Annotated in this window: 48 protein-coding genes and 10 pseudogenes; 31 read left to right on the top strand and 27 right to left on the bottom strand. The window is 60.3% G+C overall.

Going from position 1 to position 57671, the window contains the following annotated elements; all coding sequences use genetic code 11:
* Positions 1-286 precede the first annotated feature (286 nt).
* Positions 287-751 (bottom strand): DUF305 domain-containing protein, encoded by a 465-nt coding sequence (locus F758_RS45005; RefSeq protein ID WP_084305793.1) that lies wholly within the window; start codon positions 749-751, stop codon positions 287-289.
* Between the two features lie 298 nt (positions 752-1049).
* Here F758_RS45005 and F758_RS0132035 point away from each other — a divergent pair, with 298 nt between their 5' ends.
* Positions 1050-1919, top strand: coding sequence for an RNA polymerase factor sigma-32 (locus F758_RS0132035; RefSeq protein WP_035723808.1), 870 nt, complete (start codon positions 1050-1052; stop codon positions 1917-1919).
* Positions 1920-1980: 61 nt separating this feature from the next.
* Here the strand turns inward: F758_RS0132035 and F758_RS0132030 are convergent, their stop codons facing one another.
* Both F758_RS0132030 and F758_RS0132025 read right to left on the bottom strand, forming a co-directional pair.
* Positions 1981-2277: a hypothetical protein gene (locus F758_RS0132030; RefSeq protein WP_024511717.1), complete on the bottom strand. Its 297-nt coding sequence runs from the start codon at positions 2275-2277 to the stop codon at positions 1981-1983.
* Between the two features lie 19 nt (positions 2278-2296).
* The gene (locus F758_RS0132025) at positions 2297-2545 is read right to left on the bottom strand and encodes a hypothetical protein (RefSeq protein WP_024511716.1); all 249 of its coding nucleotides are present in this window, start codon (positions 2543-2545) and stop codon (positions 2297-2299) included.
* Positions 2546-3004: 459 nt separating this feature from the next.
* Between F758_RS0132025 and F758_RS49995 the strand changes: the two are divergent.
* The 5 genes and pseudogenes from F758_RS49995 to F758_RS0132000 all read left to right on the top strand — a co-directional run.
* A pseudogene (locus F758_RS49995) lies at positions 3005-3343 on the top strand (hypothetical protein); the annotation flags it as partial.
* Complete coding sequence (locus tag F758_RS45000) at positions 3292-3921, top strand: glutathione S-transferase family protein (RefSeq protein WP_198026613.1); 630 nt, start codon at positions 3292-3294, stop codon at positions 3919-3921. The pseudogene F758_RS49995 and the gene F758_RS45000, both read left to right, overlap by 52 nt.
* Positions 3922-3941: 20 nt before the next feature.
* Positions 3942-4889 (top strand): agmatinase, encoded by a 948-nt coding sequence (locus tag F758_RS0132010; RefSeq protein WP_198026612.1) that lies wholly within the window; start codon positions 3942-3944, stop codon positions 4887-4889.
* A gap of 91 nt (positions 4890-4980) precedes the next feature.
* Positions 4981-6363 carry a catalase gene (locus F758_RS0132005; protein ID WP_024511713.1) on the top strand — a complete coding sequence of 461 codons (1383 nt, stop codon included), beginning with the start codon at positions 4981-4983 and terminating at the stop codon, positions 6361-6363.
* Positions 6364-6434: 71 nt separating this feature from the next.
* On the top strand, positions 6435-7397 hold the full coding sequence (locus F758_RS0132000; RefSeq protein WP_035723803.1) for a GlxA family transcriptional regulator: 963 nt from the start codon (positions 6435-6437) through the stop codon (positions 7395-7397).
* Between the two features lie 105 nt (positions 7398-7502).
* Here F758_RS0132000 and F758_RS44995 read toward each other — a convergent pair whose 3' ends face one another.
* The 7 genes and pseudogenes from F758_RS44995 to F758_RS52850 form a co-directional block, all read right to left on the bottom strand.
* On the bottom strand, positions 7503-8450 hold the full coding sequence (locus F758_RS44995; RefSeq protein ID WP_035723801.1) for a bile acid:sodium symporter family protein: 948 nt from the start codon (positions 8448-8450) through the stop codon (positions 7503-7505).
* Between the two features lie 41 nt (positions 8451-8491).
* A complete protein-coding gene (locus F758_RS49990; RefSeq protein WP_157450239.1) occupies positions 8492-8716 on the bottom strand; it encodes a hypothetical protein in 225 nt (74 codons plus the stop codon).
* A 641-nt stretch (positions 8717-9357) separates the two neighbouring features.
* Positions 9358-10426 (bottom strand): annotated as a pseudogene (locus tag F758_RS44990) (IS5 family transposase).
* Complete coding sequence (locus F758_RS53465; protein WP_024511711.1) at positions 10344-10964, bottom strand: MFS transporter; 621 nt, start codon at positions 10962-10964, stop codon at positions 10344-10346. The pseudogene F758_RS44990 and the gene F758_RS53465 overlap by 83 nt, the downstream one beginning before the upstream one ends.
* A gap of 65 nt (positions 10965-11029) precedes the next feature.
* Complete coding sequence (locus tag F758_RS0131980) at positions 11030-11839, bottom strand: alpha/beta fold hydrolase (RefSeq protein WP_024511710.1); 810 nt, start codon at positions 11837-11839, stop codon at positions 11030-11032.
* 229 nt (positions 11840-12068) lie between these two features.
* The gene (locus F758_RS44985; RefSeq protein WP_283805885.1) at positions 12069-12929 is read right to left on the bottom strand and encodes a malonyl-CoA decarboxylase domain-containing protein; all 861 of its coding nucleotides are present in this window, start codon (positions 12927-12929) and stop codon (positions 12069-12071) included.
* A gap of 30 nt (positions 12930-12959) precedes the next feature.
* Positions 12960-13136 (bottom strand): annotated as a pseudogene (locus F758_RS52850) (malonyl-CoA decarboxylase N-terminal domain-containing protein); the annotation flags it as partial.
* A 356-nt stretch (positions 13137-13492) separates the two neighbouring features.
* Between F758_RS52850 and F758_RS44980 the strand changes: the two are divergent.
* Positions 13493-13954 carry a GNAT family N-acetyltransferase gene (locus F758_RS44980; protein WP_283805884.1) on the top strand — a complete coding sequence of 154 codons (462 nt, stop codon included), beginning with the start codon at positions 13493-13495 and terminating at the stop codon, positions 13952-13954.
* Positions 13955-14567: 613 nt separating this feature from the next.
* Here F758_RS44980 and F758_RS0131965 read toward each other — a convergent pair.
* From F758_RS0131965 to F758_RS49985, 3 genes are all read right to left on the bottom strand, one after another.
* Entirely contained in the window at positions 14568-15284 is a 717-nt protein-coding gene (locus F758_RS0131965; RefSeq protein WP_024511709.1) for a response regulator, read from the bottom strand.
* Positions 15277-16779 (bottom strand): DUF4118 domain-containing protein, encoded by a 1503-nt coding sequence (locus tag F758_RS0131960; RefSeq protein WP_198026611.1) that lies wholly within the window; start codon positions 16777-16779, stop codon positions 15277-15279. Before F758_RS0131960 ends, F758_RS0131965 begins: the two co-directional genes overlap by 8 nt.
* A gap of 550 nt (positions 16780-17329) precedes the next feature.
* Entirely contained in the window at positions 17330-17551 is a 222-nt protein-coding gene (locus tag F758_RS49985) for a hypothetical protein (protein ID WP_157450238.1), read from the bottom strand.
* Positions 17552-18214: 663 nt separating this feature from the next.
* On the opposite strand from F758_RS49985, the gene F758_RS44970 reads away from it, so the two are divergent.
* The 7 genes and pseudogenes from F758_RS44970 (at position 18215) to F758_RS44950 (ending at position 27329) form a co-directional block, all read left to right on the top strand.
* Positions 18215-19840, top strand: a complete 1626-nt coding sequence (locus F758_RS44970; protein ID WP_024511706.1) for an outer membrane beta-barrel protein — start codon at positions 18215-18217, stop codon at positions 19838-19840.
* 60 nt (positions 19841-19900) lie between these two features.
* Positions 19901-20620 (top strand): outer membrane beta-barrel protein, encoded by a 720-nt coding sequence (locus F758_RS44965; protein ID WP_024511705.1) that lies wholly within the window; start codon positions 19901-19903, stop codon positions 20618-20620.
* Between the two features lie 234 nt (positions 20621-20854).
* Positions 20855-21106 (top strand): hypothetical protein, encoded by a 252-nt coding sequence (locus tag F758_RS0131940; RefSeq protein ID WP_024511704.1) that lies wholly within the window; start codon positions 20855-20857, stop codon positions 21104-21106.
* Positions 21107-21178: 72 nt separating this feature from the next.
* Positions 21179-22410: pseudogene (locus F758_RS44960) on the top strand (efflux RND transporter periplasmic adaptor subunit).
* 33 nt (positions 22411-22443) lie between these two features.
* Positions 22444-25600 (top strand): annotated as a pseudogene (locus F758_RS44955) (efflux RND transporter permease subunit).
* Positions 25601-25664: 64 nt separating this feature from the next.
* Positions 25665-27050, top strand: coding sequence for a TolC family outer membrane protein (locus tag F758_RS0131925; RefSeq protein ID WP_024511703.1), 1386 nt, complete (start codon positions 25665-25667; stop codon positions 27048-27050).
* 72 nt (positions 27051-27122) lie between these two features.
* Positions 27123-27329: a hypothetical protein gene (locus F758_RS44950; protein WP_024511702.1), complete on the top strand. Its 207-nt coding sequence runs from the start codon at positions 27123-27125 to the stop codon at positions 27327-27329.
* 614 nt (positions 27330-27943) lie between these two features.
* Here F758_RS44950 and F758_RS49980 read toward each other — a convergent pair.
* Genes F758_RS49980 through F758_RS0131895 form a run of 4 tightly spaced genes read right to left on the bottom strand, consistent with a single transcriptional unit; the run spans position 27944 to position 32248 of the window.
* On the bottom strand, positions 27944-28099 hold the full coding sequence (locus F758_RS49980) for a hypothetical protein (RefSeq protein ID WP_157450237.1): 156 nt from the start codon (positions 28097-28099) through the stop codon (positions 27944-27946).
* Between the two features lie 18 nt (positions 28100-28117).
* On the bottom strand, positions 28118-29470 hold the full coding sequence (locus F758_RS0131905) for an MFS transporter (protein ID WP_198026610.1): 1353 nt from the start codon (positions 29468-29470) through the stop codon (positions 28118-28120).
* On the bottom strand, positions 29467-31158 hold the full coding sequence (locus F758_RS46725; protein WP_024511700.1) for an FAD-binding oxidoreductase: 1692 nt from the start codon (positions 31156-31158) through the stop codon (positions 29467-29469). The genes F758_RS0131905 and F758_RS46725 overlap by 4 nt, the downstream gene beginning before the upstream one ends.
* Before the next feature lie 10 nt (positions 31159-31168).
* Entirely contained in the window at positions 31169-32248 is a 1080-nt protein-coding gene (locus F758_RS0131895) for a pyridoxamine 5'-phosphate oxidase family protein (RefSeq protein ID WP_084305787.1), read from the bottom strand.
* 792 nt (positions 32249-33040) lie between these two features.
* On the opposite strand from F758_RS0131895, the pseudogene F758_RS53460 reads away from it, so the two are divergent.
* The 3 genes and pseudogenes from F758_RS53460 to F758_RS0131880 form a co-directional block, all read left to right on the top strand.
* A pseudogene (locus F758_RS53460) lies at positions 33041-33178 on the top strand (NAD(P)/FAD-dependent oxidoreductase); the annotation flags it as partial.
* 271 nt (positions 33179-33449) lie between these two features.
* The gene (locus F758_RS0131885) at positions 33450-34709 is read left to right on the top strand and encodes an NAD(P)/FAD-dependent oxidoreductase (protein WP_024511698.1); all 1260 of its coding nucleotides are present in this window, start codon (positions 33450-33452) and stop codon (positions 34707-34709) included.
* 19 nt (positions 34710-34728) lie between these two features.
* On the top strand, positions 34729-37440 hold the full coding sequence (locus tag F758_RS0131880) for a nitrate reductase (protein WP_024511697.1): 2712 nt from the start codon (positions 34729-34731) through the stop codon (positions 37438-37440).
* A gap of 156 nt (positions 37441-37596) precedes the next feature.
* Here the strand turns inward: F758_RS0131880 and F758_RS0131875 are convergent, their stop codons facing one another.
* The 4 genes and pseudogenes from F758_RS0131875 to F758_RS52165 all read right to left on the bottom strand — a co-directional run.
* Positions 37597-38193, bottom strand: a complete 597-nt coding sequence (locus F758_RS0131875) for a TetR/AcrR family transcriptional regulator (protein ID WP_024511696.1) — start codon at positions 38191-38193, stop codon at positions 37597-37599.
* Positions 38194-38611: 418 nt separating this feature from the next.
* Positions 38612-39166: a glutathione S-transferase N-terminal domain-containing protein gene (locus F758_RS0131870; protein ID WP_349543620.1), complete on the bottom strand. Its 555-nt coding sequence runs from the start codon at positions 39164-39166 to the stop codon at positions 38612-38614.
* A gap of 522 nt (positions 39167-39688) precedes the next feature.
* A pseudogene (locus F758_RS53455) lies at positions 39689-40119 on the bottom strand (energy-coupling factor ABC transporter permease).
* A 50-nt stretch (positions 40120-40169) separates the two neighbouring features.
* Positions 40170-40403 (bottom strand): annotated as a pseudogene (locus F758_RS52165) (hypothetical protein); the annotation flags it as partial.
* 227 nt (positions 40404-40630) lie between these two features.
* Here F758_RS52165 and fdhA point away from each other — a divergent pair.
* From fdhA to F758_RS52160, 7 genes and pseudogenes are all read left to right on the top strand, one after another.
* Complete coding sequence (fdhA, locus tag F758_RS0131845) at positions 40631-41833, top strand: formaldehyde dehydrogenase, glutathione-independent (RefSeq protein WP_024511692.1); 1203 nt, start codon at positions 40631-40633, stop codon at positions 41831-41833.
* 17 nt (positions 41834-41850) lie between these two features.
* Positions 41851-42252 (top strand): GlcG/HbpS family heme-binding protein, encoded by a 402-nt coding sequence (locus tag F758_RS0131840; protein WP_024511691.1) that lies wholly within the window; start codon positions 41851-41853, stop codon positions 42250-42252.
* Positions 42253-42343: 91 nt separating this feature from the next.
* Complete coding sequence (locus F758_RS0131835; protein WP_024511690.1) at positions 42344-44323, top strand: PQQ-dependent dehydrogenase, methanol/ethanol family; 1980 nt, start codon at positions 42344-42346, stop codon at positions 44321-44323.
* A complete protein-coding gene (locus F758_RS0131830; RefSeq protein ID WP_024511689.1) occupies positions 44307-45188 on the top strand; it encodes a substrate-binding domain-containing protein in 882 nt (293 codons plus the stop codon). Before F758_RS0131835 ends, F758_RS0131830 begins: the two co-directional genes overlap by 17 nt.
* Before the next feature lie 8 nt (positions 45189-45196).
* Positions 45197-45790, top strand: coding sequence for a c-type cytochrome (locus F758_RS44920; RefSeq protein WP_024511688.1), 594 nt, complete (start codon positions 45197-45199; stop codon positions 45788-45790).
* A 29-nt stretch (positions 45791-45819) separates the two neighbouring features.
* Positions 45820-46224 carry a c-type cytochrome gene (locus F758_RS0131820; RefSeq protein ID WP_198026608.1) on the top strand — a complete coding sequence of 135 codons (405 nt, stop codon included), beginning with the start codon at positions 45820-45822 and terminating at the stop codon, positions 46222-46224.
* Positions 46225-46870: 646 nt separating this feature from the next.
* Positions 46871-46987 (top strand): annotated as a pseudogene (locus tag F758_RS52160) (methylmalonate-semialdehyde dehydrogenase (CoA acylating)); the annotation flags it as partial.
* 38 nt (positions 46988-47025) lie between these two features.
* On the opposite strand, the gene F758_RS44915 reads toward F758_RS52160, so the two are convergent.
* Complete coding sequence (locus F758_RS44915) at positions 47026-47346, bottom strand: MarR family winged helix-turn-helix transcriptional regulator (RefSeq protein ID WP_502689195.1); 321 nt, start codon at positions 47344-47346, stop codon at positions 47026-47028.
* A 550-nt stretch (positions 47347-47896) separates the two neighbouring features.
* Here F758_RS44915 and F758_RS44910 point away from each other — a divergent pair.
* The 4 genes from F758_RS44910 to F758_RS52155 all read left to right on the top strand — a co-directional run bounded on the left by F758_RS44910 (position 47897) and on the right by F758_RS52155 (position 49778).
* A complete protein-coding gene (locus F758_RS44910) occupies positions 47897-48403 on the top strand; it encodes a hypothetical protein (RefSeq protein ID WP_157450234.1) in 507 nt (168 codons plus the stop codon).
* A 49-nt stretch (positions 48404-48452) separates the two neighbouring features.
* On the top strand, positions 48453-48911 hold the full coding sequence (locus F758_RS0131800) for a tautomerase family protein (RefSeq protein WP_024511684.1): 459 nt from the start codon (positions 48453-48455) through the stop codon (positions 48909-48911).
* A 130-nt stretch (positions 48912-49041) separates the two neighbouring features.
* A complete protein-coding gene (locus tag F758_RS0131795) occupies positions 49042-49386 on the top strand; it encodes a tautomerase family protein (RefSeq protein WP_245286641.1) in 345 nt (114 codons plus the stop codon).
* A gap of 251 nt (positions 49387-49637) precedes the next feature.
* Positions 49638-49778, top strand: coding sequence for a hypothetical protein (locus tag F758_RS52155; protein ID WP_245286640.1), 141 nt, complete (start codon positions 49638-49640; stop codon positions 49776-49778).
* A 243-nt stretch (positions 49779-50021) separates the two neighbouring features.
* Here the strand turns inward: F758_RS52155 and F758_RS0131785 are convergent, their stop codons facing one another.
* Both F758_RS0131785 and budA read right to left on the bottom strand, forming a co-directional pair.
* Positions 50022-50720, bottom strand: coding sequence for a hypothetical protein (locus tag F758_RS0131785; RefSeq protein ID WP_035723755.1), 699 nt, complete (start codon positions 50718-50720; stop codon positions 50022-50024).
* A 139-nt stretch (positions 50721-50859) separates the two neighbouring features.
* A complete protein-coding gene (gene budA, locus F758_RS44900; RefSeq protein ID WP_024511681.1) occupies positions 50860-51654 on the bottom strand; it encodes an acetolactate decarboxylase in 795 nt (264 codons plus the stop codon).
* 505 nt (positions 51655-52159) lie between these two features.
* Between budA and F758_RS0131775 the strand changes: the two genes are divergently transcribed.
* Positions 52160-53197: a helix-turn-helix domain-containing protein gene (locus F758_RS0131775; protein ID WP_198026606.1), complete on the top strand. Its 1038-nt coding sequence runs from the start codon at positions 52160-52162 to the stop codon at positions 53195-53197.
* A gap of 484 nt (positions 53198-53681) precedes the next feature.
* Entirely contained in the window at positions 53682-54287 is a 606-nt protein-coding gene (locus F758_RS48315; protein ID WP_210200101.1) for a hypothetical protein, read from the top strand.
* A gap of 156 nt (positions 54288-54443) precedes the next feature.
* Here F758_RS48315 and F758_RS48310 read toward each other — a convergent pair.
* A pseudogene (locus F758_RS48310) lies at positions 54444-54769 on the bottom strand (DUF2130 domain-containing protein); the annotation flags it as partial.
* A 728-nt stretch (positions 54770-55497) separates the two neighbouring features.
* Here F758_RS48310 and F758_RS49965 point away from each other — a divergent pair.
* A complete protein-coding gene (locus F758_RS49965; RefSeq protein ID WP_024511677.1) occupies positions 55498-55680 on the top strand; it encodes a hypothetical protein in 183 nt (60 codons plus the stop codon).
* Positions 55681-56624: 944 nt separating this feature from the next.
* On the opposite strand, the gene F758_RS0131745 is transcribed toward F758_RS49965, so the two are convergent.
* Together F758_RS0131745 and F758_RS44895 are read right to left on the bottom strand one after the other, a co-directional pair.
* The gene (locus F758_RS0131745; protein ID WP_157450232.1) at positions 56625-56837 is read right to left on the bottom strand and encodes a hypothetical protein; all 213 of its coding nucleotides are present in this window, start codon (positions 56835-56837) and stop codon (positions 56625-56627) included.
* An 81-nt stretch (positions 56838-56918) separates the two neighbouring features.
* Positions 56919-57230: a hypothetical protein gene (locus F758_RS44895; RefSeq protein WP_024511674.1), complete on the bottom strand. Its 312-nt coding sequence runs from the start codon at positions 57228-57230 to the stop codon at positions 56919-56921.
* Positions 57231-57671: the final 441 nt, after the last annotated feature.

Here is a 57671-nt window from a genome sequence, read left to right as displayed (position 1 = left end):
GGCGGTCGAAGTCATCTCCGTTCTCCATCTGTCGCGCGCAAGGCCATTGGTGCCGATGCGCAAGCGCGAGCCTTTAGTTTCCGAAACGTCCCTGCCTTCGGAGGTGTCAGTTCAGATGTAGAGCGGGCTCCGGCGCGGCCCCATTAAATTGCGCTTCACAAACCTCACCTCGTCTTGAAGACGGCGCCCGCGTCGTGACGGAAAAATCCGCCACGCGGAGTGAGGCTCACTTGTCGGGATGAAGGGCCTCGTGCGGCGAGGAGGCTGTTCGAGGCAAGGTCCGGTGTTATCGACCGGCGCCGGGCGGCCCCGGGACATTCGAGGCCGCGGTCCGGCCCGCATTGTTTGATTGAGCGACCGATGCATTTCCGACCGCCTGCTTCATCGCCGATATATCGTGCTGTTGTTGAGCGACAATATCCCGGGCCAAGCGGCGGATTTCATCATTGTGCCCGTACATAAGCGCGGCGCGAGCAAGCTCCATGGTCGCCTGGTCCCGAGCAGCGATCATCGCGACGAAGTCACGATCGACGTCGCCGGAGGGTGGCGTCAGCGAAGCCTGGGCCATTTCACTGACGGCGGCATCCTTGGCGAACAGGAATTGTCGCTCGCCCGGGTCATTGATGGCGCTGCGGAGATGGTGTGTTTTTCCCGGATCCTGAGCCAACTCAAACGTAGTCGCGGAAACGGAGAGGCTTGCCGCCAGCGAAATGATCCGCCTGCGAATAAAGGCTCGCGAGAATACCGCCATGCTGAGCTCCGGACACCAGGTCGGTCGGGGCGGCCTCGATGCCGCGGTAGCCCTCCAACATCTCAAGATCGTGACTTGGCGCGAAGCTCTCAATTAAAAACGAGTTTAGACATAGGCCGGCTGCGAGACAGGCACCGTTGCCGCTTGAAAGCCGAGCATTGCGACGGGGGGCCAGCTTAAAATCGAATTTAGTTTCGTGAAGGCCAATTTAATGGCCGGCGGGCGGCCCATGGCTCACTGTCATCGTGCCGGGGGTCAGATATCGGAGCCGCAGATGCGGAATCACGGAGCGAATGTCATGCCCAACGGTTTGGAGACCGCCCTCAGCGCCGGAAACCGGGGCTATTTTGGCGGATATACAACGGCAATCAATCGATACAAGATGCTTGAACGCGGCCAGGAGCAGCAGCTGGCGCGGCGTTGGCAGGAGCGGCGGGATCGTCGCGCCACCGACGTGCTGGTCACGAGCCATCTGCGGCTCGCCGCGAAAGTCGCGCGCGGCTACCGGGGATACGGACTGCCGCTTGCTGATATCGTCGCGGAAGCCAATCTCGGTCTTGTGATCGCCGCGTCGCGCTTCGAGCCCGACCACGGTTCGCGGTTCTCGACCTATGCCCTGTGGTGGATCAAGGCCACCATTCATGATTACATCCTGCGCTCATGGTCACTTGTCAAGATCGGGACGACGGCGGCACAGCGGAAGCTGTTTTTCAGGCTCCGGCGGGAGATGCAGAAGTTGACCGGCGAGGCGAACAGGATTTCGCCGGAAGCAGCCGAGGCGATCGCTCAGAAGCTGGAGGTCACCTCGCACGATGTGATCGAGATGGATGGCCGGCTCGGCGGTGACTTGTCCCTCAATACGCCCGTCAACAGCGATGCCGGCACGATGGAATGGGAAGACACGCTGCTCGATTCGGCGCCCGACGCCGAAACGATCGTTGCGGAGTATGACGAGACCACGCGGCAACAAAGCGCACTTCGCGCGGCGTTGGCGGCGCTGACGGAGCGGGAGAAGCGGGTGTTCGTGGCGCGTCGTTTCACTGAAGATACGCCGACCCTCGAGGAGCTCGGACGTGCGATGGGTGTCTCGAGCGAGCGCGTCCGTCAGCTCGAGACCCGCGCCTTTGCCAAGGTAAAGCGTGCGGCCTGGCAGCATTTTAAGGGATAGCGCGATACCCGCGACGACGATTAGCTTGCCGGCGAGCCCGGCAAGCTATCGTCCCGTCCCTTCAGCAGCTCCGGCAGATCGAATTGATCATCTTCTCGACTTGTGCGTCCTCGCGGTCGATGGCCGGATTGGTCCCAAGCAACGGTCCTTTCATAGGGCGGCCTGCGCCAGTCGACGAGAGCGCGGTACCCAGCGAATTGGTGCCGGGGCTCGCAGCACTTGTGCCGAACGCACCACCGGTCACCGACATGTGCGAGGCGCCCATGCTCACGCCGCCCATGCCGCCGCCGCGGGCAAACGCGGCGGTAGTGGCAAAGCCGAGGCCGATCGCGACGCATAGAATGCAAATGCTTTTCATGACATTACTCCTGTGAAGCTCAGCGAAATTGCGGGATTTGCGGGACGGCGATATGCGGCTGCGACAGTGGCGCCAACCTGGCGGCATTGCCAATTCCGCTTGGATCGACGTTGATATTGTTGGGGCCGCCTATGCTGGCAGGTCCCGGTGGGACGCTACTGATGGCGGCATTGCCTGCTCCGGCTCCTCCCGCCAGCTGCGCAAACGAGGCGGCGGGTGCGGCGAGGAGAACCAGCGCAAGAGCTATTTTCTTCGATTTACTCGACATGCCGTTACTCCAGGCATGCAAGTGATGGAATGAAGCTGCGGTGCAGCGATGCCGCAGATCACGAGCCGATTGCGGCTTGTAATCTTCAGTGGGTGTCGGCGGCGGGTAGTCCGACGAAAAGTTTGTTCAGGAAAGCTCTTCGAGCGGTGATCTTCACGAGCGATCACGGCAATGCAGAGTCGCCACCTGCATCAGTCCTTCCGGGGGAGTGGCGTGCGAACGCGCAATCGATCCTCCCAACCAGTACTAGATGAACAAGAAATCGATCCTCACGCCACGCACGAGGATCGCAACAGGAGAAATCATCAAGACCTTGTTCAAAGTACTTGCCACAGCAGTCATCTTGTCAGTGACAACGGGAGCGACGGCGTTTGCGAGGACACCATACGAGCACATTCGGCATGAGCAGATGGTGCCGAGACCCGATCTGACAGGAATGCCGGCGGCCCTGTCTGTCTTCATGACTACGCCGATGCCTACACTGACTGCTCCTATGCCAGCCGCAGCCAATGCGCCGCCACCGCTTCGGGCAGGCAGGCTCGGGGAATGTTCGATGAACTGATGGCGGCAATTTGGTCCGCGCTTTTGCCGCTGCGTCGATTACCTGCACCGAATCTGGTGTCGGGGCGTTCGCGAAATGCCGAAATCAAACGGCTTTCGCAGCGCCCCGAGGTGCGTCTGCTTCCAGGGTGCCGCTGCTCGAGGTCAAGCACAGGTTCTCGCAGCAGCGGCCTCGGTTGCGTAGGTTGGCCAGGATCGGCGGACCTTGGAATGCGCAGAAGTCGAAGGACTATCTGAAGATCAATCCGAATGGTCGCATTCCGACCCTGGTCGACGGTGATCTCGTGATGTTCGAGGCCGCCGCGATCGTTCTCCATCTGGTTGATCGGCATCCTGACGGAGGTCTCGCACCGAAGATCGGCACGCCCGAGCGCGCCAGGTTCTATCAGTGGATGGCGTTCCTCACGAACTCGCTGCAGGAAGAGCTGATGATCTGGCAATACCCGGATCGCCTGACCGGCGCTGATGCTGCCGCGACCAAGATTGTCAAGAACGGCGCCGAGAAACGCGCCGGCGCTTACCTCGACGTCATCGAGCAGCATCTCAAGGTCAACGGGCCGCTCTTTCTCGGCGAAACGCTGAGTGCCGCCGACTTCTATCTCATCATGCTTGCGCGATGGGCGCGGCCGATGACCAAGCCGCCCCGTTCACGACCGAACGTCGGAAGGCTGCTCGACATTGTCAGCGCGCTTCCGGCGGTTTCGCCGGGCTTACGAGCGCGAAGGCGTGACCGAAGAAATCTGCTGAACGCTCCAACCACGCGAACCCTGTTTCGCCGTTTCGAAAGGACCGCATCATGGATACGCAGAGTGTAAGCCGGAACATGGCAGAACGGATGGATCTGCCTTTTGTGGGCCTCGCCACATTCGCAGGGCAGCCCGCCTGCACCGACTGGGATCAGCTCGACGGCGCAGATGTCGCCGTCCTCGGCATCCCGATCGATACCGCATCGAGCTATCGCGTTGGAACGCGTTTCGGACCGCGCTCGATCCACGAAGTCTCTACGTTTCACGGCTTCGGCCCGGAAGGCGCTTTTGATTTCGAGGATGAGGTGACCTATCTCACCGCGGCGGAAGTCAAGATCGTCGACGCCGGCGACAGCGACGTCATCTACGCCGATACCAAGCGGAGTCTGGCCAATGCAGAGTTGGCGGTGCGGGCGCTGCTCGACGCCAAGGTGATGCCTTACATCCTGGGCGGTGATCATTCGATCACGATGGCGACGGTTGCGGCGTACTCGAACCAGAAGCCGATAGACATCGTGCATCTCGATGCGCATTTCGATTTCATTGATGGGCGCAGCGGCGTCACCTGGGGCCATGGCAGCCCGATGCGCCGCGCCTCGGAGATGACGCATGTCAAGGGCATCACGACACTCGGCCCCCGCAACATGGCTTCCGTCAGCAAGAAGGACTACAAGGCGGCGAAGGCCTATGGCACGCATGTGGTTCCCTTGCGCAAGTTCCGCGCTGTCGGCGCCAGGGCAGCGCTGGCCCACATTCCCGATGGCGAGCGGGTCTACGTCTCGATCGACATCGACAGTTTCGACCCGTCGATCGCGCCGGGCACGGCAACCATTAGCCATGGCGGCTTCACCTATTACGAAGCCAAGGACCTGTTGCGCGAGGTAGCGAAGCGCTTCGACGTGGTCGGGGTGGATTTCGTCGAGGTCTCGCCTCCCTACGATCCGTCCGGCATCACCTCGCTGCTCGCTGCAAGAGCCAGTCTCGATTTCATCGGGTCGATCTTCCACGAGCGCGCGCGGCGGCGCGACCGGTCCTAACCCAATCAGAAGCGCAACGGCGTTTCGACTGGCAGCTTCTCACGAAGCTGCCAGCGCAGTGAACAATTCACCCTTAAAACAGGAGTGTCCCATGAACGACGAGACCAAGCGACCCTATCTGACCCACGCCTCCGGCGCGCCCGTCACGGACAATGTGAACATCCAGACGGCGGGACCACGCGAGCCTGCATTGTTGCAGGACGCTTGGCTGATCGAGAAGCTCGCGCACTTCGCCCGCGAAGTCATCCCGGAGCGGCGCATGCATGCCAAGCGCTCGGGCGCGCACGGCGTTTTCACGGTCACCCATGACATCACACGATACACCAAGGCGAAGATCTTCTCGAAGGTCGGCAAGCAGACACCGATGTTTGCGCGCTTCTCGACGGTTGCCGGCGAGCGCGGCGCGGCCGACGCAGAGCGCGACATCCGCGGCTTCGCGCTGAAGTTCTATACGGATGAAGGCAACTGGGATGTTGTCGGCAACAACACGCCGGTGTTCTTCTTTCGCGATCCCTTGCGCTTTCCCGACCTGAACCACGCGATCAAGCGCGATCCCTATACCGGCATGCGCAGCGCCGACAACAACTGGGATTTCTGGACGCAGCTTCCCGAGGCGCTGCACCAGGTGACGATCGTCATGAGCGAGCGGGGCATCCCGAAGAGCTTCCGCCACATGCATGGCTTCGGTAGCCATGCCTATAGCTTCATCAACGCCAACAATGAGCGCATCTGGGTGAAGTTTCACTTCCGGACCCAGCAGGGTATCCAGAATCTGACCGACGCGGAGGCCGAGGCTCTGGTGGGCAAGGATCGTGAAAGCCACCAGCGTGATCTGTTCGGCAGCATCGAACGCGGCCAGTTTCCGCGCTGGACGCTCTACATCCAGGTGATGACGGAAGAGCAGGCGAAGAATTTCCCCTTTATTCCGTTCGATCTCACCAAGGTCTGGCCGAAGGCCGATTATCCGCTGATCGAAGTTGGTTATTTCGAGCTCAATCGAAAACCGGGCAATGTCTTCGCCGAGGTCGAGCAGGCGGCATTCTCGCCGGCCAACATTGTGCCGGGCATCGGCTATTCCCCGGACAAGATGCTGCAGGGACGCCTGTTCTCCTACGGCGACGCGCAGCGGTATCGCCTTGGCGTCAACCACCATCAGATTCCGGTCAATGCGCCGAAGTGCCCGTTCCACAGCTATCACCGGGACGGCGCGATGCGGACCGACGGCAATCTGGGCGGCACGCCGACCTATTGGCCGAACACCCGCGGCGAATGGCGAGACCAGCCTCAGTTGAACGAGCCGCCGCTGGAGATCACGGGTGCCGCCGCGCATTGGGACCACCGTGTGGACCACGACCATTGGCAACAGCCGGGCAACCTGTTCTGGAAGATGACCGCGGCACAGAAGCAGACGTTGTTCAGCAACACCGCCCGCCAGGTAGGCCAGGCCTCCAGGCAAATGGTCCGACCTTTGTGAACTGAGCGGCTGGTCTTGACCTACTCGCCGGAAGGGCGTCGTGTGAAGCGGTGCTGCCGAGGGAGAACGAAATGGATGGCAAGCCGATAGCCGTTGTCGTCCCGCAAAATGCTCAGTCGCTCGACATATCGGGTCCGCTGGACGCTTTCCTGGAGGCAAACCGGCAGGCACCCGGCATATGCAGTTACGACGTGCGATTGCTGTCAATCGGATCGGACCGCGCGGTGAAGGCGGGAGGCATGTCGCTCGTTGCTGATGGTTCTATCCTCGAGGATGATGGACCAATCGATACGCTGCTGGTTGCGGGGACGCCGGACTACGCTCAGGCCTATGGCGAATCCGCCCTGCCTGCCTGGCTGCAGCGGCGGACACGGCTCAGCCGTCGACACGGGTCGGTCTGCACCGGTGCTTTTTTTCTCGGTGTAGCCGGACTGCTCGACGGCCTGAACGTGACAACGCATTGGCAGCATGCCGCCGAGCTGGCGGAGAAGTTTCCGGCCGCCAAGGTTGTCTCCGATCAGATCTTTGTACAGGACGGCTCGTTATGGACCTCGGCAGGGGTCACGGCGGGAATTGACCCGGCGCTGAAGTTGATCGAGGACGATCACGGACGGGATGTGGCGCTCTCGGTGGCGCGGCGGCTGGTCGTCTTCCTCAAGCGGCCGGGAGGTCAGTCGCAATTCCGCGCGCACCTTGCCGCCCAGGTCGCGACAGAGGGACGGATACGGGCCGTCCAGCATTGGATCCTCGATCACTTGCCCCTGGACCTGACGGTGCAGACGCTCGCGTCCCGTGCCGCAATGAGTGTACGCAATTTCACGCGTCTGTTTCAGCAGGAAGCCGGAATGACGCCGGCTGACTTCGTCGAGATGGCGCGGATCGATTCGGCGCGACGTCTGCTCGAGGATACTGACAAGCCTTTGCAGCGGGTCGCCTCAAGTTGCGGCTTAGCCAATCCCGACACCATGCGCCGTGCCTTTCTGCGGCGGATCGGCACCGGCCCTGCCGAATATCGCGAACGTTTTCGCGGCTGAGGTTTTGCGTCGCATGAGCGGGTTTCCCGGGGAAAACCCCTCTCAGCGTGGGGAGAGGGATGCTGCGCGGCTTGAAGCCAGGTTCGGGCGCGACGTCGCGCGGCCTCACCGCTGGGCCAGCGCCGCGCACACCATCAGCTGGATCTGGTGGAAAAGCATGAGAGGAAGGATGACCGCGCCCACGGCATGCGAAGCGAAGATCACCTTCGCCACGGTGACACCCTGGCTGAGGCTCTTCTTCGAGCCGCAAAAGATGATGGTCACCTGATCGGCCTGCCCGAAGCCCAACCATTTGCTGACAAAAGAGGTGATCGTCAGCGCGGCAGCCAGAAGGATGCCGTCGGCAACGAGCACTGCAGCCAGTGCGGACGGAGGAACCTGATGCCACAGTCCCTCGGTGACGGCCTCACTGAAGGCCGAATAGACGATAAGAAGGATCGAGCCCTGGTCCACCGCGCTGACGATGCCGTCGTTCCGCTCGATCCAGCCTCCGATCAAGGGCTGCAGCAACTGTCCGCAGACAAAGGGTACGAACAGCTGGACCATGATCTCACCGACGGTGTGCCAGGCCGATGCCGATTTGACTTGGCTTGACAGCACGAGGCTCACCATCAGCGGCGTCATGAAGATCCCGATGATGCTCGAGGCCGAGGCACTGCAAATCGCTGCCGGCACGTTGCCCTTTGCAATGGACGTGAAGGCGATTGAGGATTGCACGGTGGACGGCAGGGTACACAGGAACAGGATGCCGGCGTAAAGCGCAGGCGTCACCAGGGGCAACAGCAGCGGTTTCAACGCCAGGCCCAACAGGGGAAACAGCACAAATGTCGTCAGCAGTACCAGGATGTGCAGCCGCCAGTGGCTCGCCGCAGCGACCACGGCTTGTCGCGACAGCTTTGCCCCATGCAGGAAAAACAGCAGTGCGATAGCGACGTTGGTCAGATAATCGACGATCATTGCGGCTTTGCCGCGACATGGCAGGACGCTCGCTACGACAAGCGTGCCAATCAGCGCCAGAGTGAAGTTGTCAGGCAAAAACCTTGGCCGGGACATACTGCTGACCTGCGGCTTTCCCTTCGAGGGTCAACGCTGGCTCATTTCCTCGCCACGCGCGTCTGTCGTCGCACCGGAAACATGCCCCAGTGAGAGCAACTGATCCATTCGGTCTGATTGACGGCGGATGCCGGTCCTGAGGCGATGACTGTCATGATTGTCTCCTTCGCGGTGCGAACATTCATCAGATAGGAGACGCGCAGTCTTTCACCATTAAAAATCACTTTAGGGAATGGCCGCTGAAGGCGCGCCTGTCGGGAGAACATGCATGAGTTCCGCTGATGTCGCTCCAAAGCGCAACTCGTCCGGGGTGATGCGTCGAACCCGCCTTCTCAATCCAACGTGATGCTCTCTCACTTCCAATTTAGCGGAGTCGGGTTGTGAGCTGCCTACGTGTTTGATCCAGCGACTTTGTCCTTTGTCAAACAAGCTATATAGCGTTCGGTCATCGCGGGCCGATCTTCGATCTTGCGAGCTCGTAGGCGAGTCCTTCGAGCACGAACCACTTTCGCCTGGAGGAGGCTGCGCCGGAAAGTGGGTCTTGCCGGGCCGTGGGGAAACCTCGGCTAGCCTAGACCCTATGTTCGCGCCCTGAGGTGACGGGCAGCCCGCTCCGCGGCAAGCTCCTGTCGAGAGATGAGCCGGTGCCGAGCCTCAAGCATGGGGAGCGGGCCTGATGAATGATAGCAGTTTCGTGGGACTGGATGTGCATAAGGCGACGATTTCGGTTGCGGTGGCTGAAGGGCTGCGCGGCGGCGAGGTTGGTAGCAGGCTGCGGAAAAATGGGTCTTGAGGGGCGATTTTCCTGATGTGCGGCGAGGATGAGCCAATCGATGGATCGTAAACGGCGCCGCACGCGCAGTTTTCGCTGCGGTTTTGTCTCTCATGTTTGACGCTCCAGGCAGACTCATCCCGTTGCTGCCAGCATCTTCGGGATACGAACGAGATTGTAGGCCGCGGCGGTGAGCACGAAGAACCACTCGACCAGGCCACGACCACGATGCCGGGTCTTGCGCAGACCGCCGACCATCTTGATCCACCCGAATGGTTCTTCGATCCGCTTGCGCTTGATCGTGCTGATGCGATAGCCGGGATGCCGGGTCGTGCGCGCGTCGATCGCCGAGCGGCGGTTAGCGTCGTTCTGCGAGACATGCGGGGTGCAGCCGCGCTCGCGGCAGCCGGCGACAAAGTCGGCAGTGTCATAGTTCTTGTCGGCGCCCACGGTGCTGCCCGGCTTGGCATTGTCCTCGATCACGTCGAGGGCGGTCGTTCGCTCCGCCGTACCGTTGGCCGCGGTGAGGCGCGCATCGACGATCAGCCCGTTGCGGTTCTCCATCATCAGATGCCCCATGTGGCAGAGCTTAGCCTCTTTGCCAGCGCCCTTGCGGAACAAGCGGGCGTCGGGGTCGGTCGTCGAGGAATGCGTGTCGTTCTTGCGCTTCTCGCCATGGAAGTCGCGCTCGGCATTGCGCCCCTGACCGCTGCCCGATCGCTTGCCAGATGGTGGATCATCGCTATCCTTCGGCACGAAGCCCTTCATGCTGGCCCAGGCCTCGATCAGCGTGCCATCGACCGAGAAGTGCTCGCTCGACAAGAGCCCACGCACCGGCGGCAGGTTGAGCACGGTGACAAAGAACTTGGCCGCGATGTCGCGGCCGATCCCGGTTCTTGCAGAACACGGTCGCATCCCACACCGGATCGTCCATCGACAGACCGACGAACCAGCGGAACAACAGATTGTAGTCGAGCTGCTCCATCAACTGCCGTTCCGAGCGCACCGTGTAGAACGCCTGCAGCAGCAGCGCCCGCAACAGCCGCTCCGGCGGAATCGACGGCCGGCCATGGCGGGCGTAAAGCCTGGCAAAGTCGCGCGACAGATCCTTCAGTGCCGCGTCAACCAAGTCGCGGATCGCACGCAGCGGATGATCCGGAACGCGCTGCTCCAACCGCACGTAACTGAATATGCATTCCGGGATTTCCTGCCAGCAAGGTCGTCGCGTAGGAAATCGCCAAGCCGGCCAGCGAAAAGGCCGCGAGGTGTCCGAGTTTCGGACCCATTGGGAAGATCGAGATGGCTGTCGTAAGTCGCTCGCGCGGAAATTTGTCCGCCAACAATGAGAGGGCCGAAGGCGACAGCGATGATTCGCCGATTCCTACAAAGATCCAGCCCAGCAATAGCGTCCAAAAAGAACTTGCGAAGGCGGATAGGGCCGTAGCAGCAGCGAACGTGAGCGCACCAAACAGGATCACCATGCGGCGCGAATAGTGATCCGCGACCCAACTCAGCGGGATTCCGAAGATGGCATAGGATACGCGTGCGATACGGCCTTCTTCAACTCCGAGATCTCGGACTCCAAGAAATTGTTGGTAACGATCAGCGCGCGAATAGCCGCGCGCATATCGCCGTCGCAAACGGCGATCGCCTGGCTTGAGGTCGAGCGGGCCGTCTTCGCTGCGGATTGAACCGTGACGGCCTCCGCTCGCCGTGACTTTTGTGGAATATAAACTGGCCATAGCAGATATGCCTTCGCTTGGATTCGCTAATTCGGGACCGGTCGTCTGGACTTCGCCACATCCCATCAGCGAACGGCCCGTGCATGAGGACGCACACCTACTAAGCGGGCGGGCTGCCCGGCGGCTTCCATGATCAACCGGGTGATCTCGTCGGGATGAGAGATCAACGACAGATGACTCGCCTTCACTTCGATGGTCTTGGCGTCCATGCGCTTGGCCATGAAGCGTTCGAGATCGGGATTGATCGTCCGGTCTTCCGTCGAAACGGCATAGAAACTCGGCTTCGATCGCCAGGCCGCATGCGTCGTCTTGCCCGCGAGCAGGGCCTTGTGGAACGGCTCCTGGATCGCATAGAGGACCTTCGCCTTCGCTTCCGGCAGGTCGCCCGCGAAATCGCGCAAGAACGCAGCCTCGCTGAGGCGCCCTTCGTCGCCGTCGAAGACAATCCCGGCAGACGCTGGTGGCGTCGGATATGTCTTGGCCAACGCCGTGTAGTCCTCGCCCGCGTCCGGCGCCCGCGCCGCCACATAGACAAGAGCCGACACGTTCGGATGCATGCCGGCCTCGGTCACGATCATTCCGGAGAAGGAATGCCCAACCAGGACCGTCGGACCATCCTGTCGCGCCAGCACGCGCTCGGCCGAGGCTACCGCTTCAGGCAGCGTTGTCAGCGGGTTTTGTACGGATGTGGCATTGAGTCCCGCTGCCTGCAATCGTGCGATCACCTCGGACCAGGATGACCCGTCGGCGAACAGCCCGTGCACAAGGACGACGTTGCGCGCCTTCGGCGCAGGCTGCGCAGCGGCGGCGGTGCCCTGGATAAGCGTGCTTGCCGCCCCCACAGCGACCAAGCCTACGAATGCGCGTCTATTCATTGGATACCTCGGCTCAAGATCGTCTTGGCTATTCATGGAAGTTTTCCTTTGCATAAAGTTGGAGTTGGCCACTGGGAGAGTTTGAATCGGCTACAAGGGAATTGCCGCAAGAATGCCGGCAACAATCGTGAGTGTTTGCAACGTCGTCATCGATCGCTCCGTGATAGCTTTTCGCCAGAGCCGTTCCTGCATCTATATTCTGAAGGAGAAGGCGCATTGTTACGTGGTGTCACGGTGTTGTGTTTTCAGCGAGCTCCGGGTTCGGCGCCGAGATATGCTCGGCGGCCAACAACGCATCGACTTCCGCGGAACGCATGACTGTTCCATCATTTACAAAAGCCTCGTGGTTGCTCTCGATCGTTTCGATGTCGTAGAGGTAGTTCACCATGAGGCCGAACGATTCCTGGATGCCGCGCGGCGCGGTGTTTCCGAGCCAGTTGATCCACTCCAGACACGCGCCGTTTCCCAAATGAAAGCGCGCGACAGGATCAGCCGGCTCCTGGGTCGAGGCGCGGCGCGTCAGATAGGCTGCACAAAAACGCATGATCAGCGGCTTCAAGGATTCATCGCTTTTGGCTGTATCGGGCCGCCCGGCCCCGGTCGCTATCCGGGCCAGCAGCGCGGCCTGGGGATCACCCGTTGAAGCAAGGCGCTTGGTCAGCCATCGCCGGAGTCCCGGCACGGACGACAACGTTGAGAAACGGGCCAGATGCTGCAGTTCGTTCTTCAATTCCTCAACCACTTGCTTGATCAGGAAATTGCCGAAAGGAATTCCGCGGAGGCCATCCTGACAGTTCGAGATCGAATAGAAGATTGCCGTGTCCGCGCGCGCGGCCCGGTTGCGAGCGGCATTGTCGTCACCGTCCTGAACCAGCAGCGGCTGAACGGCTCCGGCTAGTCCTTCAACGAGCGCCACTTCCACGAAGATCAGCGGATCGTCCGGCAGGGCCGGATGAAAAAATGCGAAGCAGCGCCGGTCCGGTGCCAGCCGACGCCTCAGATCGTCCCACCCGTGGATCTCATGCACAGCTTCATAAGCGATTAGTTTCTCGAGAACGGCAGCCGGAGACTGCCAGTCGATCCAGCGCAGTTCGAGAAAGCCCCGGTTGAACCACGACTTGAACAGGTGCTTGAGATCCCTGTCGAGCAGCCTCAGCGTCGGCTCGTCGCGCAAGCGTTCGGCAATCTCATTGCGCATGGCAACCAATGCGCTGGTGCCGCCTGGAGCCATGTTCATGCGTCGCAAGAGCTCCTGCCGGGGCGGATCGGTCGCTTGTGCAAGCGACGCGGCAGCTTTGGCCGAGGGATCGGATAGCCGCCGTTGCCTTGGACACGCGTTTCGACGACTTTGATCGCATGGCCCCGGGCACCGGAGGCGAAGCGGTTAGGGCGTGTACTCATAAACGGCCGGCCAGAGGTCCGCTTCGGGGCAAACCGGAAAGCATTTGCTCGCCTTGAGCCTTACCAAGGATTCGTACACTCAGAACTCTTGTGTCATCACCCCGTCTGTACTTGCTTGGGAGGTTAACATGACCGATATCGAGAAGCGCTTCCGCCCGGCACGCATCGATGAAGCAGACGTGCTGGCCGAGCTAGTGGACTACGCCGGCGAGGGCCTGCCAAGCTATCTATGGGGCAAGATGGCCGGGCCGGGTGAGACGGCGCAGGAGGTGGGGCGCAGGCGCGCCGCCCGAGACGGGGACCTTTTCATACCGCAGCGCCACGATGATCGAGTACGCCGGACGTGCGGCTGGCAGTCTCATCGGCTATGTCATTCCCGACGCTCCGGAGCCCGTTCCGTCCGACGTGCCGGCGATGCTCGTGCCGCTGCAGGAACTTGAGAACCGGGCGCCCGGCACCTGGAATGTGAACGTTCTTGGTGTGCTTCCACAATTCCGCAACCTCGGCCTCGGGACTGAGCTGCTTCGCATGGCGGATGAGAGCGCACGAAAGCTCGGAAAGCGTGGCATGAGCATCATTGTCTCCGATGCCAACATCGGCGCCCGCCGCCTCTACGAGCGGCCCGGGTACCGGGAGGTGGCGCGGCGCACGATGGTCAAGGAGCAGTGGGTCAGCGACGGCCACGAATGGGTCCTGCTGACTAAGCTATTTTGACTTCGTCATGTGTTTGCCGACTGACCTGCGCGGTCGTGATGTCCGTAGCTGGCCCATATCCGGAGCCAAGCTATGTTCGCATCATGAGGGCGATCGAGGGGCCGAACCAAACCTCAGGTGTTTGTCAAACCCCGGCGGGTGGTAGCGCGTCCCGTCGGGGCCACGATGGATACTGCCAGCCGTCGTCGACGAAAGCACTCGCCTTGGCGATCGCGGCCGCAACGCGCGAGCGCACGTCGATGTTTCATCCTCGCCTTTTAAAGCGTTGACAATGAAAGTTACGGCTGCATCTTTGGTCGCAGAAATACTGTAGTTAAATAATTGTTATTCCTTGGACCGCCGGGCGAGCGTCGCGATGCGTCGGTCCCGCGAAGCACGAAGTGGCGCGAGTCGGAGTTGAAGCCATGCAGAGGCCGTTGAGGAAATCGTCCAACGCGCTAGGGCCGGCGCGTTCGGCTTGCCGGTATGAGCGGAAGCCGCCCTCCCATAATTGCACGCGTAACGGTTTCCCGCTTGCGGCGGATCTCCCAGGGCCTGCAGTTCTGGCCTTTTTTCCGTTGCGGGAAACCGCGACGTAAAATGAATCTCGGCGGCGAGAAACAGAGCATGATGGCTAACCGTCGGTCGGCGTTGGTTCCAGGCGGCTCTGCAGCCGATAGCCGACGCCGGATTCGGTGGTCAGCAGCCGAGGGTGGTTGGGATCGGTCTCGATCTTCTGCCTCAGCTTGCGGACAAGGATACGAAGATATTGGATGTTATCGCGCTGATTGCCGGTCCAGATTTCCTTGAGCAACTTGTCGTGCGTAACGACGAGGCCGACATGCGTGGCCAGGACATGCAGCAGCCGATATTCCTTGCGTGTTAGCCTGACCGAATTCTGGTTCAGCGAGACCGTGCGGGTGGCGAGATCGACCGAAAGCGGGCCGGCGACGACAATGGGACTTTCGGTTGCGGTCTTGAAATAGCGCCGCAGCGCGGCTTCGCCGCGCGCGAGCAACTCGGCCATGCCGAACGGCTTGACGACGTAATCGTCGGCGCCCGCCTGTAGCAGACGGACCTTTTCATCTTGGTTGGCGACGACCGAAAGAACGATCACCGGAACATTCGACCAGGAGCGGATCCGTTCCAGGACCTCGATTCCGTGCAGGTCCGGTAAGTTCAAGTCGAGAATGATAATGTTGGGTGGGCTGAATGTCACCATCTTCAGCCCCTCGGCGGCATTCTCCGCCTCCAGCACCACGTATCCGTTCAGTTCGAATCCGGCGCGTAGAAAACGCCGTATTTTTGGTTCGTCGTCGATCAGCAGCACGACATTAGCGGGCTTACTCATTGTCTAGCGCAGTCAGCTTCGGAATGGTTGATTGGGATGCGGGCAGTGCAATGGAAACTGTTGTGCCCATGCCGTGCCCTCGGCTCGAAACTGTGATGGTGCCACCATTCGCCCTGACGAAGGTGGAGGCGATCCAAAAACCGAGGCCAGAGCCCGGCACGCTTGCCTGGTGACGCTTGCTGCGGAATGAGCGGTGGCCGAGCTCGTGCAGTTCATCCGGCGTGATACCGACGCCTTGGTCGGAAACTGTGAGTGTCACTCGCCCTCGGTTGGAATGTACTCCGACTTCAATCGTCGAACCCGAAGGAGAAAATTTCGCGGCATTCTGTAGAAGTTGTCCGCACGCCTCCTCAATGAGGGCGGAATCGACATTAACGAGCGGTAATTCCTCGTCAAAGGCCGAGGCAATTTTGTGGGCCTGAAGCCGGCGCGCGGTTCGCTTGATGGCCGCATTGATGATGTCGCGCGGGTCGGCCCACTCCAGCCGCGGCCTCAGGCCGCCGGCGGTGACGCGTGTCGCATGCAGCAGATTTTGGATATAGCCGTCGAGCTGCGTGATCTCCTCCGATATTGCGTCCACCAACGATCGCGCCTGCACGTCCCTTTGAACGATCGGGACCGATGCCAGAACGCTGGCCGAGCCCCGAATGGCTGCCAGAGGTGAGCACAATTCGTGTGACAGCGTACCATGGAATGCGTCACGCAAGAGCTCGGCCTGCAGATGCAACCGCGCGTCCTCCATGGCCTTGCCGATGTCAAGCCGCTGCAGCGTCAACGAGACCTCCTCGATGATCGCCTCGATGCCCTGCGTTTTCGCCTTGGTCGTTTCGCTCGACCCCGCGCCAATGTTGATGACGATCACGCCATGTACGGTGGTTCCTGAGGAGACCGTGCGCAAAAGCCAGACTTCCTGGGTGGCGGAGTCGACGATGGCGCGCCCGAACGCTCCAGCCGCCGCGGCCATCGATGCCACGCACTCCAGCACGGCCTTGGGTGCCGTCTCTGCTTCCGGCGCGTCGAAACGGCCGTCAGCCGTGGCGACGAAGAAGGCCGCGCGCGGTCCGAGATTACGCGAGAGATAAACTTGGATCGCTGCGAGCAGATCGCTGATAGTGAAGCAGGCCGCTAGGCGTCGCGAGAATTCATAAACCTTCTGAATCTCCGTTTCCCGTAGCCGCAACATGTCGGTCTCGCGCTTCAAGCGGGCGGCGAGATCGCTGCTGACCAGCGAGACGACGAGAAACAAGAGGAGATCGATGACATCCTGCGGGTCTTCAACTTGGAAACTGTAGATCGGTGGAAAGAAGAAGAAGTCTGCGGCCGCCATGCTCGCAGTTGACGCAACGATGGCAGGCCAGATTCCCCATTGGGTCGCCGCGGCAATGACAGGTATCAAATAGGTAATCGGGACCAGCGTGACCGCAGCCTTCCGGTCAAGAATCAGTAACGAGACTGTGACGAACGCAACCCCCATGATCGACATGAGGGAGGGCACGATCTGTGCGCGAACGGCTACTAGCAGCCCTGGCTTTTGATCCCGGGGCGGGGCGCGGTTCTCGCCTTCAATCGGCGTTGTCCGCTTCTTTGCGAATATTCCAACCAGAGACATATGATAATTCGAACCACCGGTTTCGCAGAAAACGGACCCGAACGGCGGTCTGCGCGGCCCACCAAAAGTGATCTCTGCAGGGCGGCGCCCCGAGATTCAACAATTTTCGGAAACCAGGCCCAACGGGCCGTCTCCGCCGCTTTTTATCGGCTTTGATGCGGTCCGAAAATATAAAAGTAATAGTCATTTGGCATTTCGATGTTGCCAAATAACGGGACTTCTACGGGGGATGCGAGCAATTCCGGAAAGGCTTCGCAGCACCGCTGGAGTGGACTTGCGAAAGATGACGGCTCGACATTTTCCGAGTCCGTACAGCCGCGGCCGTTGGCTTTGAAGACAAGTGGCGATCGCGCGTGTCACGAATCGCAATGACCACTTGAGTGCCTGCTTTTCTTCCAGAGAGCTCCGGCCTGGAGGCACGGTAAAGGTCCGCCTCTCAGGAGCGGCGATGTGCAGGCAGCGCAAGCGTCGCGACTGCGGCTGAGCTGATATATTTGGGCGGATAGAGATAAAACTCCATCAGCGGCATGTGCGAGCCACCGCTGTTGCGCTTGAGTATCTCGCGCGCAAACTCGGCCGCCTCGGGATAGATGGCGCCCCAGCCGGCAAAGCTTGAGGCCAAGATCTCGATCGACAGGATCGTCGTCGCGATTTGCACAAAACACTCGTGGGACGTTTTCGCGCTTCGCGTCGTCGACGCTTTTCTCAAACTTTGGCGAAGTTCGCTGTGGTGTTCGATGAGGGGCCCGAGCCGCGATTTCCAAAGGATATCGGGCAGGCACGCGAATCCGTGCACCTCATGATAGCTCTCGATCAGGCTTCGACATTGCCTCGTTAGATCCTTCGGCAAGAAATTGAGATCGAAGTTCTCGAGCCGATCGATCGTGGCCGATTCGAATGCAATCTCTTTCCTGACACTCATCGTCTCGCCTCTCAGGAGCGAACACGCTCCGATGTCGAAGCTTAACGGGTCCGGACATAGATCTTCGATCGACAATGAACGCGAATTCCATAGCAAATAAATAGCGAGCAGCGCGAAAACGTATGACCAAAAGGCCACACGACTCCGAAAACTATTGCGGCGCACCGCGAGTCATTACCGAAACGTCATCTCTTTTCGCCGGTGAACTAGGCAATTCGCAGCGCAATTGACGTTTGTCGAGGCAATCGGTGCGGAATACGTCGTTTAGACTACTTTATTTTAACTAAAGCGCGCGGGAAACTGTATCGATTTTTCCCAGGCACAAAACGAAAAGCACCCCAAGCTCGATCAGGGCGCGAAGCGTCAACGGGTGCTTTAACAACAGCTTGGGGCAATACGATGAAGAAAGTTTTGTTGGCGGGCGTATCGCTGGTCGCGATCAGCATGGTCGACGGCGCATACGCGGGGGACACGTTGCCGCCAATGGGGAAGAGCTATTGCGATCCCTACAAGAACTATTCCTGTCTCGACTCTTATTTGGGCGACGACTTCGTCAGCCGATTCATCAACTATTATCGGCTTGAATGGGGGCATGAGGCGGCGCCGTCGGATCCCAAAGCGCCGCCATCGCGCCGCGGCTACTGGCCGACGACGCCGGAGTCGGTACCGCCCATGCCATTCAGCGAATGGCCTTACGGGGGTACGACGAGCCTGGGCGTGACCAGGCCGAGCTCGGCCGACAGCCCATTGATGGTGGCGCTCGGCAACACCGCCGTTGGGCAGGCGCTCAACGACAATCACATCCAGATCTACGGCTGGATCAATGCCGGCGGCAATTTGAGCAACAACACGGTGCGCGGCGGCAACGCTCCAGCGGCCTACGACTACAACCCGAATACGGTGCAGCTCGATCAGACGGTGCTCTACATCGAGCGTCTGCCTGACACGGTGCAGAAAGATCACGTCGACTGGGGCTTCCGCATCGCGCCGATGTTTGGCGAGACCTATCGCTATACGACTGCTTTTGGCCTGTGGAGCAATCAGCTTCTCAAGCAGAACAAGAACTACGGCTATGACCTGCCGATGGCCTATGGCGAGGTGTTTATCCCGCAAGTGATGGAGGGCCTCATGATACGTTTCGGTCGCTATATCGCGATCCCAGACATCGAGGCTCAGCTGGCGCCAAACAACTATATGTATTCGCACTCGATGACGTATACGTTCGACTCCTTCACCAACACCGGCATTCTCACCTCGCTCGCGCTGAACAAGAACTGGATGGTGCAGGCTGGCTTCTCGGTCGGCACCGAAGCGATGCCTTGGCACGTGGGCGCCAAGATCGCAAATCCGTTTCCGAACCCTCTCTTCCCTGACAACACGATGCTGAAAGATCCCGGCGCGCAGCCGAGCGCAAGCGCCGCGGTTCGCTATACCACCGATAGCGGGAACGATAGCATCTACGTCATCGCAAACGGCATCAATAACGGAACATGGGGCTACAACAACCTGCAATGGTATGGGCTGACCTACTATCACAAGTTCAATGATCAGTGGCACATCTCGTTTGAGACGTACAACGAGCATCAAAGCAACGTATTGAATATCAACAATCCGGCAGCTCTCGCGGCGTACCAGGCGGGCGGCACGCCGTTCTCGCCGCAATACATGCCGTTCAACTCGCCATTCCTCGCGCAGTGCAGCAATCCAACAGAGTTCTCCTGCACAGCCGACGTGCAGACCTACCTGATGTATCTGAACTACAAGCCGACGCCGCTGGATAACATCAGTTATCGATTCGAATTTTTCGATGACAAGCAAGGACAGCGCACCGGTGTCAAGACGCGCTACGTCGAGACGGGTATCGGCTGGCAGCACTGGTTCTCGCCGCAAATCGAGATCCGTCCCGAGATCTCGTTCTATCGCTCGCTCGACGCGCCGGCATTCAACGGCAACTCGAACCTCGGCATCTTGCCGAACAAGAGTACCGCTCTGATCGGATCGGCCGATATCATCATTCACTTCTGAGCTGGCAACGCTCTCGGCGTCAGCCGTCGGAATACGAACAATTCAAATAGGGGCTAACAAATGAAACGCATCCCTCTCACCACCGTCGCGCTCGGTGCATTGGCTCTGGGGACGCCAGCGTTCGCGGCCGACCTTGCCGTAAAGGCGCCGTTGCGCGCGCCTCTTATTTACGACTGGAGCGGCTTCTACGTCGGCGGCTTCGGCGGCTATGGTTTCGGTAATCAAAATGTCAACAACGCGACCGGTCCCGCTGGCTTTGCCGACTTCACGGCGAACTTTGAGTCGCATGGGCCGTTCGGCGGCGGCGAAATCGGTTACAACTGGCAAAGCGGCAACCTCGTCTTCGGCGTCGAAGTTGACGGCGCAGGGACCAACATCCAGGGCAACGACAATTTCGCCTTGGGCTGGAACGACGCCAACAAGCTCAGTTGGGTCGCGAGCTTGCGCGCCCGCGGCGGCATCACCGTCGATCGGCTGCTGCTGTTCTTCACCGGTGGCTGGGCCACCGGTGATATCGAGCACACCAATACCAATCCGGGCGCGGGCGTAGATCAGTTCACTGCTCACCGCAGTGGCCTCGCCGCGGGCGGTGGCCTTGCTTACGCGATCAGGGACAACCTGATCGGCAAATTCGAGTATCGCTACTACGATCTCGGCACCTATCACCGCGACGCCCCGACTAACGGCGTGCTGCCGTACAACGTCGCCAACACGTATTCGACCGTACTGTTGGGCCTCGACTTCAAGTTCGGCGGCGGTCCAGCGTTCGCCAAATACTGACGGATGAAATGACTGCGTCTGATGGCTCAGGCGCAGTCGGCTCGAACGGGAGAACAATGACTAAGGCTGGCGTGAGACGAAAAATCGGGGTGATTGTCGCGGTTGCGGCGCTATGCGCGGCTGCTGCGGGCTGTGTCAGCGATTTGGGAGCGGAGACTGGGAGCCAACGGAGCGGCCATCTGCGCTACTACGGTGGTCCGAAATACCCGATGTGGCAGAGTTGAAAGGTGTGGCATGGGCAAGCTTCGGTACATTTCGAAAATGCATGCGCGTATAGGATACATCCTGTTCGGAGCGCTCGTCACTATCACCGGCACGCCGGGCGAAGCGGCGGCCAGGCATTTTAAGCATGTCGCCGACCATCGGGCGTGGAGCAGGCAGGCGCGCGCTGCACAGGCGTCGCTCGCAGGGACGCCCCATCTCGGCGCGATCCGTTATTACGGTGGGCCGAAGGCGCCGATGTGGCGTGCTCCGGTCGAAGAGTGAAGAGTAGAGGGCAGGGGGAGGCATGTCCTGGCAAAAGGAACGGGCGCGTGAACCAATGTGCATGTGTTCAATATGAACATTGTCAGGCCCTGGACGTGGCAGCGGTCGGCTATCGTGCTGGTGCTGGCCGTCGCGGTCGGGTTGGGCGCGGTCGTCGGAGGCAGGCTGTTGCAACCGCGCGACAGACTTACCGAGACATCAAGTCAAGCCAAAGCAAAGCTGCCTCGTTACATCGCGACCCCGATCGAATGGGCGAGCGTGACGGTGGAGCAAGCTTCCGAGCATGTGTTCCGTGCGGAGCACGTGGCCGAAGGCAAAATCGCGGTCGATGAGGATATCTCGACGCCCATCTTTTCGCCTTATGCGGGTCGCGTCGTAAAGCTTCTGGCGAAGCCAAGCGACATGGTCCAACGTGGTCAGGCGTTGTTCGTTGTCGAGGCGACCGATACCGTGCAGGCGCTGAACGACTTTGCTTCGGCGTTGAGCACGCTCAATACTGCCCGCTCCAAGCTCGATCTGGCGCGGATCGTCGAGAAGCGCCAGGACGACCTCTACGCCGGGAAAGCGGTGCCGCTGAAGGATTGGCAGCAGGCGCAGGCTGATTTGACTGCCGCGCAGGACGATATGCGTGCGGCGGAAACAGCGGTTGAAGCCACTCACAACCGCCTGAGAATTCTCGGTCGCTCGGAAGAGCAGATCAAGACCTTCCAGGACACGCGCCAGATCAGTGCGGAGACATCGATCTACTCGCCCATCGGGGGAACGGTCGTGCAGCGGAAGGTCGGACCAGGTCAGTTCATCAACAGTGGCGCTACCAATCCCGTTTATGTCATCGGAGATCTTTCCACCCTATGGCTGGTGGCTTTCGTCCGCGAGAGGGAAGCCGCGGATGTCGCGGTCGGTCAGCACATCGCCTTTTCTCTGCTCGCGCTACCGGGCCGCCAATTCGAGGCGCAGCTCGATTACGTGGCCGCAGCCATTGATCCGTCGACCCGCCGCCTATTGGTCCGCGCAACGATCGACAACAAGGATGGCGTTCTCAAACCGGAGATGTTTGCGAATGTGGCTATTATACCGGCGGCGATCATCCCTCGGTCGGTGTGCCGAAGCAGGCGCTCATCTATGAGGGCGAGCATGTCCGGCTTTGTGTCGCACATGACGACAACTCGATCGAGCTTCGCGAGGTCGAGACCGGCCTTACCAACGGCGATCTGGTGGAGGTTCGCAGCAATCTGAAGGCCGGAGAAAAAGTGGTGACCAGGGGAAGTCTGTTCATCGACCGCGCGGCCACTTTGGGCAGCTAGTCCGAGAACAAGTTTTTCCAAGGCGCGGATCGAATGTACCGTCTTGTCGCGTTTGCAGTCAGTCGCAGGTTCCTGATGGTGGGACTTTTTGCAGCCATCATCATCGGCGGGCTTGTCGCGTTTCAGCAGCTCAACATCGAGGCATATCCGGATCCGACGCCTCCGATGGTCGACATCGTCACACAAAGCCCGGGGCTGTCTGCCGAGGAGATCGAGCGCTACATCAACATTCCGCTGGAGACGCAGGTTGCCGGCATGAAGAATATGAGGACTATCCGGACCATCTCGCTTTACGGTCTGTCGGACGTCAAGCTGCAGTTTTCCTTCGACTACACCATGAGCAGGCGCAGCAAGAGGTGTTGAACCGCCTGTCGCAGCTGCCGTCGCTCCTCAACAACGCTCAGCCGCAGATATCTCCGGTTAGCCCGATCGGTGAGATATACCGATACAGCCTGGTCGGGCCGCCTAACTATTCGGTGCTCGATCTCAAGACCTTGCAAGATTGGGTCCTGCAACGCCGCTTCCGCACCGTGCCCGGCGTTATCGATGTGACGGGGTGGGGCGGCCGGACCAAGACCTATGAGTTGCAGGTCGACTTCAACAAGCTGGTCGCCAACAAACTGATCTTGCCGCAATTGCTGCAGGCGATCAGCAACTCGAACGTTAATGTCGGCGGCAACACCGTCGATATCGGGTCGCAGTCGGCCGTGGTCCGCGGCGTCGGCCTGATTCGCTCGATCGCGTCGCTTGCCAACACAATGGTTGCCTCGAACAATGGCACGGCCGTCTTGGTCAAGGACGTCGCTACGGTGACGGTCGGCGAGGAGCCGCGGCTTGGGATCGCCGGAGAGAACGACGATGACGACATTGTCCAGGGCATTGTGTTGATGCGCCGCGGCGAGCAGAGTTCGCCGACGATTGCGAGGGTTGAGCAACTCGTCGCGGCGATCAACAACTCCACGATCCTGCCGCCCGGCGTGCGCATAGAACGCATCTATGATCGCAAGGACCTGATCGAGACCACGACCAAGACCGTGATCGAGAACATGGTCGTCGGCATTGTCCTGATTGTGCTGCTACAATGGATCTTCTTGGGCGATCTGCGTAGCGCGTTCATTGTAGGAGCGACGATCCCGTTCGCGCTGTTTTTCGCAGTCGGTATACTCGTGCTGCGCGGCGAGTCGGCCAATCTACTTTCGGTCGGCGCAATCGATTTCGGCCTGATCGTCGATGCCACCGTCATCATGGTCGAGGCGATCTTCCGCCGCCTTGCGCACACCGAAGTGCTGTCCGAACGGGAACAGGCAGCGATCTCCGGCCACACCATCATTGGCATGAAGCACCATGCGATTCTGACTGCGGCGGCAGACGTCTCGCGGTCGATCTTCTTCGCGGCGGCCATCATCATTGCGGCGTTTCTGCCGTTGTTCACCTTAAGCGGCGCCGAAGGCAATATTTTCGGCCCTATGGCCCGGACTTATGCCTATGCCCTCGCCGGCGGCTTGTTGGCGACATTTACGGTCACACCGGCGCTGAGCGCGATCATTCTCCCCGTTCATGTCGAGGAAACCGAGACGTTCCTGATGCGCTGGTTGCATCGGCTCTATATGCCGGCGCTGGCGCGTTCGCTCGCTCACCGGCGCCTAGTGTTGGCGGGCGGCGCGGTTTTGATCGTGGCGACGGCGTTCGCCGTGCGTTTTCTGGGATTGGAATTCCTGCCGACGCTGGAAGAGGGAAATCTCTGGGTCAGGGCTACTCTTCCACCGACCATCTCGCTGCAGGAAGGCAACTCCTATGTGAACGAAATGCGCAAGCTGATCGCAAGCCGTCCGGAAGTGGGGACGGTTGTGTCGCAGCATGGCAGGCCCGACGATGGCACCGATGCAGCCGGCTTCTTCAACGCGGAATTTTTTGCACCGCTCAAGCCCGCGAAGGAGTGGCCGGATCACGAGGACAAGGACGAGTTGACCGCGAGCCTGCTTAAGCAGTTGCAGGACAAGTTTGCCGGCGTTGAATTCAATTTTTCGCAATACTTGCAGGACAACGTCTCGGAAGCAGTCTCCGGCGTGAAAGGCGAAAACTCCATCAAGCTTTACGGTAGTGATTTGCAAGCGCTGACTGATACGGCGAACAAGATCAAGGCCCAGCTTGCAACCGTTCAGGGAATCACCGATCTGGCCGTCTTCACCTCGCTTGGCCAGACGACGATCCAAATCGACGTCGATCGTGCGCGGGCCGCGCGCTACGGCCTGTCACCGGGCGACATCAACACGACGATACGTACTGCGATCGGCGGCGACAGCGCCGGCGACCTCTATGAATCGGGTAGCGATCGGCATTTCCCGATCATCGTCCGCCTCGCCCCTCAATATCACCGTAGCGCCGAGGCGATTCGGAATCTCAGAATAGGCACACAGGGGCCGAACGGCATTACGCAAGTGCCGCTCAGCGAGGTTGCCACAGTTAAGGTGGTTTCAGGGGCCGCCTACATCTATCGGGAACAGCAGGAGCGCTATCTGCCGATCAAATTCTCGGTGCGCGAGCGCGACCTCGGGAGCGCCATTCAGGAGGCCCAGGAGAAGGTCGCGGCCAATGTGCAGCTGCCGCCTGGATCGCATCTGGAATGGGTGGGCGAATTCGGCAATCTGCAGGACGCGATCAGGCGGCTCTCGATTGTCGTTCTGATCAGCCTTGCGCTGATCGCGCTGCTGATCTGACTCAACTTCGGTTCGGTGATCGACACCGTCCTCACCATGAGCGTGATCCCGATGGCGGTTCTCGGGGGGATCCTCGGATTGCTGGTGTTCGGGATCCCGTTCAGCGTTTCCGCGGCGATAGGCTTCATCGCGCTGTTTGGCATCTCTGTGATGGACGGGATCATCATCCTCTCACAGTACAATCAGCTCATCGACCAGGGGATGGATCGCGCCGCGGCCATCCTGCGCACCGGCGAACTGCAACTGCGCCCGTGGTGATGACCTGTGTCGTGGCTGGTATCGGCTTGCTGCCGGCAGCGCTCTCGACCGGAATCGGTTCGCAGGTTCAGAAGCCGCTCGCGATCGTGGTGGTGGCCGGAATGATGCTTGCCCCGATCGTGATCCTGATCACGTTGCCGGCTTTGATTTCAATGTTCTCGCGGCGGCGCCAGTCCGGCATTGCCGCGCAAGGACAATTTGCACCGGCGGAATGACGAGAGATGGCTAAGGTCGAGGTGAGCTGTGAGTGGGGTTAAACCTCTCCATCGATCGGACGAGATGGGCCGCCGGCTGGCGAGGTCGTCGCTTTGCCTTGCCGCGCTCATTGGCTTCGCGACAGTCGAAAGCGCCGTGGCCGAGACTCTGCCGGAAGCGCTGGTGCGAGCCTATCAGTCCAGTCCGCAGCTCAACGCCGATCGCGCGCGGCAGCGCGGCGCGGATGAAAACGTGCCGCAAGCGCTTTCCGGCTACCGGCCGCAAATCGTGGCGAGTTTGAGCGTGGGTCTCCAGGCCGTTCGCAACACCCTGCCGGACAACTCGATTGAAGGCACGACGCTCCGTCCGTGGACGATCGGGTTAACGGTGACGCAGGTGCTGTTCAACGGAAACAAGGCCACCAACAGCGTTCGCGTCGCGGAATTTCAGGTCCTGTCCGGACGCGAGGCCCTCCGCAATACCGGGCAGGGCGTACTGCTGGATGCGACTACGGCCTATATGAATGTGCTGGCCAATCAGGCGCTCGTCGAATCACAGCGAACCAACGTAAATGTGCTACGCGAGATCCAAGCTACCACCCAGCGGCGTTTGGCGGCGGGCGACGTCACGCCAACCGACACGGCCCAGGCGGAAGCGCGGCTGAGTCGCGGGCTCGCCGACCTCAACGCGGCCGAAGTTGCACTGGACATCAGCAAGGCACTCTACACGCAGGTGATCGGAGCTCCGCCGTCGCAACTGGCTGCAGCAGCGCCGGTTGATCGTCTATCGCCGATCACCATGAACGCGTCGATCGGCACCGCCTATCACGAACATCCAGCCGTGCTTGGCGCACGTTACGATGTCGATGTCGCCGAGACGATGATCAAGGTGGCGGAAGGCACTTTGCTGCCGACCGTAGCGGTGCAGGCGAGCGCCAGCCGGTCAAAGCAATCTGATACGACGCTTGGAACGTTTGGTACGGATCAAGCCTCGATCCTAGGGCAGATCAATCTGCCGATCTACGACGGCGGCATGGCTGCATCACAAACACGCCAGGCCAAGGAGCTGGCATCGCAGAGCCGCATGGTCCTCGAGCATGTGAGAGATCAAACGCGAGCAGCGGTCGTGGGTGCATGGGTTTCCAACGAAGGAACCAAGATAGCGCTCACTGCAGCCGAATCGGAGGTGCGTGCGGCCGATGTCGCCCTGCAGGGAGTGAGGCGCGAAGCTGCCGGCGGGCAGCGCACCACGATCGATGTGCTCAACGCCCAGCAGGACCTGACCAACGCGCGATCGCGCCTAATCCAGGCCCAGCGCGATCGGATCATTGCATCCTACACGCTGTTGAGCGCGGTCGGACGGCTCGACGTTCATACCCTCAATCTGGATACCCCGGATTATCTGCCGGAGGTCCACTATCATCAGGTGCGTGATGCCTGGCACGGCTTGCGTACCCCGTCGGGACAGTAAGGGCTTGGAAGGGAGACAAACATGATCCGTGAAAGGCTCGCCCTAGGGACTCTCGCCGTGGCGATGGCGTCTATGTCGCCGCTCACCTTGTCCACTCACGCTCAGGATTTTGGCGAGCAGAGCATCAAACAGTCCTTTCCGGTCGAGACACATCCGCGGGTGAGCGAAAAGGATTACAAGGCCGCGTTGGAGAAAATCCCGGCTCCCGCTGAAAAATGTGATCCCTGGGGCAATGCGCGCTCAGCCGAGCCGACAAAACCCGGCAAGAAATCGAACTAGTATAATAGGTCGTGAGGGCCTGCCGGCCACGCACGATCGAGCCGGACGGTGCGACCCGTATGCCATCCGCGGCGTACAGCGCGGCCATGCCGCCGGGATTCCTGGCGGCATTGGCGTCATATTGCCGCGCCAGCGTGGTCGCGGCCTGCATCAATTCCGCTTCCGTGACATCGGTCGCCGACGCCGGGAGGGCACTAGCGCCGGCCAACGGGTTAACAGGCCAAGGGTGAGCAATCTGTTCATTTCGAGTCTCCTCGGTCTAATAGAATAGATGGAGGCAGCTCACAGCCGATGGCGGGGCGGCTCCGGCTTGAACACGCCCTGGAGAACGAGACCGCCTAAGCCGTCGTAGCGGCAATTGCCCGTCGTCCGAAGCCGCGCTCCAGGATGCACGCGCGACGCCACGGCTTGGCGTGTCGCGGCTTGCGGGCTTTCTGCGTTCCCCTCGTTGATCATCTCCTTCACTCAGCAGGAAGCGCGGTGGGATCGCCTTGAGCAGCCCGCCCGGTCCTGAGCGTGGAAACCCAGGCCCGAACGCGATCGAGGTAGAGATAGACTACCGCCGTTGTGTACAGTCACCAGCTGCGACACCGCCCGGCAGTTATGGCGTGGCGCTAATGCTCTCCAGGAAAGCCGCCGAGGCCGTTAAAGGTCACATACAGCGAGTAGCCGCTGACCGCGATGGCGACGGCTATTTCGAACAGCAGGACGGCGACGCCGTATTTGTACCAAGGCTCGTGCGGCGCGACACGAATATCAATGGGGTTCATTGCATCTCCTGGAGAATTTCACGACGGCTTCGGTGCGGAGCTCAGGCCGGCCAGAGCGCGGCCAAGCAGGCCATGCTCCTGCGGATTCCGCTCGTAACGCGCTGCCCAGAAGTAGAACATGATGAACGGCGCGAACATGTAGAGCGAGACGTAGAGATATCCGACGTGGGCGTTGGCGCTGCTGGCAAAGATCAGCGGATAGGCGATGCCGCCGACGGTTGAGATCCCGCCGATGAAGCCGGCGGCAATACCGGGGCGGTCCGGAAAGAGCAGCGGAACCAGGGCGAAAGTGCCGCCGGTGCCGAACGATACAAAGATGCCGAGCACCACCAGCACCGCGATCGACCAGGGCAAAAAGCCGTAAAGCCCGGCAACGGTCAGCCCGATCATCGACAGCATGATCAGGATGAGCGCGATTGCCAGCCAATGCAGGCGCGGCGCGTAGGACAGTTCCTTGGCAATGAAAGGCAACGGCGTCCAACCCCTGCGCTGGAAGAGGTCAGACATGAAGCCGGCGAATGGCCGGAACAAAGACGCGTTGAACGATGCCACGGCCGCAAACGTGCCGGCCGCGATCTGAATGCCGGCAACGCCGTTGAAGCCGAGCGCGAGAATCTCATTGTGAAAGCCGCGGGCGAAATAACCCGGCAGCCAAGCGTTCAAAGCGATTTCCAAGCCGAACGACATCGCATAAGCCAGCATCAAAGCGATGGCGATATAGCGGGTCCACACGAATACCATTCCGCGCAGGTCGCCGCCGCGCCGCACCGCGTCACGCCGCTCCATGGTCTTGGCGGAGCTACCGCGCCACAGATAGCAGGCGGCGATGACGAGAGCGATCATACCCAGCCACAGAAATGCGCTCCGATAATCGGTGCCAAACATGCGCGGCAGGAACAATGCGCCGACGCCAGCACCGACATTGCCGGTGCCGGCGTAAAGTCCCTCGGCGGTGCCGATCTCGTGGGCGTCGAACCATTGCGCCACGTGCTGGACGCCGACGACGAAGGAGACGCCGGCAATGGCGACGAGCACTCGCTCGGCGAAAAGCAGCTCGTAGCTGGTGGTGAAAGCCGACGCGATCGAAACCAGTCCGCAGCCGGCAAGGATTGCGGCGAACGTCCGCGGAGCGCCAAATCGATCGGACGCCCAGCCGGCGAAGATGCGCCCGGCCGGCGTCATCCAGATGGCCGAACTGGCGAGCAGGCCAAGGTCCTTGATCGTGAGATGATACGTCGCCGCGATGCTTGGGCTAAAGGTAGCCGTGGAGAACCACATCAGGAAACACCAAAAAAAGCCGACGGTCGCTATCCCAAGCTGTTCAACCTTGTGGCCCCGCATCAATGTTTGCTCCGCTGCACCGTCTTTCACGCTTCCACCTCGAGATCGGAAAGGGCGACGCTGCAACAAGCAAAGGCGATCCCGTTCTCCTTGCGCCGGCGGTCCTTTTCGAACTCCGGTTTCTCGGAAAGCGTTCCGGTGAAGCTCACCTCGCACTCTGCGCAACTGCCGGTCCGGCAGGCGTAATCCATCTCGATTCCGTGGGCTTCCGCCAGCTCCAGAAGGGTCACTGTCTCGTCCGTCTCGACCGTCCTGTCGCTCTTGATGAAGTGGACACGGTGCCGCGGTTCGGACAGCGCCAGTGGCTTCGGCACACGCTTGCCTCCTCTCGCAACCCGGCTGGATCCGAAACTCTCGCTATGGAGCTTGGTCTGATCAAAGCCGAGCTCCTGGAGGATCCTCCTCACCTCCGCGGCGAAGGACTCGGGCCCGCACAGGAAGACGTGCCGCTGATCGAGGTCGGGGACCAGCGCATGGATCATCGACTTGTCGAATCGCCCGGTGAGGCCGGTCCAAGAATCGGTTCGTCCAGGCGAGGCGGAGGTCAGGGTGACGGCAACGCGGAAACAGGTATGCCGAGCCGAGATGAGCTCGAGCTCCTTGCGGAAAATGATGTCCGCAGGCGATTTGAACGAGACCAGGAACTTCACATCCACATCGGCGGTTGTGTCGGCGATCCAACGGCTCATCGACATCATCGGCGTGATCCCGCTGCCGGCGCCGATGAAGAGCATATTTGACGCCGGACAATCGAAGCAGCTGAATTTTCCAGCCGGCCCCTTGATGGTCAGCCGCTCCCCCCGCATGACATGGTCGCACAGCCAGTTCGACACACGACCGCCGGGTACGCGTTTCACAGTCAATTCGAGAACATGCGGCCGGGACGGGCTCGATGAGATGCTGTAGGACCGCTCGATATACTCGCCATCGATGGTGAGAAGAAGGGTCACGAACTGACCCGGTCGATAGGAGAACAGGAGCGGCTTTTCGCCGACGAGCCGAAAGGTCTTGGTGTCGGCGGTTTCCTCGATAATGTCCGCCACCTTCAAGCTCGTGACGCCGCCCGACCAGAGCGCGATGGTGGCGCGATTCTCGGTGAGATTCGACAGCACTGGGCTTGAGGGGGCCGGGGGCGGGACATAGAAATAGGAGGGAACTTCCGCCAATTCCTCAGCCTCGACAATCTCCTCCCCTGCGGTGGCCGGAGAATTGGCAAGGCGGATACGCAGTTGATAGCCCGGGATGTCGACCAGAGACCCATCCCGTAGCGGAACAGGCACGCCCGCCTTGATCTTTTTTCGATCGAGAAGCGTCCCGCATTCAAGATCGATCGCTCTTAGATAAAACCTGCCGTCCTTCTTTTGGAAGGCGGCGTGAAACAGGCCGAGCTTGTAGGCCTCGAGTTGTATATGGGCACGCGGATGTCGTCCGACGACGGTCCAGCTGCCCAGCGGATCGATCGGCACATCCTCGATCTCGACGCCGTTCTGCAGGATGACGATCTTGTCGGGCGAGTCGGCATATGATTCCTCGCCCGCGAACAGCCGATCGATCCAGGTTCTGCGGCGACATCCGAGAGTTTCGGATTGCGGTGTCGCCGATCCGCCTGGACTGTCCGGGACGGTGACCGGCGCCGGCAGGCCGGCGAATAGCTGTTCCCAAAATGCCGGTTCGGGTGGGGCCGATCCTGCATTCCCATCGACATCCCGTCTGGTCATGGTGCGCTCCTCACCGCAAGCACTGGCGATCCAAGAGATTCAGGATGACTTCGCGCGTGGTCTCGATGACCTGCATCATCTCTTCGATTTCCGGGGCGCCGATCTTCAGCTCTTTCAGAGTTTCCTTGAGGATCGCGGATAGCCGGTCGAAATGCCGCGCCTCCAGCCCCATTTTGCTGACCAGCTCGACGCCGCTGTACTGGTACGGACCGCCAAAGGCCATGACGAGAAAGGATTTCTCCTTGAGCCGCTGAGCCACCCCATCGAGATCGTCGAAGAATCGTCCGACGAGGTCGTCCTCGAGGAGCTTGCGGTGGAACAGATCGACGGCGATGTCCATCGCCTGGTCGCCACCGATCCGGTCATAGAGCGGGATGTCCTTCAGCTGGAAATAATCCCCCTTCTTCGCAGCGACGCTGTCGGTTCCCCAATCGATCGGTCGCTCCAGCTTTTTTAGCAGCGGGATGTGCTTGGAGCATTGGATGTAGGCCTCCTCGACCTCGACCATTACCCACCTATTCGGCCGGCTCTTGCCGTCCTTCGCCAACTCGGTCAGCACATCCTTGGGCAGCTTGTCGGCAAAGGCTTCGAGATCATCGCTCTGCACGATGCGCGCCTTGCCATTGACATGCAGGCCGATGGAATCTCGATAGAAGTCGAGGATCAGCAGGGCGACGTGCGGATTTTCTGAAATATTCCCCAGGCTGGCAAATACGCCGTTGCCGCGATATTCGGGGTAGAGGAGATGCTTGTTCCCCAGCACATGGATGAAGCCGGGCTCGCCGAATCTCGGGCTGCAATCGCATTCACCGTGACGATCGGCGGTGCCGACGAACATGAACTCCTGCCGGGAGATGAATTCCCGCATTCGCGGGGCGAGAAAATTCAGGACCTGCCGGGCATAAAAGGTATTGGCCCGATCCTCGGAGGCATATTTCGCCTGCAGCGCGTGCTCGCCTTCGGAGCCGGGCAGGAGGCTTGGGGTTTTCACCTTTGCCGGACCACCGGGCTGGCCCGGCGGGTGGCCAAGCTCAGAAGGCGATGGATTACTTGCTGGGCTGTCAACCAAAGATACTCGGTGCAGGTTCATATTTATCCCACCTCGAACAGCTGCCCATGGAAAAGGGCGGCGGCTTGCGATGTCAGTGTAACCAACTTAATGCGCACCATCCGCAGCGGGGAAAACGCGCGCCCACTGCATCGCCATGCGCAAACGCTTCGACAGTCGGTGCGCTGGTGAGAGCGGCAGCCTTAGCCAAGACGATCATGGTCTTGCGTAACATTGCAGGCACTCCCTTTGGGACGCGACGGCGTCCATTCGACTGACAAAACGATTCACAATCGTTCACCTGGATTGCGAAAATCAGATCCATGCTTCGCCGCCGCTGTGGAGTTGTGACGGACGAAGGATATGTTCAAGAACATATTTTGAATCGCGGTGTTGTCGCGCCAGTTTGAGGCACCTCGCCGACTCATTCATGGCCGTTTACAGCCATTTCGCTCGGCGTTGTCGCGTCATACGCCACACATTTGCGGTGCGCTCCGCCATCCGTGATCCGCGCTGCCGATGATTGCGCGTTAAGTTGATTGCACCGGCATCGCAAGCCACCGCCTTGTTCAATGGACGGCTGTTCGAGATTGCGCCGGCGGTCAAACCTTTGTTACGCAGCGATATGACTGAACAACGCTGCAAGCTGATGGCGACGCCGGGCGCTTTGGTCAACAGTCTCGGCAATCTCGAAGCCGAGTTGCCGGCGGCGAGCACTCTTGTCAAGCGACACGTCGACTATGGCGTGAAAGCGGCCGATTACACGCCGTTGGCGCGGCGCTGCTGTGGACGCTGGAGCAGGGTTCAGGATTACGATGACGGTGTCCGCTCGTCATCGTTGGCAACAGTGGCGGCTGCCTGCTTGTGCGAAGAGATCGCCCAGCGTGCGCTCGGCCGCTATGCCGACGCGGTGATCTGTGAAGAGCCGCGGCTTGCCGATGCTATAATCGTGTGCTGCTTTCGTCGGTGCTGACAACGCCGAGCGAGATGGCCGCAAGCGGCCATGAATGAGTCGGCGAGGCGCCTCCAACTGGCGCGACAATGCCGTCAGTCAAAATATGTTCTTGAACATATTCTTCGTGCATCACAACTCCACAGCGGTGCTGCATGGATCTCATCTTCGCAATCCAGGCGAACGATCGTGAACTTTTTGTCAGTCGAATGGACGCCGTCGCGTCCCGAAAGGAGCGCCGACAATGTTACGCAAGACCATCTGGACGCGGGAGCGGGGTTCAGGATTACGATGAGCGAACCGCTCGTTATCGTCGGCAACGGGATGGCGGCTGCCTGCTTGTGCGAAGAGCTCTCCCAGCGTGCGCTCGGCCGTTATGCCATTGCGGTGATCGGTGAAGAGCCGCGGCTTGCCTATAATCGCGTGCTGCTTTCGTCGGTGCTGGCCGGCGAAGTGCTTGCGAGCGACACTTTACTGAAGCCGGCGGCTTGGTGGAGAGATCGGGGTATCACCTTGTGCTGTGGCGTCAGCGTGAGGGCGACGGATATTGCCGCACGCACCGTGACGCTGTCCGACGGCAAAGCGTTGCCGTTCGCCAAGCTCGTATTCGCCACCGGCTCGCGGCCAATCTGCTTGGGCATCGCCGGTGCCTATCTGCCTGGCGTGCTCACATTCCGCGACATGAGCGACGTCGTGTCGATCTCGCGGGCCGCCCGCCGGAGCGCGCCCATTGTCGTGATCGGCGGCGGACTCCTAGGCATTGAGGCGGCTTACGGTCTCGCCAAAGCCGGCGCATCGGTGACACTGGTTCATCTCATGGATCGCTTGATGGAGCGCCAGCTCGACGCACGCGCCGCGTTGCTGCTCAGGCGTGCAGTCGAGGCCAAAGGCATCCGGGTGCTGCTGGACGTCGCGACGGCGAGATTCGTCGGCAATGGTCACGTCGAGGGTGTAGAGCTCGAGGACGGCCGCGTGCTCGCGGCCGACACGGTCGTTGTTGCGGTCGGCATCAAGCCGAACGCCGAAGTCGCCGCTCACGCCGGTATCGCGGTCAATCGCGGCATCGTCGTCGACGATCATCTCGTCACCAGCATATCCGATGTTTTCGCAATCGGTGAATGCGCCGAGCACCGCGGCGTCTGCTACGGCCTAGTGGAGCCCGCCAACGAGCAGGCGCGCGTGTTGGCCGAGCGCCTCGCCGGCCGCGATGCACGTTATCTCGGCAGCGTGAACGCCGCCAATCTCAAGGTCTCCGGCGTTCATGTGTTCTCTGCCGGGGATTTTCTCGGCGCGCCCGGTACCGAGTCGGTGGTGTTCAGCGATCAGGGGCTTGGCACCTACCGAAAGCTGGTGATTGCCGGCGGCCGCATCGTCGGCGCAGTGCTCTACGGCGATACGGCTGACTCATTTTGGTATCTCGATCTCATTCGTTCCGGCGCCGCGATCGATTCCGTCCGCGAGGATCTCATTTTCGGACGAGCATTGGCCGAGCGGCAAGCGGCGGCCGCGCGACGAGACAGCTCAGTTGAACGAGAAATGGCGGCAGGTTGACGAGCGCTGTGAGCTGGTCATGAACACTTTATCGCGACATCCTCCTGCCGTGCGCACCACCTGTCCGTATTGCGGCGTCGGCTGCGGCATTCTCGCAGCCGTGGACCGGCAAGGCGATACGACTATTTCCGGCGATCCCGCGCATCCGGCCAATTTCGGGCGGCTGTGCTCGAAAGGCTCGGCACTCGGCGAAACGCTTTCGCTCGACCAACGCTTGCTTCACCCCATGTTTCGTCAAGCAGACGGTTCTCTTGCACGTACGGATTGGGACACCGCACTGGCAAAGGTCGCAAACGGACTGCGCACGATCGTCGATCGAGACGGGCCGAACGCGATTGCGTTCTATCTTTCAGGTCAGTTGCTCACTGAAGATTACTATGTCGCCAATAAGCTGATGAAAGGCTTTCTCGGCTCGTCCAACGTCGACACCAATTCGCGGCTGTGCATGGCCTCTTCCGTTGCCGGACATCGCCGCGCCTTCGGCGCCGACGTGGTGCCCGGCATTTACCGGGATCTAGACGAGGCCGATCTAATCGTGCTCGTGGGCTCCAATGCAGCATGGTGTCATCCGGTACTCTATCAACGGATGATTGCCGCAAAAAAAGAACGCGGCACCAAATTGGTCGTTATCGATCCGCGACGCACCGCAACGGCGGATGCGGCGGATCTGTTACTGCCGATCGCATCCGGAATGGATACCGCGCTTTTTTGCGGGCTGCTTGCCTACCTCGCCGATACGCGCGCCCTCAACAACAACTATATCGCAGAACATACGAGCGGCTTCGCCGATGCACTTGCGCGCGCGCGCGAGATCGCCGGCGACGCGGCGGCTACCGCCGGTGCGAGCGAGCTCGAACTCGGCGAGGTTGTCCGCTTCTTTGAGCTGTTTGCGCGAACCGAGCGCGTCGTCACCTGCTACTCTCAAGGGGTCAATCAATCCGCGCAAGGCACCGACAAGGTGAATGCGATCATCAATGTTCACCTCGCCACGGGACGCATCGGCCGGCCGGGCATGGGACCGTTCTCGCTGACCGGCCAGCCCAACGCCATGGGCGGCCGCGAAGTCGGGGGGCTTGCCAATCAACTCGCCGCCCATATGGGCTTTTCGCCCAGCGAAACTGACCGCGTCAGGCGCTTCTGGCACGCGCCGCGGATGGCGGCGAGCCAAGGCCTCAAGGCCGTCGACATGTTCGAAGCGATCGAACGCGGAACCATCAAGGCGCTCTGGGTCATGGCGACAAATCCGGCCGTGTCGCTGCCGCGCGCGGGCGCCGTTCGCGGAGCGTTGAAAAAGCTCGAATTGTTCATCGTGTCCGACACCACGCTCCACAACGACACCATCGAGGCGGGCGCGCATGTGCTCTTGCCTGCGGCCGCCTGGGGCGAGAAAGACGGCACCGTTACCAATTCCGAGCGGCGTATTTCGCGCCAGCGAGCGTTCCTGCCGCGACCAGGCGAGGCACAGCCTGATTGGTGGATCATCGGTGAAGTGGCCCAGCGCCTCGGCTTCGAGAGCGCGTTTGCCTACCGCAAGCCGGCCGATGTTTTTCGCGAGCATGCGGCGCTGTCGGCGTTCGAGAATGATGGCCGGCGCGGTTTCGACTTGGGTGGTCTTGCGGCACTCCCCGACGATGAGTATGACCGGCTCGACGCGGTGATGTGGCCCGCGAAAGCCGGATTCGAATCGGGCGAAGCGCGCTTCTTCAGCGCCGGAGCGTTTTTCACGAGCGATCGGCGTGGCCGCTTCATTGCACCGGAACATCCGAGGCTGCGTGCGGCGACGAGCGACGCTTTTCCGCTGCGCCTCAATACCGGGCGTCTGCGCGATCAGTGGCACACGATGACGCGCAGCGGAAAGAGTCCGCGGCTGGGCGCGCATTCACCCGAACCGATGGTCGATATCCACCCCGATGATGCGAGTAGGACGGGCATGACCGATGGCGGTTTCGCCAAGGTCACGACGCCCCATGGCAGCGCCGTTTTTCGGGTTTGCGTTCGTTCGGGTCAGCAACGCGAATCGATTTTTGCACCAATTCATTGGAGCTATTCGACGGCGGCCGATGCGTGTGTCGGCGCGCTGGCGATGGCGGAAAACGATCCGCTTTCCGGACAGCCTGAGCTCAAGGCCACGCCTGCGCGCATCGAACCTCTTGAGTTTGCCTATCGCGGCTTTGCGCTCACGCGCGACTTGATCACGCTCCCCGACGGAACGTGGTTCGCGCGCGTCGCCGTTCCCGGAGGTTACGGACTTCTGTTCGCGACCAACGAATTACCTGCCCGATGGCATGGTCTGGCCGAAAAGCTGATATGCGGCGATCCGGAGCGTGCGGAATATATCGATCTGCCGCGCGGCATCGTGCGCATCGCCGCGTTGCGCGCCGGCAGGATCGAGGCCTGCATTTTCTCCGGGCCATCACAAAATCCGCCGCGATGGGAGGTCGTGCGAGGGTTGTTCAATTCGGGAAATTTGGCTGAGGGCGACAGGCGTCTTCTTCTTTCCGGCCAGAGCGCTGAGGGCGTGGTCAAAACCGGGCCGATCATCTGCGCCTGTTACAGTGTCGGACTTGAAGCCATCCGCCGCGCTGTGGCTGAAGGGGGTGCCGCAAACGTTGCCGATATCGGGCGAATGCTTCGCGCCGGCACCAATTGCGGCTCTTGCGTTCCGGAATTGCAGGGAATTATCAAGCGGACCGCGTCCGCGGTCGGCTCGCGAAACCGCCAGCTAGGCTGATAGCGTCAAGCTTGCAGTCCTGGCGTCTGCCCGTGTTTGCGCGGGAGGAACAGTCGCCGGCTTATCTGACGCCAACGGCGCGGAGACCTTTCGGATTTCGCTCCGGCGTGAATGCAATGGGTGCGGTCACCAGGCCGCGCGCTCTGTCGCCACTCACTAAGACGCTCCGCGAGACCACTGTCCGAGCGACAGCGCGATGCCCATTGCGGCTTCGCGTATTTCGTCGGCGAGCACGCGATCCTCGACCGAACGCGCCAACACCATACCGCCAACGCATAACGTCGCGATCGCGCGAGCCCGGGATCGGGCCCCATGTCCATTGCGCTGCAACGCCTGCTCAAAAACATCGATCATGACCCTAAGTACCGTTTCATATGCTTGCCGAAGACGATGCTCCTCGCGCAAAAAGTCGGTCGGAAAAGCGATCAGGGGGCAGGTTCCGTCGATATCCTCGAACTGCTCGCGAGAAAGATAGTCGCGGACGAACTGAGCCGCGCAATCAACAGCACGCGGATCGATGCTGACGCCGTCGCTGCTTAAAAGCTGCTTTTCATTTAAGATTTGGGTGACCGCTTCGGCGTAAAGATCACCCTTGCTCTCAAAGTAACTATAGAAACCTCCCCGGGTCAGCCCGGCATCAGCCATAACGTCATCGATTGATACAGTATCGAACCCGCGGCGGTTGAAGAGACGCCGCGCGCTCCGAACAATTTTCTGTTTAGTTAGGTAGCGGTGCTCGGCAGGATACGACATCGAACCTCTCTCCGGCGACAAGCGAGATTTTCGATCTTGAAGCTACATTCAAGCAGTAGGATTGCTTCGGAGCGCTTTTATAAACTGCTGTATCGTCGCAGCTATTCCAAGCAAAACTCAAGTGACAAAGAAGTCAGTTTTGACTTGCCCGCTTACGCAATTGTGTGATGTGCCGGTGACCGATGCGCAAAAGGAGTATCGAGTGCGGTCTTTGTGCACCGGAATTATCGTGCTGTTTTGACTCGGAACGAATTTGCATCTCCATCAGCGAGTGTCGGTATCGTTGGTTGCGTGCCGGGCATTTCAACCTACTCCGAGGCTATACAGCCGATGCTCGAGCGATGACGCGATGAAGACGGCGAAACATCCGCCGCTGCTAAGGCTTGGCTGCACGACCAGCCGAAAGTGAAGCAGCATTTTACTTTTGATCGGTGAACCACTGCCGAGGAGTCAGGCTCAGCCCTTCATCTGCGAGCGCTCTGGCGACCGAAGGCATCTTCTTCATCTGCGCGAGATAGCCGGTGAGCCGCTCCGGCACTTCGATTTCATTCTTGCCAGCCCACATCAGCATCACGACGAGATACGGGTCTGCGATCGTGATTCGATCGCCAACCAAAATCGGCCTGAAGTTGCCATGAAATTCAGTGGTCATGAACGAGGTGGCTTCAAGCGCGCGCCAACGGTCGATACCGTCCTCGGGGAGGAGCGCGCCTGCTTGATAGGCGATATAGGCAAGGATTGCGAGATTTTCGGTAAGGATAGTCCCGTCGTCGAGTTCCAGCGCGGGCAGGTAACCCTTTGGACTGATCGTCGTGAAGTCGCGCCCATCCTCGGTCGGCTTGTTCGGATCGACTCTAACGAGCTTGTATGGAAGCCCCGTCTCGATCAGCGCAATGTGATCAGCCAGGCTACAGCCTCCGGGAGCGTAGTAGAGGATCATGAGAGACTCCTTTCTCGATGGGGTGTCCAGCACGAGGATCCGTGCTTTCGCGTTACCATTTGATTTCGGCGCTGGAGAAATGGCCTACAAGCGTAACCTCTGCAGTGTCCAGCCGCCGGGCACGACGGATCACGTGAAAGATGCGATCGAAATTGACGCTGTCGGGCTAGATACTCAGATAAGTATAGAATGCGCTTTCATTGGCGGTCTGCTGAAGGAATGGTTCGCTTTCAAGAGAAACAATCGTTGTGACGTTTCCAAATGGTAGCCGGTCATGACGACGAGACTCCAATCAAGCCCATTGCGCCTAGCTCCCTTACGGCTGGAGGCTATCGCGCACCGCTTGGAAATAGATGTGTCTGCTCGGTCCATTCCGGGCGCGACCATTATTGTCGGCCATCACGACGGCACTTGTTCGAGCGGTCGGTCGGCTTTCGCGATGTCGTAGCTGGTGATCCGCTCCGGCCAGGCGCCATCTGGCGGATTTACTCGATGACGAAGCCCATCGTCTCGGTAGCCGCAATGCCACCTAGAGAGCGGCGCCTTGAACCTCGATCAGCCTATCGCTGATTTCATTCCCTCGTTCGCAAACCTCCGCGTGGCTTGCGCCGGCGGCACGACCGTTCCGGCGCAGCATCGTCCAACTACGGTCAGGAATCCTTCTGCAATCGCCAGAGGCACCTGGGTGATCGCGAAGATGCCGGCGAATTTGAGGAAAGCACCCGCATAGCCGCTGATAGCGTCGGGATAAGTGAGAGCCAGCTCGACCGAGGTCGTCAGGTAGGTCGCCCAATCCCCAGTGTCGCGCCCAGATACACGCCAAACGCCATAAGCCCCATGCCGTGGTACAAACGGTACGTGCCACAAGTCACCCATGGTCCCACGATCGCCATCGAAAAAATATTGGCCCCGATGGTCGTGAGGCCGCCGTGGGCGAGGAGCAAGGCCCGGAACAGCAGCACGATCGCACCCAGAATGGCCATCACGCCGGGCCCGAACAGTACCGCGCCCAGGCCGGTGCCGGTCGGATGCGAGCTTACACCTCGCGAGTATAGGTCTCGACCACCTCGCTGAATGGCGTGCCGTCGGGCAGGGAAAGCACAGCGCGATGCTCCAGCACCGCTGGGCGGATTGTGGGCGTCGCCCCTGTCCGCTCGGGCAGCGGGACGCCCATTTCCCAGGCCTGCGGCAGAGGCGACCAGAGCAGCTTCGCCGATAGCGTGCGGCGCCGGAAATCAAGCGCTTGCACTGCTCGGCCGAAGGCGATGTCAACGGAACAGTGCGCGCCCGTACCCTGTGAAAGTGCGCTTTGGGCTCATCACATCCGACTCCGATCGATCTAGCTTCATTATTCTCGACATCGTCGAAGCGCTGCGCCGCTCGACGATTAAGTTAGCGCCGCCGGCCGCGCCTGCCGGATGCCTTCATGGTGCCGTTTCACAACGCGCTCAAGCACGGTCAGAGCCGACAGAATCGCAGACGAGCAAGGAGTCACAAATGTCTTCCAATCGCGGCGTCGTTTACGTAAAGCCCGGCAGAGTAGAGGTCCAGAAAATCGACTTTCCAGTCTTCCGCAATCCTGCTGGCAACGAAATCCATCACGGCGTGATTCTCAAGGTCGTGTCGACCAACATTTGCGGGTCCGACCAGCATATGGTGCGGGGCCGCACCACGGCCCCGGCCGGCATGGTGCTGGGGCACGAGATCACCGGCGAGGTGATCGAGAAGGGTCGTGACGTCGAGTATCTCGAGATAGGCGATCTCGTCTCGGTTCCTTTCAACGTCGCGTGCGGCCGCTGCAGAACCTGTCGAGAGGGCCACACCGACGTCTGCCTTCACGTCAACTCCGAGCGTGCTGGAGGCGCCTACGGCTATGTCGACCTCGGTGGATGGATCGGTGGGCAAGCCGAGTACGTCATGGTGCCCTATGCTGATTTTAACCTGCTGAAGTTTCCGGACAAGGCGCAGGCGATGGAAAAAATCCGCGACCTGACTTGCCTGTCTGATATCTTGCCGACCGGATTTCATGGAGCTGTAACCGCCAAGGTCGGCGTCGGATCGACGGTCTACGTCGCCGGCGCGGGACCGGTGGGGTTAGCGGCCGCAGCGGCGGCGCGCATTCTCGGCGCCGCGGCCGTCCTGATCGGGGACATGAACAAGGAACGGCTCGCCCACGCCAAGAGCGTTGATTTCGAGCCGATCGACCTCACCAAGCACGACCGCCTGGGCGACTTGGTTGCCGAGGTTCTGGGCAAGCCGGAAGTCGATTGCGCCATCGACTGCGTCGGCTTCGAAGCCAAATCCGAAGGAGCAGACGGCAAGATCGTTGATGCGCCGGCAGTCGTGTTGAACGGCCTGATGGAGATCACCCGGCCAGCCGGCGCGATCGGCATTCCCGGTCTCTATGTCACCGACGATCCGGGCGCGAAGGACGAGGCGGCCAAACATGGCAGTCTTAGCCTGCGCCTGGGCTTGGGCTGGGCAAAGTCCCATTCCCTCCACACCGGACAGACGCCGGTCTTGAAATACAACCGGCAGCTGATGCAGGCGATCCTTTGGGACAGGCTGCCGATCGCCAAGATCGTCAATGTCAAAGTGATCAAGCTCGACCAGGCACCCGATGGATACAAATCCTTCGACGCCGGTGTCGCGAGCAAGTTCGTCATCGATCCGCATGGACAGCTGTCCAAGGCGGCCTAAAAAAAACGGAGCATGTCATGATCACTCTGAAAGAAGCCCGGCAGATCATTGCAGCGGCGGAAGCCAAAGCGAAGGAGATCGGGCAACCCATGAACATCGCCGTGGCTGACGCCGGCGGAAATCTGGTGAGCCATGTCCGAATGGACGGCGCGTGGCTCGGCAGTATCGATATCTCGATCAACAAGGCATTCACGGCGCGCGCATTCGATCTCCCCACGGCCGAGCTCGCCAAGAACAGCCAACCCGGACAGCAGTTCTTCGGCATTCATGCCTCGAACCACGGGCGCATCATGATCTTCGCCGGCGGTGTCCCGTTGAAGCGTGGCGGATCGGTCATCGGCGCCATTGGTGTCAGCGGAGGCAGCGGCACTCAGGACCAGGCTGTCGCCGACGCCGGCGCTGCGGCTTTCGAAACATAACCCACTTCGCATTGCTGACGCACGCGGTCGATGATCGTCTCAGCCATCGTCGCGTGCGCAGCAAAGTACAGCCTATTTTGAGGAAATGAAAATGTATCGAATTGCTAAAATCAAGCCGCCGTCGAACGGATCGGATGAAGGTGAGGGCACTCTGATTACGATAGCAAGCAACGTCCTGAGCAATCATGTCCGCAGTAGCATACTTGTTCTGAGCGGTCTCATAGCCCTGAGCGCGCCGGCATTCGCCCAGAGCCCCGCTGCTCCCAATGCGAGCCCGACGAATCTCGATATCTTGAGCCGCGATCCGAACCAATGGGTGATGGCGCCTCACGACTACGCCAACACGCGCTTCAGCAGCCTGGATCAGATCAACGCGGGAAATGCCGCGCAACTCCATTTGGCATGGACATTCTCGGTCGGCGCCGACCGCGGCCAGGAAGCGGCGCCGTTGATCGTCAACAACACGATGTACGTTGTCGCTCCCTATGCCGGTCCCCATCCCAATCAGGTCTTTGCTCTCGACGCGACCACCGGGGACCTGAAGTGGTCGTACGCACCGAAACCGGATGGCGCAGCGCAGGGGGTCGCATGCTGCGACGTCGTCACACGCGGCCTCGCCTATGACCAGGGAAAGATTTTTCTCAACACCCTCGACAACTACAGCGTCGCGATCGACGCCAACACAGGCAAGGAGCTCTGGCACACGAAGCTCGGCGACCTCAATGAGGGTCAGACCATCACCATGGCGCCGTTGGTGGTCAAGGGGAAGGTTCTCATCGGCAACAGCGGCGGCGAGGTGGGCGTGCGCGGCTGGCTGACGGCACTCGACGAAAACACAGGACACATCGCCTGGCGCGCGTACTCGGCCGGGCCCGACTCCGACGTTCTGATCGGCAGCGATTTCAAGCCATTTTACGATTGGCTCAAGGGCAAGGATCTTGGCGTCAAGAGCTGGCCGCCAGGCGCCTGGAAGACCGGCGGTGGCACGATGTGGGGGTGGATCTCCTACGACCCTGCGCTCAACCTCATCTATTACGGAAGTGGCAATCCAGGGCCCTGGAACTCGAACCAGCGGCCAGGTGACAATCTCTGGACCACGACGATATTCGCCCGGGACGTCGATACCGGAGCGGCACGCTGGGCGCTTCCGCTCAATCCTCACGATCTGTTCGATCACGACGAGATCAACGAGAACGTCCTGCTCGATCTCGAGATCAAGGGCCAGCTGCGCAAGGTTCTGGTCCACCCCGCGCGCAACGGTTACATGTACGTCATCGACAGGGCAACGGGCGAAATCCTATCTGCCGACCCCTACGATCACATCACGGCGACGACCGGTGTCGATCTCAAAACAGGCCGGCCAATCGAAAACGAGGAAAAAGCCCCCGTTCTCGGCAAGAACATCGAAGACGTGTGTCCGGCAGCGCCTGGCGCGAAGGACTGGCAGCCGACAGCGTGGTCCCCGCGAACCAAGCTGCTCTACGTCCCGCACCAGCATCTGTGCATGAATTTCAAGACGGCGCAGGTCGGCTATATCGCCGGTACGCCATTCGTGGGCGCCGAGGTCGACATGTACGCTGGTCCAGGCGGTAACCGGGGTGAATTCATGGCCTGGGATGTCACCGAGCACAAGAAAGTCTGGGCGATACGCGAAAACTTCCCTGTATGGACCGGTACGCTTGTGACGGCCGGCGATGTCGCCTTCTACGGCACGCTCGATCGCTGGTTCAAGGCAGTTGACGCGCGGAGTGGCGCGCTGCTCTGGCAATTCCGTGCTGGTTCCGGCTTTGTCGGCCAGCCCGTCACCTACAAGGGCGCCGACGGGGCACAGTACGTCGCCATATTGTCGGGCGCCGGTGGATGGCCGGCCGCGGTTGCAGCCGCCAAAATTGACCCGCGGGTCCGCAACGCGGCACTCGGCTTCGTCGGTGCGACGCAGGACCTGCCTCAATATACGAGCGGCGGCAGCGAGCTGCTCGTATTCAAGCTCGCGGGGTCAGGTGCCCCACAAGGCAATCCGTCGCACGCCAACGGCGCACAGCTGGAGACGGGCAATGCGCACGCTCAATAGCCTTCGCCGAGACGTGCGCTCGCGCCATCTCGGATCGGCCGCCGTCGCGCTGGTGATCGCCCTGACCCTGTCTGCACCTCCTTCGCTCCTTGCCGCGGAGAACGATGACTTGAAGGTGTGCTCAGATCCGAACAACCTGCCGTTCTCGAATGCTTCCGGCGCTGGATTTGAAAACCGGCTCGCGCAGCTCGTCGCGGCCGAGCTCGGCAAGCACGTGACGTACACCTGGTGGGCGCAGCGGCGCGGGTTCATTCGCAACACGCTCAACGCGGGACAATGCGATGTGGTTATGGGTGTGCCGGTCGACTACGAGCTCGTCGAAACGACGCGCCCATATTATCGCGCGAGCTACGTTTTCGTCTCGCGCGCGGACCGCAAGCTCGATCTCGTGTCGATCAAGGACCCTCGGCTGGAGCACCTCAAGATCGGCGTTCACCTCATCGGCAGCGACGGCACGAATACGCCGCCGGCTCAGGCGCTCGGACAGCAGAACATCGTGCAGAACGTCGTCGGATACATGATCTACGGCGATTATCGCGAGCCCGATCCGCCTGCGCGGCTGATCGAAGCCGTCGAGAAGGGTGATATCGACATCGCCGCGGCCTGGGGTCCTCTCGCCGGCTATGCGGCGAAAACGTCGGCAGTGCCGCTGACTGTCGTGCCGATCGCCGATACGGAGGACTTCGAGCCTTTGCGCTTCCAGTTCGACATCGCCATGGGCGTGCGCAAGGGCAATCACGCGCTCAAGGCCCGCCTTGACGACATAATCGCCCGCAACCAACCCGAGATTCGTGCGCTCCTGGCAAGCTACGGCGTGCCAATGGTCCAGACGACCGCGCGTGCTCCCGAAACCGATAACAGGTAGGAGGCAATATGCTCGATCCGTCTCTGCGTCATGCGACAGTTGCCATCCTCGCGCTGAGCCTTGGGACGATCGCCACATCAAGGCAAGGCGTCGCGGAGGAGGCGGCATCGTTCCCCAGCCCCGAGCAGCTGTTGCAAGTGCCGGTAGGCCCGACCTTTCCAGGCGGCGTACGTTTCCCTCCGCCAATCAAGGACCCCGAAGCTGACGATCCCGCCGCGATCCAGCGTGGCATGCAGGCCTTTGTGAGCATGAACTGCGTCGGCTGCCACGCGCCGAACGGAGGAGGCGGCATGGGCCCGGCGCTAAGCGAGCGCACATTCATCTACGGCCGCGAGCCAGCGAACATCTATCTCAGCATTCAACAGGGCCGCCCGAACGGCATGCCGGCGTGGGCGAAAATGCTGCCCGCCAACGTGACCTGGGACCTCGTGGCCTACATCAGGAGCATCAGCAGCGCACCGGAAACCCAATGGGGCCAAACGACTTCGCGGTCGCCACAGTCGCCGACCATCCAGCAGGTCCCCGCGGAGCTGCTGACGACAACGACGCCATGGGCGCATACCGAACCCTTTGGCGACGGGCGCAAGCCATCAATGCACTGATTTTGCAGGCAACGAGAAAGGTAAGACTCATGCGAAACCGAAAACTGATCCCCATGAGCATGCGAGCGGCACTCATGCTCGGCGCTATTGCAGTACTGCCGCTGGCTGCTTCTCCCGCTCTTGCCGCCGGCGATGCCGCGGCCGGAAAAGAGATTTTCACCACCACATGCGGCGTCTGCCACTCAGCACAGCCCGGCGTCAACATGGTCGGCCCATCGCTCGCCGGGATTGTCGGCAGCAAGAGCGGCGCGGTGCCGAATTATAGCTTCTCGCCGGCGCTCAAAGCCGCTGATATCACATGGGACGAGCAGACCCTCGACAAGTTCCTTGCAAACCCCATGGCGGACGTTCGCGGCACGAAGATGCCCATCAGCGTTGCTAATCCCGAGGAGCGGCAAAACGTCATTGCGTATCTTGAGACACTAAAACCGTGAGTAGAGGCATCACCTTTGAAACGACGATGCGCTGCCAGAATGAGCATCGACAACCCGCCTTGGGCCGCGCCGCGCATCCACGGCGAAGCCCCAACGCTGCTCGCGCTCTTCTACGCTCATCTATTCGGCTCTCACTACCTCAACCTTACAGAAATAGGTTCTCGCATCGGCGATTTGGATCAAGGCCGCGTGAGCCGGTTGCGAAAGCGGCATTTCGCCCGAAAGACGCATTGGAGCGCATTACTTCAGCATCCTTCAAAGGAGATCGCCATGAGCAAATCCATCCTTCTTTCCACAAAGTTGTCGCGGCGCTATGCGTGGCCACCACATTCGCCGACGCCAAAGCGCTGGCCTCACCAAGATGTTCGGGACGCTCAGGCGAAGACACTCCGGCTCGTCTCAGCCTATTATCGGCTGAAGGCGGCGACCGATGGTACCCAGACCGCCAAGGACTTTGCGCGCCAATTCGGTGACGCCGCAGTTGCGGTGATGAGCCCGACTCGGTGCACATCTGTTCTCCTGGAATGGCGATATCACTCGGATGCTTTCATGGGCGGCACAGAGCGGATATACGCTCAAGATTATGTGAGCTATCTTGTCGTAGAGAATGGCAAGATCAAGCTTCTCCGCGAGTATATAACATTTCCACCACATGCACGGCCCGGAAGGCGTTCGGTTCTATTCGAGGCTCAAGACGGTGACGACCCGGTGGCCTACGAGCATCACGAAAGGCAACGAGTTCGTCATGCCGCCCTTGTCATGATGAGCCAAGTCGGCGCGCGCTTGATGCGCGCCGACGCGTCACTCAGCTATAATGCGCAATGCTTCAAGCGCCTCGATGAGGCTCCTGTTGGTCGTAGACTTGACTTGACCCCGCATGTGCTTCTCGACCTTTGCCTGAGCCTTCGACCAGGCCGGCGTCGCATCTTGAAGCTTCTTTTTGCCGCGTTCGCTGAGCTTGAGGATCTTCTCCCGGGCGTCCTCCTCTCCCGCGGAAAAATCGACCCATCCGGCATCGATCAGAAGCTTGACACTTCGGGACATGGTCGTTCGGTCGAGCGCGAGTTCGTCAGCCAACGCCGTCAAAGTTGCTTCGCCCAGCCTGGCCAAGCCCCGCAGCATCGAAAACTGCGTGATGCGTAGCCCTTGCGGCCGCAACGCTTCGTCGTAGACCTTCGTGAAATTGCTCGATGCTCTCCTCAACTGGGTACAGTAGCAATCCGTGTACATCTGCTTCATTCAATTTTCCTCCGGTACGTCTGACGCACCGCACTGAGGCATGCTTGACCCTCAATTTAATTGCGTGTACACGCAACTAAATTGGCTATACCAAGGTCGCTTGAGGCCGCGCCTCGTTCATTTAGTTGCATATACAAGCAATTTGATGCCGAAGCAAGGCAAGGGCGCAGGCGGACTGGCGCTAGGTGCGGCTCGTGGGCGTAGATACGGACCCGAAGTGGGGGCCCATGATCACCGGCGGCAGTACCTCGGTGTGGTCTACGTACCCGGTATTCAGCCAAGCCGGAGCGGCGGGCCGTATGACCCTCATCGAGGAGGACGCCAAGTTGCTTAGCGTTAGCCCTCACCAAGGAGAGATATGATGGTTTCCCGGTCCGTTTCTCGCATCGTTAGAGGTGGCGCGCTCGGCTCAATTGCTCTTTCGGCGCTCCACTTGCCCGTCATGGCGGATCCAGCGTCCACCGGCCAATCCGCTGATACGGTTGAGGCCAAGATCGCACGGGCCCTTTCGGCAGGGCCGCCCGATATCACCCAAGACGCCACCGTTGCCGAGATGGGGCCGCATGGCGCCATGACTGTCCTGCGCAAAGGCTCTAACGATTGGACCTGCGTACCGGGTAATCTCGACGGCGTTGGCATACCGCCGATGTACGAAGACAGCGTCGCTGTGCAATGGAATAGAGACCGGGACGAGGGCAAGCCAGGCCCGACCACGAAGGTACCGGGGATCGAATACATGCTCGCGGGCGCCACCCAGCGAAGCGACTCCGACCCGTTCGACAAGACAGACCCGCCGATCAAGATCGGGCCACATTGGATGATCCTGTGGCCTTTCGATCCGAAGACCTCGGGATTGCCTACCGTGCACAAAGCGACGGGAGCCTGCATCATGTACGCGGGCACACCCTGGGCTCATGTCCATTTGATGGGTGCGCCGTGACTCGCGGCGAAGCGTCCATGTATCGCGATCCGCCTGGTAGGAGATATCCATGCCCACCTACGTGTGTGCCGTCCCGCCAAAATTCCTGAGCGACGACCAGAAGAACCAGATCGCTGCTGCGATCAGCCATCGCCATGGTGAAGCGACAGGTGCTCCGTCTTTCTTCGTTCAAGTCGTCATCGAGGAAAGCTGGTCGGCCAGACGCTACCTGGGCGGTGACCCGGCCGACCACCATATCTGGATTCGCGGAGATATTCGCGCCGGTCGACCACAAGAAGTGCGTGGACGGCTCATGCTCAGCATCATGAAAGACGTCAGCGCTATCGCCAAAGTTCGAGAAGAATCGATCTGGGTCTACCTGTGCAATCTGGAGCCCACGGACATGGTCGAGTATGGGCACGTCTTGCCGCCGCCCGGCAAAGAACAAGAGTGGTTTGAAAGTCTGCCTGCGTCTCTGCAGTCTTATTTGAAAGGGCTCGGGGCGAAGAAGGAGACTTTTCGCCTCTAAACAATCGACCGGCAGTCGGGCTCCTCAGCCTATCTGAAACGAAGCATCAAGGTTTTTTCAAATGCCATACCTCCAGTTGGATACACCGTTTTCGCATTCGATCGACCAGAAGCGGCGCCTCGCCAAGCGCTTGGGTGAAATCTACGCCGGCGTGATGAGTGCGAACGTCAATCGGATAAGCATCGCCATCCGCGAGCTCGGGGAAGGCGGTCTATGGCGATGCGGGTCGGACGAGCCAAGGCCGGCGGCGCTATTGATGTGCGACATCCGACAAGGTCGCCCGAAGGAAACTCGTGCGGAGCTTGCGCGCCAACTGGTGGAGGCATGCATCGAGATCTGCGGACTCAACGAAACCACGATCAACGTCGAATTCACCCAGCACGCGGGCGACGAGATGTACCACACGATGTACGGCGGCCTCAGCGACGACTGGCAGGCAGGCCAGCCCGACACGCTGAACCGACACGCCCCGTAGCATCGATTGTCAATCACACCCACAAATACAAGGCCGGGGTCCGATGAGCTCAATCGGCGCGGCGCCGTTGTGTACGTTCATCCCCTCGTTGCCGGCTGTTGCGGCACGCTCAGCGTCGGCACGTTTCCTGCGGTCATTGAGGTTCCGCACGACATGACGCGATGCGTCACTAGCCTCCTGCTTTCGGGCGGTTTTGCACACTGGCGCGACATCCGGTGTGGCTGTTCTCACACGCTGGCGGAACAATCCCGATGATGGCCGGCCGCATTGACGCGTTCTATGGGAAGCGCGAGAATTTGAGGGAGTTCGCCCCCGAGGGGATCATCGGCGAACTGCGGCGGCTCAATTACGATACGGCCAACGCCACCAGCACGCCGACGAGGCGGCTCTGATCAGGCTCGTACCCGCTTCTCATATCACCTATGGTACCGACTATTTCTATTTTGGCCTGAGCCAGTTCAAGGACTTGGAAAAGGCTGGTCTGTCCGCGGCCGAATTGGAGTCCATTGGGGGCGGCAATGCCAAACGCCTCATTCCGCGACTTCGAAGCTAAAGAGTAAGGGCTGTTCCTTTTTCACATGTGTCGATGACGCACAAAGATCTTCCTTTGGCGCGATCTCAATTCGAGAGCAAACCTAAGGTCCTGGCGGTGGTGGGAATGCCAGGATATCGCCCGTATAAGTCTCGACCACCTCACTGAACGGTGTGCCATCCGGCAGCGTCAAGACGGCACGATGTTCGAGCACCGCTTCGGGAATTCGCAGCATTGTCGGGTTTCTGTCTGAGATCGGTGCACCAGTTTCCCATCCCTCGGGAAGAGGCAGCCAGAGCAGTTTTGCCGACAGGGTTCGGCGCCTGAACTTCAAAGCCTGGACCGCCCGGCCGAAAGAGGTTTCGGTCGTGTCGAGCAGCCGGTTCATGTCATCGGTCAGTCGAGCCGGTACATACCAGTTATCTGCCTCCGAGAGGACGTAAGCTCCGCATCGCAGCCGCACCCGGCGATAGCGGACAGCATCGGAAGTACTCACGCCCAGCAGTTGCAGTTGATCCGCCGTCGGCTGCTTGTCAGCGCCCTTCACCCGCTCGGCGATGATGCGCGCAGGCGACGCGATATGATGGGTGTCGCACCATCGTTCGAGAGTGAGGGTCGCGCTATCATGACTCAGCAGGTCCGCGTTCAAGGTCTGCAGCAGAGCGAACGCTTCAAGACGGGTGACGAAACTGTCCGGCCAGGGAATCGCCTGTTTCCTGACGCCGTCATCTGCACTCCCTGGACCGATCGGCCAAAGCAGGACCAAGCAGATTAGAAGGGTTCTTCGCAGGGCAGGCCTCATCTTTAGCTCTAGGGTTGGGTCGGGCGCAAAAGAAATCTACGAAATAGGGATAGTCGGTTCCGTAGGTGATTTGAGACGGGCACGACTTGGTCAGAGCTGCGGTCGTCGGCGCACTGGTCGCGTTGGGCCGGGGCAACATTCAGCGCGGCTGCTCCACCGCTTTGACCGCTTCCGCGCTCGCGCTCAAAGCAGGAGCCTGCGCTGGAAGATGGATGCGCAGGTCGGAAATTTCCTGGATCAGGGCCCGGCCCGCCCCGGCGGTGAGCGTCAAGACGTGACCGCCCCGGGCTTTGCCGGAGGCCAGAAAATGGAAATGCCAGCCGGCCACGTTGACCGAGCTTGTCGCCGCCGGGAAACGGAAGCCGATCAGGGTACCGTCCACCTCGGTGAGTGTATTAACGACCTGCGTTTCCTTAATCACCTCTGCCAGCGGACGATAGGGTGGTATTTGCTTGGGCTCGCTGCGTATCTGAATAGATTGGAATCGACCATCGATGCGAGCCGCAAGGACCCGCGAAGCGCTGTAAGGCAGTGCATTAAGTTCAGCTTGCAGTTGCTCCAGCGATTGTCCGGCGGTAATCGGCATCGATACTTGCGGGTGAAAATCAACCACGACGGCAAATGGGGTCCGCTCCGACCGCGCCACCAAATGGGCGCGACCGTCGGTCGTCCCGCGGTAGACCCGACCATCGAGCACCATCATCTCGCCGTCCACTCCGTTGAAGGTACCCAATCCAAAGTCGCCATGGCGCAGCATCTCATCGACGGTCGTGTCGCCGTCATAGCCGCCGGCGAGCAGGCTGGAGATGGTGCCGACCTGGTATGCTTCTCCAGCACGCGCGGGCAGCGCACCGGCGGTGAGCACGAGGAGTGTCAGCGTGCGCGAAAGGATCATCGGAATGCTCAGTTTTATTGACGTGACCCTGTCCATCATACTGTCTGCTCCTATCGTCTTCGTTTGTGCAAACATGCATCCGATACGTCTCTCAGTGGTTCCGAACTACCGAACCGAAACAGGGTCCTGCTAGTCCGCCGCAACACCGTCGAGCAGCCGGCCGCGACGGATGTCGAGAATGAAACTAGGTCGACAGAGGTCGGATGTGGTGAGCCCAAGGCGCACTTTGACCGGGTACGAGCGCGCACTGTTCCGTTTCCGGCGGGACCAGTCCTCCAGAGCAGGAGCCGCTCACCTGATCGGCGGCAGCAACGCGCGCGTGATGGCTTGTTGCCGGCCAGACCGAGACCCGCCGGGAGGATGGTGCCGCACTGTCCCGCCGAACAAATTCAGACGGGTGCCATTGTACTACTCGATTGCTCGTCGACGTGGGATCGTAAGATCAAGTCCAGCACACGTCTTCTTTACTGGAACTCGCGCATGGCGATGCCCAACTCCAAGATGAATAGCGCGCGTATCCGGTATGCCTGCAAATGTGGAGGCGATGGTGAAACAAAGCTGCGACTTCGTCGGCACTCCGCAATTGAATCTCGAGGAGTGGGCGGCTTTGCTCCGTTCATCGTGCGGAGGCGACCACAAAGTGATCGACCGCAATGCTTTTGCCGGTTGGATGCGCCGAATAAGCGTTTACGGGGTCGCAGCAGCCACCTTCAAGGTTCAGTGCGGGCCTGCGGCCGCGGATCCTGCCGGCAACGCTTACCGGTTCGAGCGGACGCGTCGCGATGTTCGCCTCGCTGACACGGATTGGTACTGTGCATCATTTCAGGTCACTGGCAGGTCAGCAGTGACGCAGAGCGAGCACACCGTGCAGCTCGCTGCGGGAGATATCGGGCTCCTGGATGGGGCGCGGCCCTCGACGCGGTTATCTGAGAGCGGTTCGCAATGGCTGTCTATTTATCTGCCGCGCCAGCCGCTCATCTCCCACTTCGGATTTGAGCCGCAAGCTTGCTTGTACGGACGCGGTGGAACGCTCGCAGCGCGCGTCCTCTGTCAGCTCGTTCTCGACGGCATCGGAGACGATGAGTTCACAGCTGCGCCAGCTGGCCCCCACATGCGACTAGCCGTCTACGATCTACTTGGTGCCCTATTTGCGCCGTCTGATCTGGGGCCTGTCTCTCGCCACGCGGACAGGCTGTTCGCCCGCATCCGCAACGTGATAAAGAATCGTTGTGCCGATCCGGACTTCGGCCCTGCAGAGGTGGCGACCGAAACGGGGATTTCGCTACGCTACGTGCAGAAGCTCTTAACGGCGCGGGGCTGTACGTGCAGCGAACTGATCTATTCCATTCGTTTGGATCGCGCAGCGCGCCTTCTGGAACGGCGTGCGTCGCTCGGCACAGGTCAGCATCTCACCGAAATCGCGTACGCCTGCGGCTTTCGCGACTATGCCCATTTCGCAAGAAGATTCCGAGGTCGGTTTGGCCATGGACCGGGCGCCCACCTGGAAGGAAGCGACGCCATTGGCAACCGGATCGTGCGCTCCCGCGCTGCTGAGCATTCGCCATCCGCTCACAACGTCTAGCGCCTGGGCCGTTGTCAACGCGCAGGCGGCAAAATAGTGCGCGCTAGTACTGGTGAAAGTGCGTCATGGGCTCATGACGGCCAATCTCGACCGGCCACATCAACTGATGATGAAGGCAAGATCAGGAGACCGAGAGATGAGCCAAGCGACCAAGGGTTCCGCGCCGGAAAGGACAACGAGCAGCTTCGAGTCGCCCTTGAAGCTTGACGCATCCTGAACCGGCCCCAAGCGGCGGTGTTCGCCTTCCACGAGCCCATGACTTTCACTGCAACGCACTATCCTTCTGCCAAGACGAATGAAGTCGTCGAAGACCACAAAACGCAAAACCGTAGCAACCGGCGCAAAGCACGGCCCATCAGTTCGATCATCATTTCAGTCGAATACCCTTGCTAACGATATGGTGCCACTCATGTCAGCCAGACGCGTCGAATGGAATGGGGCCAAACATCAGGATGCCGTGGATCTTCTGAAAGGAAAGGGAAGAATGATCGTAACCCAGACCAAGGTCGGATACATCATTATGGTCTCGGATTTCACAGGACTGCAGCGAAAATTCGCAGCAAAGCAACGAGCGCTCAACAAACCAGGTGTCGTTCTCTGCAGCTCCATTGGTCAACTGCATGATTTGGCCGAACTCAATGATGAAATTCAAGCTGGCGGTACAAGCTGCTTTGTCATTAAATTTGGCGTGCCTTCCGAGATCATCGCCCGCGAGCTGTGGCATCAGCATGACAAGATAGCCTTCGCGAGCTCTGCGAATCCCTTGGGAAAGGGCAACTCCGGCCGCGTTGACCGCATTGGAGGGCGCATCAACAACGAGGCTGATCTCGTGATCGCCGCAGACGACTACGTTCGCGAAATTCAACCAGGTGCGAGTGAGAAGACCCGCTACGAACAAGGGGTCATGGTTCCAATGGTCGATGCCGACGGCAGGCTGATTCCAGAGCAAAGAGGCGAACGCTCAATTCAACCGGGACCAGTTGTCATAAGGGTCTCGATATCGAGCGGATTTTGCGGCTGCTATCAACAATCTATTCTAGCACACATGGAGGTCTGGGAAGCGAGTGCGGCATGGGCGGTGAACGGATGAGCTGAAATCGACCGAAGGGCGTTGTAAGGTCCGATTGATCCGCTGCTATCAGCGCTGTTCCTCTGTACATTGGAGCGGGAATAGAGGCTCTTCAGTTGGGGTTAAGGATGTAGCGGTCCACTGACTTGAACCCTCGACGGCTCGCAGGCAACTCGCCAACCAGCCATCGCGCCACGTTTTTGTGCGTTTGGACTCCCAAAGGATCATGCCGGCGGTCTGGCCGATCGAACCATTGACTTGCCGAACAACATCGGCGCCCAGTTCGCATTTGCCGACAGGTCCGACCAGGTCGGTCGGAAAGCGTCCACGCAACAACACTTCGAGCTCGAGCTCAAGCACTTGCCCTGTGGCTGCTGGGACCCTTGCTCAGCCTTGCGCTTCAATTCCTCTATCGTGCGGCCCATCGACTCAATCGTTTGGTCTTTTTCGGCACCACGCAGCCGGGCGGCTTCATCAGCTTCCTGCCGGGCTTTGATCTGAATGGTTCGCGGCCATGACCTGATATCTCCGTACGCCGCGGCTTTGTAGAACGTGTTCTTGGCGAAATCTCCATCGATTTCACCGCCATCCGCGGCTCAACTCGCCGCGACCCCTGATAAGGTCAAAGCTCAGAGACGCGTTTACGCGCGACGCGATTTAGCAACATCGACGATCTCAGTTTGCAGCCGGAGAGCGAGCTATTGAATAGGCGTGATTTTGACGCCTGTCACAAGCTTCCTCAGTATGACATCTCGCTGTGATGTCAAGCTCCAGGACAGCATTATCACGGTTGAAGGAGCCAGCCAAAAAGCCAGTGGCAAAGCTGACGCGCGATCCCATGTTCTCCTTGCGCAATAGTTGACGAACATGAAATTCGCATTGCTTGGCACCGGCGCTGCTATTGCGGCAGCGTTCGTAACCCCCGCGACGGCGCAAGCCGTTACCTCGAACCCCGGCTATTGCGCGCAACACTACCCCAACGCAAATTGGCAAAATCTGGGAGCGGGTAATCCGTACACCAACGGCGGCTACTGTGGTAATGATTGGCGGAACGGCTACGCGTCTATGGACCATCATGGGTATCATCGCTATCGACGGCACCGCTGACGCTATAAAGCAAGCGGCCCTGCTGGCTGAAAGGACTACACGTCGTGGTTCCGGTGCAGATCGAGGTCACCGGCCATGAAAGCGTTGGCGTGCGGAATTAGGCTGACTGGCTAGGGGAAATTCGATGACGACCCTCTTTCCGGTGCGGAAGGCGTGTCCAGCGTGCGGCAAGTCGATGGTCGCGAGGCCCGACGCCGCTGCCGAGGGACGGCAGCGCTATCTCTGCACCAATTGCGACGAGGACCCGCTGAACGACCCGGGAGCCCGCAAGTGGGTGGACGGCCCGCTGCGTCCTCCGGCGAAATGATCGACCGGCTGGCGCAGCGGCTGCGAGGTCGGCTTGACCCGCGTCGAGATTCCCTAAGCTCGCAGAATGGTCGGGCTGCTCTGTTTAGAGCTGGCCGTCGTCACCTCGCCATTCAAGTCGAAGTTGCGGCTTGAAGCTGAGAACGCAGTGCTTCGTCATCAGTTAATTGTCTTGAGGCGCAGCCTGCATGGTCGCGTTCGGCTCGCGAACCATGAGCGCTGGTTCTTCATTCAGCTGTATCGCTGGCATCTATCAACCCTGCAGGGTCTCAAAATCATCCGACCCGAGACGCTTGTGCGGTGGCATCGGGCCGGCATTCGCTGCTACTGGCGTTGGAAGTCACGCTCATTGGGAGGGCGGCCGCAGATCGAAACGGTGCTCCGTGTGAATCGGCGCGGATGGAATGACCCCGTTCGGATCAATGATATCACTGGCTTATCGCGCCAATCGGCGTCGGGACCCCACGCCGATTCACACCAGCTGTTACCGGACCAGCAGCAGATCGTGCTTCAGGAAGCTCAACGGCTATTACGAAGCAGCAGGCCGAGTAGGGCGAGCCTGCATGAAGCGCCGGCGTCGACTGAGGAAGCGCAACCGCCACGGCTGGCGACACATGCCTGCCGGTTCAGGAGGTAGCCGGCTCTCAACTAGAGCGTGTACTCATAAAATCGAGCCTATTGAGCAGGGCATGCTCAAGGTCCGCTTTGGCCCGACAGCGGCGCTAAAGCAGACGTGGCGCCGCTTCGCAGTTGGGCCAACAACGGACTCCTGCACAGCAGCAAAGAAGTCCGCCCGCGGTTAAATGGTCGAGCGGCGAAGATGCGCAAGTATAGCCACGATCACCACGCCGAGGAGGAGCATTATTGGGCCTATGATCAGCTCGGTCGTCATCGGCGCGGCCTCACTCCGTAGCTCTCCTGCCAGAAGGCCAAATCACGTTCCGACTATCGGATTTCGGTCGTGTCGTTCGACTTCGGCCCGCCGTGATAACGATACTCGTTTGGCTTGGCCGCCGACGTTGGTGCGGCGAGATCGAAGGCTTGGCTGAAGGCATGCGCCGCGCGATGGCGGGGCGCGACGTTTGGAGTGCTTGCAACGGCCGCACTCGAAAGAGCAACGAGCATGGCCGACGCGGCGAGGGTGATTTTACTTGTCATCGCATTGTTTCCTTGGCTATAGAGCCACCAGCCGAACGCAAGTACGTATCGCGGCATAGGAATGCGAGTCTGGTTTTTGCCTTACCTTATAGGCGCAGCGTAAAGCCGGAGCGTTACTGCGAGATCACGCAAACAGCGCCGCGCCAGCTCCGTGAACCTCACGTAGGTGCCGCTCTCGTGCATCCAGAGCCAGCCCTTGGCGGCGGCAAACTCAAGGCCGGCCTTGTATTCGGACGGTGTGCGCCCCTGATCGCAGGGACCGTTAAGAACGGCCAGTTGATCTTCGATATGAATCCGGCCGTCCTGGACGGCCTCAACGCTGTTGGCGATTTCGAGGAGCTTGCGCGCGGCGGCGTCGGGATCGGCGAAGGGGCGATCGACAAGGAACTTCATGCTCCGGCCGTATCTGCTTCGCCCACCGCACGCAATAGGGCGCACACCAGCTTGGCCTTCGCACGCAATATCCCCTGCACACCGGAAAGGGACATAAGCGTTACTTCCGGGGTGGGTCGTGTGTCACGAGCATCGCCATGAGTACCGGCGATGCGGAACTGTACGAGAGATGAAGGAGGGCCCTTCGGGTTCGGCAATCAGGTGCTGATCTCAAGCCACCGCAAGCTGCTGCGGTCAAAAGCCGTGGTGGTGAGCGTTGCGGAAACGCCGGGACGAGATTCCGGCAGGCACGGTCGAGAGAGGCGAGCGCAAGCGAACCGCTGCAGAAGTGTCGAAAGCGGATTAGGCGATGTCAGAACCGGGGGGTGACCCTTCCTCCGGGATCAGCTCGGGGGATGCCTGAGACTGCCCGAGCGACATCCGGCATGTAGGCGGCGCGAA

This window comes from Bradyrhizobium sp. ARR65 (assembly GCF_000472385.1).
GTDB lineage: Bacteria > Pseudomonadota > Alphaproteobacteria > Rhizobiales > Xanthobacteraceae > Bradyrhizobium.
The sequence above is the reverse complement of the archived record's forward strand: the minus strand, read 5'-3'. Positions and strand labels throughout refer to the sequence as shown.

What these genes read in the sequence shown, in the direction of transcription:
- F758_RS45005 (WP_084305793.1), bottom strand. Translation starts at nt 751, where the DNA reads ATGGCGGTATTCTCGCGAGCCTTTATTCGCAGGCGGATCATTTCGCTG.
- F758_RS0132035 (WP_035723808.1), top strand. Translation starts at nt 1,050, where the DNA reads ATGCCCAACGGTTTGGAGACCGCCCTCAGCGCCGGAAACCGGGGCTAT.
- F758_RS0132030 (WP_024511717.1), bottom strand. Translation starts at nt 2,277, where the DNA reads ATGAAAAGCATTTGCATTCTATGCGTCGCGATCGGCCTCGGCTTTGCC.
- F758_RS0132025 (WP_024511716.1), bottom strand. Translation starts at nt 2,545, where the DNA reads ATGTCGAGTAAATCGAAGAAAATAGCTCTTGCGCTGGTTCTCCTCGCC.
- F758_RS0132010 (WP_198026612.1), top strand. Translation starts at nt 3,942, where the DNA reads ATGGATCTGCCTTTTGTGGGCCTCGCCACATTCGCAGGGCAGCCCGCC.
- F758_RS0132005 (WP_024511713.1), top strand. Translation starts at nt 4,981, where the DNA reads ATGAACGACGAGACCAAGCGACCCTATCTGACCCACGCCTCCGGCGCG.
- F758_RS0132000 (WP_035723803.1), top strand. Translation starts at nt 6,435, where the DNA reads ATGGATGGCAAGCCGATAGCCGTTGTCGTCCCGCAAAATGCTCAGTCG.
- F758_RS44995 (WP_035723801.1), bottom strand. Translation starts at nt 8,450, where the DNA reads ATGTCCCGGCCAAGGTTTTTGCCTGACAACTTCACTCTGGCGCTGATT.
- F758_RS49990 (WP_157450239.1), bottom strand. Translation starts at nt 8,716, where the DNA reads ATGTTCTCCCGACAGGCGCGCCTTCAGCGGCCATTCCCTAAAGTGATT.
- F758_RS53465 (WP_024511711.1), bottom strand. Translation starts at nt 10,964, where the DNA reads ATGGCCAGTTTATATTCCACAAAAGTCACGGCGAGCGGAGGCCGTCAC.
- F758_RS0131980 (WP_024511710.1), bottom strand. Translation starts at nt 11,839, where the DNA reads ATGAATAGACGCGCATTCGTAGGCTTGGTCGCTGTGGGGGCGGCAAGC.
- F758_RS0131965 (WP_024511709.1), bottom strand. Translation starts at nt 15,284, where the DNA reads ATGAGTAAGCCCGCTAATGTCGTGCTGCTGATCGACGACGAACCAAAA.
- F758_RS44970 (WP_024511706.1), top strand. Translation starts at nt 18,215, where the DNA reads ATGAAGAAAGTTTTGTTGGCGGGCGTATCGCTGGTCGCGATCAGCATG.
- F758_RS44965 (WP_024511705.1), top strand. Translation starts at nt 19,901, where the DNA reads ATGAAACGCATCCCTCTCACCACCGTCGCGCTCGGTGCATTGGCTCTG.
- F758_RS0131940 (WP_024511704.1), top strand. Translation starts at nt 20,855, where the DNA reads ATGGGCAAGCTTCGGTACATTTCGAAAATGCATGCGCGTATAGGATAC.
- F758_RS0131925 (WP_024511703.1), top strand. Translation starts at nt 25,665, where the DNA reads ATGGGCCGCCGGCTGGCGAGGTCGTCGCTTTGCCTTGCCGCGCTCATT.
- F758_RS44950 (WP_024511702.1), top strand. Translation starts at nt 27,123, where the DNA reads ATGTCGCCGCTCACCTTGTCCACTCACGCTCAGGATTTTGGCGAGCAG.
- F758_RS49980 (WP_157450237.1), bottom strand. Translation starts at nt 28,099, where the DNA reads ATGAACCCCATTGATATTCGTGTCGCGCCGCACGAGCCTTGGTACAAA.
- F758_RS46725 (WP_024511700.1), bottom strand. Translation starts at nt 31,158, where the DNA reads ATGACCAGACGGGATGTCGATGGGAATGCAGGATCGGCCCCACCCGAA.
- F758_RS0131895 (WP_084305787.1), bottom strand. Translation starts at nt 32,248, where the DNA reads ATGAACCTGCACCGAGTATCTTTGGTTGACAGCCCAGCAAGTAATCCA.
- F758_RS0131885 (WP_024511698.1), top strand. Translation starts at nt 33,450, where the DNA reads ATGAGCGAACCGCTCGTTATCGTCGGCAACGGGATGGCGGCTGCCTGC.
- F758_RS0131880 (WP_024511697.1), top strand. Translation starts at nt 34,729, where the DNA reads ATGAACACTTTATCGCGACATCCTCCTGCCGTGCGCACCACCTGTCCG.
- F758_RS0131875 (WP_024511696.1), bottom strand. Translation starts at nt 38,193, where the DNA reads ATGTCGTATCCTGCCGAGCACCGCTACCTAACTAAACAGAAAATTGTT.
- fdhA (WP_024511692.1), top strand. Translation starts at nt 40,631, where the DNA reads ATGTCTTCCAATCGCGGCGTCGTTTACGTAAAGCCCGGCAGAGTAGAG.
- F758_RS0131840 (WP_024511691.1), top strand. Translation starts at nt 41,851, where the DNA reads ATGATCACTCTGAAAGAAGCCCGGCAGATCATTGCAGCGGCGGAAGCC.
- F758_RS0131835 (WP_024511690.1), top strand. Translation starts at nt 42,344, where the DNA reads ATGTATCGAATTGCTAAAATCAAGCCGCCGTCGAACGGATCGGATGAA.
- F758_RS0131830 (WP_024511689.1), top strand. Translation starts at nt 44,307, where the DNA reads ATGCGCACGCTCAATAGCCTTCGCCGAGACGTGCGCTCGCGCCATCTC.
- F758_RS44920 (WP_024511688.1), top strand. Translation starts at nt 45,197, where the DNA reads ATGCTCGATCCGTCTCTGCGTCATGCGACAGTTGCCATCCTCGCGCTG.
- F758_RS0131820 (WP_198026608.1), top strand. Translation starts at nt 45,820, where the DNA reads ATGCGAAACCGAAAACTGATCCCCATGAGCATGCGAGCGGCACTCATG.
- F758_RS44915 (WP_502689195.1), bottom strand. Translation starts at nt 47,346, where the DNA reads ATGCTGCGGGGCTTGGCCAGGCTGGGCGAAGCAACTTTGACGGCGTTG.
- F758_RS0131800 (WP_024511684.1), top strand. Translation starts at nt 48,453, where the DNA reads ATGCCCACCTACGTGTGTGCCGTCCCGCCAAAATTCCTGAGCGACGAC.
- F758_RS52155 (WP_245286640.1), top strand. Translation starts at nt 49,638, where the DNA reads ATGATGGCCGGCCGCATTGACGCGTTCTATGGGAAGCGCGAGAATTTG.
- F758_RS0131785 (WP_035723755.1), bottom strand. Translation starts at nt 50,720, where the DNA reads ATGAGGCCTGCCCTGCGAAGAACCCTTCTAATCTGCTTGGTCCTGCTT.
- budA (WP_024511681.1), bottom strand. Translation starts at nt 51,654, where the DNA reads ATGATGGACAGGGTCACGTCAATAAAACTGAGCATTCCGATGATCCTT.
- F758_RS0131775 (WP_198026606.1), top strand. Translation starts at nt 52,160, where the DNA reads ATGGTGAAACAAAGCTGCGACTTCGTCGGCACTCCGCAATTGAATCTC.
- F758_RS48315 (WP_210200101.1), top strand. Translation starts at nt 53,682, where the DNA reads ATGATCGTAACCCAGACCAAGGTCGGATACATCATTATGGTCTCGGAT.
- F758_RS49965 (WP_024511677.1), top strand. Translation starts at nt 55,498, where the DNA reads ATGACGACCCTCTTTCCGGTGCGGAAGGCGTGTCCAGCGTGCGGCAAG.
- F758_RS0131745 (WP_157450232.1), bottom strand. Translation starts at nt 56,837, where the DNA reads ATGACAAGTAAAATCACCCTCGCCGCGTCGGCCATGCTCGTTGCTCTT.
- F758_RS44895 (WP_024511674.1), bottom strand. Translation starts at nt 57,230, where the DNA reads ATGAAGTTCCTTGTCGATCGCCCCTTCGCCGATCCCGACGCCGCCGCG.